We start from the raw sequence: 56,131 nt of genomic DNA, 5'->3' as shown, positions 1-56,131 counted from the left end.
AAGAAAGTCCCACGGAAATTGCCAGCACAAAGCCGAATTCCTCGAACAGCTGGCCGGCGCGCCCTGGCAGGAAAGCAACGGGCACGAAAACCGAGATGAGGGTTGCCGTCGTCGCCAGCACGGCGAAGAAAACCTGGCGCGTGCCCAGGACTGCAGCTGCCAGGCGCCCGACTCCGTGACGCCGCCAACGCTCCACGTTCTCCAGAACAACGATGGCATCGTCGACCACAAGGCCCGTGGCCAGAACGAGCGCAAGCAATGTCAGGATATTCACCGAAAAACCCAGCAACCAGATTGCCGCCAATGTCCCGATCAAGGCCACCGGTATCGTGATGCCGGGAATAAGGGTTAGGCGCAGAGATCCAAGGAACGTCAGAATCACGAGAATCACGATAATGATCCCGAACAGCAGCGTCAGCAGAACCTCGCTGATCGCGCCACTGATGAAGACCGCATCGTCGGAAATCGTCGCAATATTTATGTCCTCGAATCTTTGATTGAGCTCCCTTACGGCCTCCCCAACGCCTTCGGAGATCTCGATCGTGTTCGATTGCGCCTGGCGAATAATGCCAAGCCCCAGCACCTGTTCCCCGTTCAGACGGACGTAGGAGCTTGCTTCAGCAGGTCCGTAAAAGACACTCGCCACATCGCGAACACGTACATTGTCGTTGATGAAGATGGCCTCGATGGCCCCCTCTTCCACAACCGAAGCATCGGCCCGCACGACCAGATCCTGATCGCCGGACTCAAAGCTACCGGCGGGAACATCCAGACGTGCACTTTCCAGCGCATCTGCAACATCTTCTATGGTCAATTCCGACGCTGCCAGCTTAGCGGGCTCAAGCACAATGTTCAGGGTTCGCTGGCGATTGCCGAACAGACTGACATCGGCCACTCCTGGAACGCTCAGCAAAGTGGTCGAAATCTCGTTATCGACCAAACGCGTCAGTTCCTCCGTGGTCAGACTATCGCTCGTGACCGAGAGTCGCAGGATTGGACTTGCCTCGTCATCGGCCTTGATGACCACGACATCCTCCACACCGTCCGGAAGGCTCCGCTGAACTTCGCTGATCGCTTCTCGCACGTCGTTCGCTGCATCGTTCACATCAACGGAGGGGTCGAAGTCGAGGTATATTCTTGTGCTGCCTTCTTCACTGGCGGCATTGATGGAGCGCACACCGTTGACCCGCGCAGCAGCTCCTTCAAGTGCGCGCGTAACCTCTGCGTCCATGGTTTCCGGTGCGGCTCCGGGGTAACTGGCCCGAACCGTGACCACCGGTCGATCCACACTGGGCAGTTCGCGAACCTCGACTCCCATGACCGCCGCTATGCCGGCCAATACGATCAGGAGATTCAGGACGATTGCCAGAATCGGCCGTCGAACACTGATCGACGGCAGATCTTCCCTGTGATCCACCGGATCAGCCGTCATTCTGATTTCCCGCGGTCTCCGGGTTGGTCAGATCTGCGGTATTGTTCTGTCGCTGACGAACCTCCACAGGCATGCCTTCCCGCAAGGACTGCATGCCTTCGACGACCACCCGGTCATCTCCGGTCAGCTGCGCGGACAGCAAGGCCCACCCCTCCGAGCGCTTGACCACTTCGACAGTCTGGCGCTCTGCCTGTCCGTCCCGAACGCGCCAGACATATGCGGCTTCCCTGTCCCATTGTACCGCGACGGCTGGAACCGCAGGATAGAGTTCGCCGGAGAGTGGCAGTTCCATGACAAAGGACATTCCGGTCCGCAGCTGGCCCTGTTCGTTCGGAAGACGCGCACGCACTTGCAGTGTGCGGGTTTCCTCATCGATCTGGCTGCCCAGGCTTGTGACCGTGCCGGTAAAATCCATACCGGGCAGTGCCCAGGTCTGCGCCTCGACTTCCTGCCCTTTGTCGATGGCATAGGCATAGGCTTCCGGAATCTTGAAATCCACAAGCAGGTTGGAAAGATCATCAAGGGTCGCGATTGCCGTCGATTCCGTGACCCTGTCGCCGGGGTCCACCTGGGGAATCCCGATCACGCCATCGAAGGGGGCCAACAGCATACGCCTGGTATAAGCGAGTTCTGCCTGAGCCAATTCGATCTGTGCGACGGAGAGGGCATTGCGCGCCTGGTCGACCTCGCTCGTGGAAACGGCTCCGCTTGGGGCAGCACTTTCATAGCGCTGCAGTCTCTGTCGCGCGTCTTCCAACTGCAGCTTCGCCAATTCTACCGATAGCTCCTCGTCCTCCTTGTCCAGCGCGAGCAAGAGATCCCCCTGCACCACCTCCTGCCCGGCCGAGAACAATACGTCACGCACCTGGCCGGCGGATTCCGGGAAGAGGGTAATGGATTGCTGCGCCTGGCCCGTTCCCACGGACACCAGAGTAGACGCCCCGCTTTCGAAGCTCACCTCGCGAACTATGACAGGCTGCTCGCCAGCCGCATCTTCCTGCTCCTCCACACTGGCAATCTCGCCCCTCTCCTGCATGGAAAGAGAGGAAAAGAGGTGCCAGAGCACTCCTGCGACAAGACCTGCGACCAGGAGGAATATCAGCTGCTTAGCCTTTGACATTCTCGTCTTTCTCGACTTCTGGTGAGGCCATGGCGGAGGAGTTGCGTTGTCCGGAAAGGCGGGCTTGTCGTGGAGAACAAACAGCAAAGCCGCAGGCTGCATAGTCGGTAATACCCGCAACAAGGCCTTCCAGCTCACGGCTCGATACGTGGGTCACGCCGCTGCGGATCATGCCCATGACCAAATGGGCCAGAAGCTCACTGTCCACCGCTCGGTAATCGCCACTCTGATGTCCGCGCTCGAAGTTCCTCTGCAGGACACTTACCAGTGTCATGCGTGCCTGGTGGACTGACTGCCTCCAGCTTTCCTCCAACTCGTTTTGGCTACGCATCAACATGCGCAACGGCAGGAAATGCTGGGAGAATACTCGCGTCATACAGTCCACAATCTCCTGGAAACGCGTGAGCGGCGGAAGGGAGCTTTCCTCGATCTGCTCGATTCTCTGGCCAAGATCCGCAACGACCTTTTCGAGACAGGCTCTCAGAAGAGCCTCCCGCCCCTCGAAATATCGATACAGGGTCGCCTTTCCGACGCCGGCAGCCCTGGCCAGTTGGTCCATGGACAGGTCTTCCGCAGGCTGGCGACTGAGAATCTCGATTGCAGCTGTCAGGAGTCTTTCATGGCGCTGTCTTTTCCACAGCGGCAAAGGGGGAGAAGGTGAATCAGAAATGAAACTCATCAGTTCCATTCTTGCCTTACCCGATCCGCGCCTTAAAGGAAAAAGGCACAGCAGAGCCGAAAAAATCAGGTTCCGCCGTCAAGTTGCCTTGGCCATGCCCGATTGCTGGGGTTATCCTGCCTACACACTTCACTTTGACCGGGAGATGTGACGGTGCCCTTGAGCCGACGCCATTTCCTTCTTGCAAGCGGACTACTGGCTTCTGCGCCCTGGTTGGGAACTGCGATCGCCCAGGAAGCACGCATTCTGCGTATCGGCACGGCGTCCACTGCCGGTATCTACTTTCCGATCGGCGGCTTGATCGCCAGCGCGATCAGCAGCCCCCCGGGCAGCAGGGAATGTGAACGTGGCGGTAGTTGCGGGGTGCCTAATCTGATTGCTACGGCCCAGTCGACCGAGGGATCCGCCTTCAATGTAGAGGCCCTGGAACGAGGGGATCTGGAAACGGCTCTTGCCCAGGCAGACGTCGCATACTGGGCCTATCACGCGGAAGGTCCCTATGAAGACCGCGAGCCGATGCGCAACCTGCGTACAATCGCCAATCTATATCCCGAAGTGATCCAGGTGGTCACACGGGCGGAAGCTGAGATAGCCCACCCCGAAGACCTCCGGGGCAAACGTATTTCATTGGATCGGAAAGGATCGGGATCGCTGGTCGACGCCCTGCTGATACTGGAGGCTTGGGGCTTGTCTCCGAACGACTTCGAAGCGAAGTACCTCGCCCCCAATATCGCGGCCTCACAATTGCGCACAGGGGAACTCGACGGTTTCTTCATGGTCGCAGGCACCCCGACGCCAGCCGTCAGCGACCTTACCCAGGAGGTCTCGGTCCGGTTGCTGAGCCTTGAAGGAGAACCGGTTGAAGGATTGCGCGAGCGCTATCCTTTCTTCTCCCCGGCCGAGATAGAGGCGGGAACCTACCGGACTGTTCCGCGCACCCCCACCCTGTCGGTGGGGGCACAATGGCTGGTCGATGCGCGGCTGGATGAAGAACTGGTCTACCAGATGACGCAGGCCTTCTGGCATCCCAGACACAGGCGACTCTTCGAGGAAGGTCATCCCCAGGCGCGCCGCATATCCCTGGACACCGCCCTCAATGGCCTGGGAACGCCCTTGCACCCCGGCGCCAAGCGATATTACGAAAGCATCGGAATTACCATCGTCGAGTCCTATGACGTCGAATGACCAGGCCCCATGGATGTAGAACTGCTTTCCAGTGATCAGCCATTCTCCGGTTTTCTCAGGATATCCCGTCACAGCTTCCGGTATCGCAAGCAGGATGGTCACTGGAGCAATTCACTCACTCGGGAGGTCTGCAAACGCGCACCGGCGGTCGCTGTTCTGCCTTACCATCCGGAAAGTGACAGCGTCATGTTGCTGGAGCAGTTTCGGCTGCCGGCTTGGTTGGCCGGGATGGACGGCTGGCAGATCGAGGTAGTCGCGGGCATCATCGAGGATCAGCAGAACGAAGAGCAAACCGCCCTGCGGGAAAGCCGAGAGGAAGCGGGCCTCGAGATTTCCGCCCTATGGTCCATCAATCGTGTCCTGCCCTCTCCGGGAGGCTGTGATGAAGTCATCTCCCTTTATCTTGGCCGCCTCGACGCACCGGGCACGAACGGATTTTACGGTCTGGCGGAAGAGGACGAGGATATCCGGGCCTTCATGGTGCCCTTCGAAGAGGCCTATCAAATGCTCGAGAGAGGTGAGATAGAGAATGCAACAGCCTGGATGGCGCTTGTATGGTTGAGACTCAACAGGGACCAGGTTCAGCGCGCCTGGAAAACGTGACCACCACCCCACTTGTATGCAAAGTATTATTTCCAGCATACAACCTCGACGACAGGCTTTGAACATTCATGCAGATTCGTGACGGCTTCATAGGCACCATCGGAGAAACTCCTCTTATTCGCCTGCGGCGGGCCTCCGAAGAGACCGGCTGCACCATTCTGGGAAAAGCTGAATTCCTGAATCCCGGAGGATCCGTAAAGGACCGGGCCGCTTGGGCGATTGTTAAGGATGCGGAGAACAAGGACCTGCTAAAGCCAGGCGGCGTCATAGTCGAAGGTACTGCGGGCAATACAGGAATCGGGCTTGCTCTGGTCGGCCGCGCACGTGGCTATCATACCGTCATCGTGATTCCGGAAACCCAGAGCCAGGAAAAGAAGGACATGCTGCGTCTTTGCGGGGCGGACCTGCGCGAAGTTCCAGCGGTTCCCTACAAGAACCCGCAAAACTATGTCCACGTCTCGCAACGCCTGGCGGACGAGTTGGCGCAAACGCATGAGGCCGGCGCCATATGGGCCAACCAGTTTGACAATGTTGCCAATCGTCAAGGGCACTACGAGACAACAGGACCGGAGATCTGGGAACAGACCGAAGGCAAGGTTGACGGCTTCACCTGTTCGGTCGGCACCGGAGGCACGCTTGCGGGCGTGGCCATGGCCCTCAAGGAAAGAAATCCAAAAGTTCGCACCGCGCTCAGCGATCCTGCAGGCTCTGCCTTGCATCACTATTACGCTCACGGCAGCCTCAAGTCCGAAGGCACCTCGATTACCGAAGGCATCGGACAGGGGCGTGTGACGAAGAATCTAGAGGGCATGCCGCTCGACACCTCCTACACGATCCCCGACAGTGAATCCCTGCCCGTGGCCTTTGAGCTGCTGGAGCATGAAGGTCTCTGCATGGGCGGCTCCACGGGGGTGAACGTTGCCGGCGCCATCCGCCTGGCGCGGGAAATGGGCCCGGGGCACACCATCGTGACCGTACTTTGCGATTTCGGGACAAGGTATCAGAGCAAGCTCTACAATCCCGCTTTCCTGCGGGAGAAGGAACTGCCGGTCCCCAACTGGCTGCAGGAGTGAAGTGAATGGAACTGCTGTTTCGCGAAGATCCCTATCTCCAGAGCTGTGAAGCGACGGTTACTGCCGTTTCCCCCGAGGGACTTCACGTCGATCGTACGGTTTTCTACCCCGAAGGCGGTGGCCAGCCAGGAGATACCGGAGTCCTGATTCGCGCTTCGGGAGAAGAAGTGCGGATTCTGGATACGCGGAAGGGGGATGGAGATGACGAAGTTGTCCACCTTCTCGAGGAAGGTGCTCAACTTCCAGACGTCGGCGAGAACGTCGAATTGCGTATAGACTGGGACAGGCGCCACAGACTCATGCGCATGCACACCAGTCTCCACCTCCTTTGTTCCCTGGTTCAGGGCGACGTGACAGGCGGGCAGATATCCGATGGCAAGGCGCGCCTGGACTTCAACCTGCCTGATGGCGCCCCCGACAAGGGGTGGCTGAACGAGGAACTGAACGCACTGGTACAACGTGCCATTCCCGTTTCAGTGCTATGGGCGACGGACGAGGAACTGGATCAGTCGCCTGAGCTCGTTCGGACTCTTTCCGTCAAACCGCCTCGCGGCAGCGGACGGGTCCGCATGTTGCAGATCGAAGGTGTTGACCTGCAACCCTGTGGAGGCACGCATGTCCAAAATACCAGTGAAATCGGCAGGATCGAGGTCGGGAAGATCGAGAACAAGGGCAAGCAGAACCGTCGCATCAACCTGCGATTCGCAAGTCAGGACACAGCCGGATGACATCGGAGTCCAACTATCTCGTTTCCACTGACTGGCTCGAGAAGAACCTGAACGCGCCTGACCTGCGCGTTGTCGACGCCACCTACTATCTTCCGGTGGAAACCGGAAATGCCCGGGAAGAGTATGAGCAGGAACACATACCAGGGGCCGTTTTCTTCGACATTGACGAGATCAAGGACAGCGAAAGCTCCCTGCCTCATATGCTGCCTCCACCGGAAGTCTTTTCCTCGAAAGTTCGGAGACTGGGGCTAGGCGACGGAACCCGCATTGTCGTCTACGACCGCAAGGGGCTCATGTCCGCACCGCGTGTCTGGTGGATGTTCCGTATCTTCGGACACCGGGATGTTCATGTTCTCGATGGTGGGCTGCCGAAATGGAAAGAGGAGAATCGCCCTCTTGATGACCACCCTGTCCTTCCCAAGGAACGGCATTTCACGGCCCGTCTCGACACAACACGGGTGAGAAGTATCAATAAGATACTTGGGAATATTGAGACAAAACGCGAGCAAGTGGTCGATGCACGCAGTCCGGGACGGTTCGAAGGACAGGATCCTGAGCCTTGGGCCGGACGGAAATCGGGACGAATACCAGGCAGTTACAACGTACCCTATACCGACCTGCTCGATCCCGGCAGCGGCTGTCTGAAACCCCCGGAAGAGGTGCGCAAGCGTTTCGAAGAGGCCGGCGTCGATCTGGCTTGCCCCATTGTGACCTCCTGCGGTTCAGGAATCACGGCGGCCGCACTGGCAATGTCCCTGGAAATGCTGGGACACAAGGATGTTGCCCTTTATGACGGGTCCTGGGCGGAATGGGGATTGGCTGAGAATGTGCCAATAGAAACCGGCCCGTTGCCCCGGGACAAGAAGCGCGATGACCACAGCTGAAGGCGAAAGCCGTCTGCTCAAACCGGTGATCCGTGACCTTGCGCCCGAGGAGGACGAGCCCTGTGTGAACCTCTGGCATCAGTGTGGCTTGCTGGTCCCGCACAACGACCCCCATGCGGATATCGCTCTCTTTCGCTCCGGTCCATCTTCACGTGTTTTTGCGAGTCTGATGGACGATCGCCTTGTCGGCACCCTCTGTGCGGGTCACGACGGGCACCGCGGTTGGCTATATTATCTGGCCGTCACGCCCCAGAAGCGCGGCCAGGGCATAGCAGCACAACTACTCCGAACCGCCGAAGCCTGGCTGGCGGAACAGGGCATTCGCAAGGTCCAGCTCATGGTTCGGCCCGAGAACCAAAAGGTGGCGGAGTATTACGGCAAGCAGGGGTATCAGCTGACGCCCCGCGCGGTGATGGCGAAATGGATTGAAGCAGGCAACGGGTCGAAGGATACCGAGGCGGAGAGCGTCTACCTGGACACCGAGATCACCTACCTTGAAATGGACTCCGTGCCCTCTTTCGAAGCAGATTCGCTCAGATTTCCTCCTGGCTGCCATCTGCTTGAAGCCCCGGATCCGACGCTCTCGTTCTATAGGTTCCTCTACAACACCGTCGGCGCTCCCTGGCTCTGGTGGGAGCGCCGGATCATGCCCGACCGCGAACTCTCCGCTATTCTCCAGGATCCGAGGGTCGAACTTCTTGTGTTGTATAAACAAGGGATACCGGCCGGATTCGCGGAACTCGACCGGCGTCACCCTGGTGAAGTGGAGTTGGCCTATTTTGGACTGCTTCCCGACTTCATCGGTCAAGGACTCGGACCACCCCTGTTACGCCACGCGGTTCAGTGCGCCTGGCAGACACAAGGGGAAAGCCAAGTTGCGGTCTTGAAGGTTCATACCTGCAACCTGGATCACCCTCGTGCACTCGCGCTTTATCAGACTGTCGGATTCACGGTCCGTTCCCGGAAACAAAGACGCGTCATCGACCCACGTCTTCTGGGCATGTTTTCCACAGGTTCCTGAACAGCAGTGTTCAGCCGCTTTCACAACCTCTCAGGCAGGTATTTTTTTGTATTATTTATCAATATGTTAGATTTTCACTTCAAGAAACTCTTCAAATTTTCCGCACAGCTGTTACAACTTGATCAGGCTGTATAGCCAGAAACTTACAACTCATAAAACGAAGAACAGGATAGGGTAGATTCATGACACTCAAATCATTCTTGGCTGCCGGCGCCTTTGTCGCCGCCTCGGCCGTAGCCATGCCCGCGATGGCAGGTGAAACGCTCGACGCCGTTCGCGACCGTGGCGAGCTGCGCTGTGGCGTGAACACGGGGCTTGCCGGCTTCAGCAACCCCGATAGTGAAGGCAACTGGCAAGGCCTGGATGTGGATGTCTGCAAGGCGATTGCAGCGTCAATCCTGGGTGACCCGGAAGCCGTCAGCTACACACCCCTGACTGCCCAGCAGCGTTTCACGGCGTTGCAGTCTGGCGAAGTGGATGTGCTCTCGCGCAACACGACCTGGACGCTGACCCGTGATACCTCCCTGGGTCTGCATTTTGCCCCGATCACCTTCTATGATGGTCAGGGATTTATGGTGCCCAAGGATCTTGGCGTCGAAAGCGTGCATGATCTGAGCGGCGCCACCATCTGTGTGCAACCCGGCACGACGACGGAATTGAATCTCGCGGATTTCTTCCGTGCCAACGACATGGACTTCGAGCCGGTGGTCATCGAGGACTTCGAGGAAGTCAACGCGGCCTATTTCGCAGGTCGGTGCGATGCCTACACGACCGACTCTTCGGGCTTGGCCTCCGTTCGCTCGACAGCTCCGGATCCCAGCGCACACATGATCCTGCCGGAAATCATCTCCAAGGAGCCTTTGGGCCCGGCTGTGCGTCAGGGCGACGATGAATTTTTCAACATCGTCAAGTGGGTCGTTTATGCCCTGATCGAAGCCGAGGAATATGGCGTAAACTCCGAGAACCTCGAGGAGATGCGCGAGACCAGCGAGAATCCTGGAATCAAGCGTCTTCTGGGTGCTGAACCCGGCATGGGCGAGCACCTGGATCTCGAAACAGACTGGGCTTACAACGCGATTGAGGCCGTGGGCAACTACGGGGAAATCTTCGAACGCAATGTCGGTCCGGACACCGATCTGGGTCTTGAGCGTGGCATTAATGCGCTCTGGACCGATGGCGGTCTGATGTACGCCATGCCGGTACGGTAAAGAAGAAGAGCAAAGGCCGTCACGCCAAGAGGCGTGGCGGCCTTTCGCCCTTACATCCCCTTCCCTGACTAGGCGGTTATACCCGCCCAACAAACTATCTTGATAAAACAGGATCGGGAACGAGGAGTTCGACCGTGACGGTACCCACCGGAGTCGAGACAAACCGGAAGGGCGTGGCTGCACTTTGGCATGATCCCCAGGCGCGCTCGATCATCTACCAGGCAGTGGCGTTGGGACTGGTGATCCTCGCCGGCTGGTATCTGTTTTCCAACACGTTGCAGAACCTGGAAGAGCGGAACATCTCCACGGGCTTCGGCTTCCTGGATCGCAGCGCCGGATTCTCGATAAGTGAATCCCTGGTCAGCTACGAGGCCTCGGACACCTATGGCCGGGCGTTTCTCGTCGGCCTGTTGAACACCCTTCAGGTTGCCCTGCTGGGAATTATCCTGGCCACGATACTGGGGACAATCGTCGGTATCCTGCGCCTCTCCACGAACTGGCTGGTTGCCAAGCTGGCCTCGGCCTACGTCGAAATCCTGCGCAATATCCCCGTGCTCCTCCAGCTTTTCGTCTGGTATGGCGTGATCACCATCACCCTGCCCTCTCCACGCCAGGCCTTTGAACCGATGCCGGGAGTCTTCCTCAGCAACCGCGGCTTCATGATTCCTGCGCCCGCCGATAGCCCAGTCTACGGCTACATGGGCATTGCTTTCCTTCTCGCAATTGTCTTCAGCTTCGCGTTACGTGCCTGGGCCAGACGCCGTCAGAATCGTACCGGCCTCCAGTTTCCCGTCTTTCCCTGCAGCCTGGCTATGATCCTCGGTCTGCCAATCATCGCCTGGCTGGTAGGCGGTGCGCCGATCGTACTCGAACTCCCGACACTGCAGGGCTTCAATTTCCAGGGGGGGATCAACCTGTCTCCCGAGTTTGCAGCCTTGTTGCTCGGCCTGACCACCTATACCTCAGCTTTCATCGCAGAAATTGTGCGCGGGGGCATTCTTGGAGTCGATTATGGCCAGAGCGAAGCCGCCCATTCTCTAGGATTGCGACGTGTGCGCGTGCTGCGTTTCATCATCCTGCCCCAGGCACTGCGCATAATCGTACCGCCAACCACCAGTCAGTACCTGAATCTGACCAAGAACAGCTCGCTTGCAGTGGCTATCGGTTACCCGGACCTGGTCTCCGTGGGAAATACCACTTTGAACCAGACCGGACAGGCAATCGAGGCCGTGACCATCTTCATGAGCGTATACCTTTCGTTCAGTCTGGCAATTTCGGTCTTCATGAACTGGTACAACCGCCATATTGCCCTGGTGGAGCGCTGAGCCATGACCATGTCCGACGATCAGCAGATGAAGCAGACCTCGCAGCGTCCACCTGTGACACGCGTCGGCGTTATCGGTTGGCTGCGCGCCAACCTCTTCAACACCTGGTACAACTCGATTCTCACGCTCCTGATTCTCTGGCTGTTCTACAAGATTATCCCGCCTTTCATGGACTGGGCCATCTTCGACGCCGTATGGGGAAATGTGGAATCCACTGTTTGTCGGCAAACAGATGGCGCTTGCTGGGCTTTCCTCTATGAGAAGGCGAATCTTATCCTCTTCGGGCTCTATCCCTTTGAGGAACAGTGGCGACCGACAGTTGCCATGGCGATCTTTGCCACGGTGGTTGTGGTCAGTTGCCATCCCAACGCTTGGCGGAAATCCATATTCCTGCTTTGGGCAGCTGCGGTCCCCCTTATCGCCATCCTGATGTGGGGCGGAATTCTCGGCCTGACCTACGTTCCGAACACGCGTTGGGGAGGGCTGCCGCTCACACTGTTTCTTTCGGGAATCGGTCTGATCTTCGGCTTCCCGATCGGCGTTCTGCTGGCGCTTGGCCGCCGCTCCCACATGCCGACCATTCGCACGCTTTGCATCACCTATATCGAGCTGATCCGTGGTGTGCCGCTGATCACCATTCTCTTCATGGCATCGGTGATGTTCCCTCTGTTCCTGCCCACGGGACTGACCATCGACAAGCTTTTGCGCGCACAGATCGGACTGATCATGTTCGCATCAGCCTACCTGGCGGAAGCCGTGCGCGGAGGCCTGCAATCTCTGCCAAGTGGGCAATACGAGGCAGCGGACAGCCTGGGTCTCAGTTACTGGAAGAAGATGCGCTTCATCATCCTGCCCCAGGCACTGCGCATCTCCATCCCCGCCTTGGTGAACAGCTTCATCAGCTTCTTCAAGGATACCTCGCTGGTCATTATCATCGGGATCTTTGACCTGATGGGGGCGACCAAGGCAGCCCTGACCGATGCAGCCTGGCGTGGCTTCTACAAGGAAGCCTACCTCTTCACCGCAAGCATCTACTTCGTATTCTGCTTCTTCATGTCGAAGTACTCTCAATACTTGGAGAAGTACCTGAACGTCGGCACCCGGCGCTAGGAGAACCGAGATCATGAGCACAGCTTCCCATCAGAGCCCGTCCAGCAGCACGGACCCCATCATCGAGATCAACGATCTCAACAAATGGTTCGGGGACTTTCAGGTGCTGCGCAATATCAACATGACCGTCGCACGGGGAGAGAAGATCGTTGTCTGTGGTCCATCCGGCTCGGGCAAATCCACCTTGATCCGTTGCATCAATGCTCTTGAGGAACACCAGAAAGGCAGCATCGTCGTCGATGGAATCTCGCTGACCAACAACCTGAAGAACATTGATGCCGTACGACGCGAAGTCGGCATGGTCTTTCAGCAGTTCAACCTCTTTCCGCATCTAACGGTGATCGAAAATCTGACCCTCGCCCCGATCTGGGTACGCAAGGTTCCCAAGAAGGAAGCCGAGGAAACGGCCATGTACTACCTGGACAGGGTGAAAATCCCGGAACAGGCGGACAAGTATCCGGGCCAGCTTTCGGGGGGACAGCAGCAGCGTGTGGCCATCGCACGCTCTCTCTGCATGAAGCCCAAGATCATGCTCTTCGACGAGCCGACCTCGGCTCTCGATCCGGAAATGATCAAGGAGGTGCTCGAGGTCATGACCCAGTTGGCCGAAGAAGGCATGACGATGCTCGTCGTCACACACGAGATGGGCTTCGCGCGGACCGTGGCCAATCGGATCGTTTTCATGGATTACGGAGATATCGTCGAGCAGAACGATCCGGAACGTTTTTTCAACGAACCCTCATCAGAACGTCTCAAGCTGTTCCTGGGGCAGATCCTGCATCATTGATCGACGGGCGCAGTCCCTTCTTCTTCAGGACGTAGTCGAGCTTGCGGACTGCCAGTTCTTCCAGTGCATATTCACCGCACGAAGGCTGGCCTACAATGGAAACCTCCGTCAGGGTTTCCGGATCAACGGCGGAAACCTTGACGTAGGCACCCACGCGTATGAATTCGATGAGGGTTTCCCGTTGCGGCATTTCCAGAGAATAAGAGGGTCTTCTTAAAGGAACTCTTAACGCTGTGTACTCCGGTCACAAAAAAGCGGCCCGGTTTGTAGCCGGGCCGCCTCTCTATGTAGTCTGCGACAAAACAGTGATTACATTTCGCTGTAGTTGCCGTCCTTCCAGACATACCAGACATAGTTCGGATCCGCTGGATCTCCCTTCTCATCGAAGGTGATTTCGCCGATCACGGTGTTGAAGGTGTTGCCCTTGATGGCCTCCGAGAGGGTCATGGTCTCGAACGAGCCCGTATCTTCCGCAGCCTGAGCCCAGACCTGTACGGCGGCATAGGTGTAGAGCGTATAGCCTTCCGGCTCGTAACCGTCAGCCCGGAATTCCTCGACCAGCTCCGCCGCCTCGGAAAGTTTCCGCGGATCCGGTGCGAAGGTCATGATCGTACCTTCGCCGGCGTCACCAGTGATGTTCCAGTACTCTTCCGTAACCAGGGCATCACCAGAGACCAGCTGTGGTTCGTAGTTCTGCTCGCGCGCCTGACGAATCATCAGCCCGGCTTCCGTGTGATAACCGCCGACATACATGGCCTTGATGCCCTCTGCCTTCAGCTTGGACACAAGTGCCGAATAGTCACGTTCACCCGCAGTGTAGGCCTCGTAGACAGCTTCCTCGATCCCCCGCTTGTTGAGCTGAGCCTTGGTCTGATCGGCCAGGCCTTTGCCATATGCGGTCTTGTCATGAAGGATCGCGATTTCCCCGTTGGCGTAGTTATCGGCCAAGTAATTGCCGGCCACGATACCTTGGGCATCGTCACGACCACAGGTCCTGAAGACGTTGTACCAGCCTTCCTCAAAAGGCTTGTCGGTAAAGTCAGGGTTCGTGGACGCCGGCGAGATCTGCAGGATATCGGATTCCATGTAGACCGATGAGGCCGGAATCGAGGAGCCGGAACAGAAGTGCCCGGCGACGAAGGAAACCCCCTCACCCGCCAACTTGTTGGCAGCGGCCACTGCCTGCTTCGGATCACAGGCATCGTCCTCGATAATGGCGACAACCTCCTCACCATTGATGCCACCATTGGCATTCAGATCCTCAACTGCCTTTTGAAGGCCGCGTTGCATCTGTTCGCCGAAAGACGCGTATTGTCCGGTTAGCGGACCGACTGTTGCAATCTTCACTTCCGCTTGAGCTACCGCCAGGGTGGCGCCGGAAAAAGCGACCGCGGCGGCAATGGCAATAGAGTACTTGTTCATTCTTTTACTCCCTGTTGGATACCGGAAAGTCCATTCCAATTTGCATCATCTTCCGGCGTCGGGGCTGATCCCCATGATGCAACTGTAGCAGGTGCCGGCCGAAATACGAGAAGTTTCGCATCACGGAAAGCTCTCTCCGGCCTTCTTTTCTCGCCAGTTCAACAAACCTGCCCTTTCGTAGACCCATGGATACTGGTTGATCATTTTTCGGACCTGGGTCACGCGATAAGCGAAAAGCATGATCCCGATAAGAACCAGCGAATGCACAATATAGCCGAGCGGGTGTAGCAGGACCCCTTCGAAAAGTGCATAGGTCAGGAATCGATCCGCAAATCCCATCAGGAAACCGTACGGCAGGGTCTGCCAGACGGGCAGCCAGTTGTTCGCAAGAGCCTGGCCCGAGAGGTAGGAGAGGCCGCCAAAAAGGATCAGGGTCAGACCGATGAAAACGTCGAGTTGTGTTCCAAGAAGTTCGTACATGGTCCGTCCTCAATGCCCCCCTTCAAGATAGGCCGCACGCACCTCCGGATTCACGAGAAGCTCCTTTCCCGTACCGCTCATCGTGATATTGCCGTTCACCATGACATAACCGCGGTGAGCGAGCCTGAGGGCATGGAACGCATTCTGTTCCACCAGGAAGACAGTAACCTGGTCGTCCTGGTTGATTTGCTGAATCACTTCGAAGATCTGCTTCACGATCATGGGGGCCAGCCCCAGGGAAGGCTCATCCAGCAGCAGCATGCGCGGCTCGCTCATCAGGGCGCGCGCCACGGCCAACATCTGCTGCTCGCCTCCAGAGAGGGTACCCCCCCGCTGGTTGCGACGCTCCTTCAGTCGCGGAAACAGCTCGAAGACACGGCTGACATTGCGCTCGAAACGATCCTCCGTATTCCGGATCGCCCCCATCTGGAGATTCTCATAAACCGTCATGCGCGAGAAAATCCGCCGCCCTTCCGGGGACTGGGCAATGCCGAGTTGCACAATTTCGTGCGTGGGCATGGAAGTAATATCCTTTCCCTCGAAGAGAACCCTGCCCCAACGCGCCCGGGGAGACCCACAGATGGTCATCAACAAGGTGGACTTACCGGCACCGTTGGAGCCGATCAGCGTACTGATTTCCCCGGCCTCGACTTCCAGACTGACGCCCTTCAAGGCCTCAATGGCCCCATAGAAGGTGTGAACACCTGAAATCGCCAGCATCAGTTCTCCCCCCTTGCGGCCGCTTCGACATCCTGCTTGATCTCCTCGGGAAGTTCCTCGGTATCGTCCTCCCCCAGATACGCCTTGATGACTTCGGGGTTATTGCGCACGTCTTCAGGTTCGCCATCCGCGATCTTCCGGCCGTAGTCCAGAACGATCACGTGATCGGAAATCCGCATCACAACGCTCATGTCGTGCTCGATCAGCAGAATACCGATCCCGATCTCTTCACGTATGGCCAGGAGAAGCTCGTTCAGCGCCGCAGATTCACGCGGGTTAAGCCCGGCCGCAGGCTCATCGAGGCAAAGCAGGGCCGGTTCCGTACACATGGCCCTGGCAATTTCCAGTCGCCTCTGATCCCCGTAAGGAAGGTTGCCGGCCTCAAAGTCGGCACGCGCTGTCAGGTTGATCCGATCCAGCCAGAAGCGAGCCAGATCAACTGCAGATTGCTCTACATTCTTGTAGGAAGACAATCCGAGAAGCCCTGCCAAGGTAAACTTCGACGCTCTCTGCAGCTTGTTGTGCTGGGCAACCAGCAGATTCTCGAGAACAGTCATTCTCGAGAACAGACGAATATTCTGAAAGGTCCTGGCAACATGTGCATGCTTGGTGATGTCATGCCCGGGCATGCGCTCCAGCAGATAGTGCTGCTCGTCGCGAACCAGTTTCAGGCAGCCGACCGTGGGCTTGTAGAACCCTGTCAGGCAGTTGAAGAGCGTGGTCTTGCCTGCGCCGTTCGGACCGATAATTGCGGTAATCTCACGGTTGTTTGCCGTAAAGGACACATCGTCGATCGCGACCAGGCCTCCGAAACGCATCGTCAGATGCTGCACATCAAGCAGGGGCGTTTTCTGGATCGAGCTCATTGCGCGGCCTCCGCTGCTTTCTGTTCAGCTTCGATGCGTGCCGCATCGGGCCCCTTCCTGCCATGCAGCAGAATGGACGGATCTCGATGTGCGAGAAGACCGCGGGGACGCCACAACATGATCAGCACCATGCCTGCACCGAAGGCCAGCATCCGGTATTGCTCGAGCTCTCGGAAGACCTCGGGAAGGCCGATCAGCAGAATGGTCGCGATAACCACACCGAGTTGGCTGCCCATACCGCCAAGTACCACGATCGCCAGGATGATCGCCGATTCCAGGAAGGTGAAGCTTTCAGGACTGATGAATCCTTGCCGGGTCGCAAAGAAGGAGCCTGCAAAGCCACCGAAAGCTGCAGAGATGGTAAAGGCCGCAAGCTTGATATTGGTCCTGTTAATGCCCAGCGACTGGCTGGCGATGTCATCCTCGCGCAATGCCTCCCAGGCACGCCCAAGTGGCAGCTTTCTCAGGCGCAGCGACACCATGTTGACCAACAGGGCGAGAGCCAGGATCAGGAAATAGAGGAAAATAAGGCGGTGCATGGGATCGAAATCTATCCCGAACAGCTCCGCAAAGGTGATTCCGTCGCGCGATGCCGGCAGGAATTCGGCAATTCCGAAAAAGCTGGGGCGAGGAATGCCCCCGATGCCGTCGGGACCGCCCGTGAACTGGTACCAGTTCAACAGGACGATGCGAACGATCTCTCCGAACCCGAGGGTCACGATGGCAAAATAGTCACCCCGCAGGCGCAGAACCGGAAATCCCAGCAGATACCCGCCAACAGCCGCCAATACACCAGCCAAGGGCAGGCATACCCAGAAGCTGAGATCGAAGGAAACAGCCAGCAACGCATAGGAATAGGCACCGATTGCGTAAAAGGCGACGTATCCCAGATCGAGCAGGCCCGCCAGGCCGACGATGATATTCAGGCCCCAGCCCAGCATGATGTACATGAGCAGCAGGGTGGCAATATCGATGTACTGGCGGTCCATGAAAGGCAGGAACGGCAGTATGATCGCGAAAACCACCAAGACGGGCCCAATGAAGCGGGACAACTCCTGGAAACGGGCTGCCGCTCGGTCCATTGCGCGGTCACGCTCTCGCATGTCGATTCCGGGGCGATGACGGATCAGGGTGATCACGGCCATCAGCGCAATGAGCAACCCGCCCACCATGCACATCGTTTCCAGGAACAGGCTGGGAAACGGCAGCACGAACGACAGGCCAAAGACCGCCAAACTAGCGATCAATACAAAGAGCGCGCGCCGATAGCGCAGCATGATGTAACCGAACCGTCCCAACGTCAGCATCACGATCGCGTAGCCCACGTCAGTGAAGCGCGGAATGATGGTCAGCTCTCCCCCTTCATCAGCCGTCTGCATGCCTACCAGCACGAACGTCAGGCCGAAGGCCACAAGCGCCGTGAAGAAAAGTTCGCGTCCAATGGCCTTCCAGTCGAGAACCGGACGCCCATTTCCGTCCGCAACAGCGGTTTGAGTTTCTGCCGCCATGGTTCAGACCTTCTCGATTTCAGGCTTCCCGAGGAAGCCGCTGGGGCGGAAAATCAGCACCAGAATGAGGATCGAGAAGGCGGCAACATCCTTGTACTCCACGGAGAAGTAGGCAGACCAGAGCGCTTCGATCAGGCCGATTGCCAGACCCCCGAGCATGGCTCCCGCAATAGACCCTATGCCGCCAAGCACGGCTGCCGTGAACGCCTTGAGACCCGCGAGAAACCCGATATAGAAATCGATGACCCCGTAATAGAGGGTCACCATGACCCCCGCGACAGCTGCCAGAGCCGCCCCCATGACAAAGGCGAGCGAGATGGTGCGATCGACGTTCACTCCCACCAGGGAGGCCATCAGCTTGTCCTGTTCGCAGGCCCGCTGCATGCGCCCCAACGCCGTCCTGGTGATGAGGAGCGTAAAGGCCGCCATCAGGATGACAGTTAGCAGGATGATGATGATCTGCATGTAACTCATGCCGACGGTGAAACCGCCTTCACCGCCATCCATGAGTTCGATACCTCCGCTAATCAGGGGCTGCATGGGCTTGACGCGCGCGCCTTGCAGCAGCTGCACGTAGTTCTGCAGGAAGATCGACATGCCCAGCGCAGAGATCAGAGGCGCCAGGCGTTGCGAGCCGCGTAGGGGGCGATAGGCAATCCGCTCGACGGTCCAGCCATAGACCGAGGTAAAGACGATTGCCATGACCAGGACCAGTAGCAGGGCCAGAGGAATCCATGTGATCCCCAGGATGGCCATGATGATAAAGCCGATGATGCCGACAAAGGCGCCGATCATGTAGATGTCGCCATGGGCGAAATTGATCATGCCGATGATGCCGTAGACCATCGTATAACCGATCGCGATCAAGCCGTAGATCGAACCGAGCGTGAGCCCGTTGATCAACTGCTGGACAAAATATTCCATTTACAGCCCCTGCCCTCACCCTTCTTGCGAGGTGAGTCATTCTTGGTCTTATTTATAGAAGGAGGAAAAACCGATTTCTGAGTTCGAAGCAAGAAAAAAACCTGTCATCAGGTTATCTGTCGATATTTTTACCGCTCCAAATATCAAATATTCAGTCATACAGCCCTGCTCGCGCTTCAGTCCGAAGAAACCACTTTTGCTGCCCTCTTGGCTCTTTGGATATTAGACAGTTTTGAGAAATTCTCATACATAAAATATCAAATTCGCGTCATCGTGAATCCTGGATGCAACCATATGATTTCAAATAAAAATCAAAGCTTTCCTAACGCAAAATGAAAAAAACCTGGAAACTTTTCTCCACCAACCTCGGATCGAGATCAGGTCGGTTCGGCGGTCCTGGGGCCCTTCGCGGAGAGAACCTTTCGAACCCGCCTCTTCCCGTCTATGTTAACGGCAAGTCCCTTTCTCGACGGAGTTTGCAATGAGCACTGCACAGGATTCCCGCCCGGACGCCAGTTCCCCCCAGAATCAGGCCCGTTTTGTCTGGGAAGACCCCTTTCTTCTGGATGAGCAGCTCACCGAAGACGAGCGCATGGTCCATGACGCTGCGCGGCAGTACTGCCGGGACAGTCTGATGCCACGCATTCTCGAGGCGAATCGCCACGAGAAATTCGATCGGGCCATCATGCAGGAAATGGGCGAACTAGGGTTCCTGGGCGCGACACTGCCCGAGGAGTACGGCTGCGCCGGAGTGAACTATGTCTGTTATGGCCTGATCGCGCGGGAAGTGGAGCGGGTCGACAGTGGCTATCGCTCGGCCATGTCGGTGCAGTCTTCCCTGGTCATGCACCCGATCAACGCCTACGGCTCGGAAGAGCAGAAAAAGAAGTATCTGCCCAAACTGGCCAAGGGAGAATCGGTTGGCTGTTTCGGCCTGACGGAGCCGGACGCCGGTTCCGATCCCGCTGCCATGCGGACCGTGGCCCGAAAGGTCGACGGTGGCTATCAGTTGAAGGGAACGAAAACCTGGATTACCAACTCGCCGATTGCAGACGTCTTCGTCGTCTGGGCCAAGAGCGATCCCGATGACAAGATCCGCGGATTCCTCCTGGAGAAGGGCATGAAGGGGCTCTCGGCCCCGAAGATCGAAGGAAAGTTCAGCCTGCGCGCCTCGCTCACCGGCGAGATCGTCATGGAGGATGTCTTTGTTCCGGACGAGAACCTCCTGCCGAACGTCAGCGGGCTGAAGGGGCCGTTCGGATGCCTCAACCGCGCACGCTATGGAATTGCATGGGGAGCCATGGGAGCCGCCGAGTTCTGTTGGCATGCGGCACGGGATTACACCCTGGAACGCAAGGTGTTCGACAAACCCCTGGCGGCCACCCAGTTGATCCAGAAGAAGCTGGCCGACATGCAGACCGAGATTGCGCTGGGCTTGCAGTCCGCGCTGCGCGTGGGACGCCTGATCGATGAAGGCAAGCTGACGCCCGAGGCCATTTCCCTGATCAAGCGCAATGCCTGCGGCAAGGCCCTGGACATTGCACGGATGTCACGGGACATGCACGGCGGCAACGGTATCTCAGACGAATATCACGTCATCCGCCACGTGATGAACCTGGAGGCCGTCAACACCTATGAGGGCACTCATGACATCCATGCCCTCATTCTGGGACGTTCACAGACAGGATTGCAGGCCTTTGCCTGAAGCCAAGATAAGCGACATGAATTATTCCGCTCCCGATTCAAATGCGAACAGCGATCTCTCCCGGCAGCTCACTCGTATCGCCGAGGCTCTGGAACGGCTCGCGCCCTCCAGGGAAGCCGTTCTGGAACTGGACAGGGCGGATGCCTTCGTATGGCATCCGGACAGTCGTACTCTCCAGCCGGTGGACAAGGTAAACCGAGTGGACCTCGACCTGCTGGAAGGAATCGAGCAGCAAAAAGAGAGTCTTCTGGACAACACCCGGCGCTTTGCCAGGGGGCTGCCCGCCAACAATGCTTTGCTCTGGGGCGCGCGCGGCACGGGCAAGTCATCCCTGACCAAGGCCATCCAGGCCCGAATCAACCAGGACGCACAGGAAGAAGACCAGGCCTCCCTGGTTTTGGTCGAAATCCACCGGGAGGATATTCCCAGCCTGCCGGACCTCCTGTCCCTCTTGCGCCGGCAAGAGCGTCGCTTCCTGTTGTTCTGTGATGACCTTTCCTTCGAAGAGGAGGATACCAGCTACAAATCCCTGAAGGCGGTTCTGGAAGGCGGGATCGAAGGACGGCCGGAGAACGTCCTCTTCTACGCCACCTCGAACCGACGGCACATTCTCTCTCGCGACATGATTGAGAACGAACGCTCCACGGCCATCATGCCCTCGGAAGCCGTCGAGGAGAAGGTCAGCCTGTCGGATCGTTTCGGCCTGTGGCTCGGTTTTCACAACTGTGACCAGGAAACCTACCTGGCCATGGTGCGCGGCTATGCGCGTCATTACGACTTGAAGATCGAGGAAACGGAACTCAAGCAGCAGGCCATCGAATGGTCCGTTACGCGCGGAGCTCGGTCCGGTCGCGTCGCCTGGCAGTTCATCCAGGAACTGGCCGGTCGATTGGGACAACGACTCGACTGATTTCAGTCTTCCAGGAGCTCGATCGGGTCCATGGCGCGCGTTCCCTTGCGAAGCTCGAAATGCAGCTGTGGTTTCGATACGCTTCCGGAAGCCCCGACTTCGGCAATTGGCTGGCCCCGTTCGACTTTCACGCCACGCCCGACCAGCAGGCGACTGTTGTGCCCATAGGCGCTGACCCACCCATCCTGATGGCGAATCAGAAGCAGGTTGCCGAAACCGCGCAATTCGTTGCCGGCATAGGCGACCACACCATTCTCCGAGGCCCGGACCACACTGCCTTCCGGGGCGGCGATGTTGATGCCGTCGTTATGCCGGCCGTCACTCTGCGCCCCGTAGCGTGAGATGATCTCGCCCTCCAGAGGCCAGCCAAAGCCCTGTCCTGTCAGCCCCGGTGGATCTCCTATCGGGCCGGTGTTGGCTGCAACCGGAATATCCTCACTCTCGGGTTCGCTCATATCGGGGGCTTCTTCAGCCTGCTCGGCACGGTTCTCTCGAGAGGTTTCGCGCCCCGATGCCGAACCTGGTTCATCCATGCCAGTGGCCCCGTCTTCCTCGGCGGCTTCCGGGGTGCCTCCACTCTCCTGCTCGCTTGCCGCCGCTTGTTGCCGACGTGGCAGACGAAGCCGCTGCCCCGGTTCAAGGCGATACGGGGGCTCCAGATCGTTCATGTCCACCAGTTCCGTCAGGCGTGTCTGCGTGTCGTTGGAAATGCTGAAGAGCGTATCGCCGGCCTGGACTTCATAGTAATCCTGCCCGGATGGCGCTGGCTTCTGCTCCTGCGTATTGCGAGGCAGCTCGCTCACTTCAATTGAGGATCCAGAAAGATCCCTGGTATCGACCGTTCCGCTGCTCATGGAAACGCTGCCGGGTTTGGGCGGCTGCAAAGGCGGAGGGAACGGCGGCGTTCCCAATTGCTTGACCGGAGGTTCCCCCAGGGAACACGCCGTCAGCAGCAGTGCGGTTGCGCCCGCTGCCGTCAGAGAAGGCAGATGGTTTCTGAATGCTCTGCGCGTCATCCTGTCCGGCGTTGCCCCCTGCCGGATGTGTCCTCCGTGACAAGGGGAACGAAGCGCACGATTCCCAGTTCCGTCCGCTGCAACTCTTCACCGACCCGCTTCAGGCGGATCAGCTCCTGGGTACGCCCCTGCCCGCCAACTGGCAGAATCATGGCCCCTCCTTCTCCCAGCTGTTTGAGCAGCGGTTCTGGCGGGAATTCCGCTGCACAGGTGACGATGATCCGGTCGAACTCCCTGGCTTCCGGCCATCCTCGGCTGCCGTCACCCAGGCGAGTCATGACGTTGTGCAGCCGCAGTTCGGAGATCCGTTCCTCGGCCTGGTCCAACAGGCTCTTGTGTCGCTCGATCGTGTACACGCGCCGGGCCAGATGCGCGAGAACGCAGGCCTGATAGCCCGAGCCCGTTCCAATCTCCAGTACAGTATGCCGCTTCGTGACTTCCAGGGCTTGTGTCATCAAGGCGACGACTTCGGGTTGGCTCAGTGTCTGCCCCTGCCCGATCGGAAGCGCAATATTCTCGTAGGCCTGATCCTTGAAGCTGGCCGGCACGAACTGCTCTCGGGGAACGCGTTCAATGGCGGAGAGTACTGACGTGTCATTGATCCCCGCTTTGCGAAGCTGCATCAGCAAACGGATTTTACGCGCGGCCAGGCTCACCAAAGACCTCCGATAGCTGCACCAGGGCCTGTTCGTCTGTCAGGTTCTGATGCAAGGGGGTGATTGTAATCGCTCCTTCGCGGATGCCGGCCAGATCCGTGCCCTCCTCCTGTGACTGGTCAGGACCGAAATCACCGATCCAGACATAGGGCCGACCGGCAGGATCCTGCCCTTCCACCAATCCTACCATGACATCCCGGCGACCTTGTCGTCCAATCCGTATACCGCTGACCTGTTCCACCGATCTGGCGGGAAAGTTGACATTGAACAACAGGTCCGGGCTCCAGGAAAGATGGTAGAGTTTCTCCACAATCCCGGGCGCTAAATGCTCCGCCATGCCGAATTCAGCTGGATTGTCGTCTTTCCTGAGTTGGCTGAAGGCAATGGCCTTGAGCCCCAGCAAAGCACCTTCCATCGCTGCGGCCACCGTACCCGAATAGCCGACATCCTCCGCCAGGTTTCCGCCGTGATTGATTCCCGACAGAAGGACAACGGGCTTCTGCTCCTTCAGAATCGAGTTCACAGCCACAAGAACGCAGTCCGTAGGCGTCCCGTCGACAGCAAAGCGGCGGTCACCGAATCGCCGCACCCTGAGGGGACGGCGTGTCGTAAGTGAGTGACTGGCCGCCGATTGCTCCGTCTCGGGTGCCACTGTCCAGACATCGTCGCTCAGGCTGTGGGCGATCCGCTCCAGGGCGTGCAGTCCCGGTGCATGGATTCCGTCATCGTTGGTGACGAGGATTCGCGCAGATCGCAAGGTCTCGGCAGTCATGATCATCCTTGGCTGTTTGGGGCTGGAGGGCCGGAGGTTGTCCTACCTACGGCTTATAGAGAACAGGCCTGACCTCGTCCATGACGCAGCTTGCTCACACTCCCTGCCCCGACGTTTCCAGATGCTGGTGCCGGCTTATAGCTCGTCTTCGATCTCCTGCTCACGCTGTGCCTTCTTGCGCTCAACCATGCGGGCCAGGATGATCGACACTTCATAGAGCAGCACGATCGGAATCGCGAGGCTGAGCTGGCTGAGCGGATCCGGCGGCGTAAAGATCGCAGCGACGATGAACACGCCGACGATTGCGTACTTGCGCTTGGCGGCCATGCCTTCCGATGTGGCAAGTCCTACCCGAGCCAGAAGCGTCATGAGCACCGGCAACTGAAAGCAAAGGCCGAAGGCAAACAGCAGTTTCATGGTGAGTGAGAGATATTCACCGACCTTGGCTTCCAGTTCGATCGGAACAGTGCCGTCACCGCCACTCGTCTCGAACTGCAGGAAGAATTCCCAGGCGAAGGGCAGGATCACATAGTAGACCAGCGCCGCACCGGTAAAGAAAAGCAAGGGGGAAGCCACGAGGAATGGCCCCAACGCCATCTTCTCGTTCTTGTAGAGCCCAGGCGCAATGAACAGCCACAACTGGGTTAAAAAAAGCGGACAGGTCAGGAAGGCCGCCGTGAAGAAGGAAACCTTCACATAGGTGAAGAAGACTTCCGTCAGATCGGTAAAGATCATGCGGGCGAGCCTGTCGTCCCCGCGCTGGAGCAGCAAATCGGCCAAGGGCTGCGCCAGGAAATTGTAAAGCTGCTCCGCAAAGAAAAAACAGATCACGAAAATGACGATAAGGCCCGCAGCCGAAAGCAGGAGGCGCTTACGCAGCTCGATCAAATGATCGAGCAAGGGCATCTTTTCTTCGTCCAGGGTCTCAGCCACGGTTATGCCTGTGAATCGGATTGTTTCTTGTTCGAGGCGGACTTGCCGCCAGATGCGGCTGACTTATTGGGCGCAGACTTGTTAGGGGAGCTCTTTCCAGCTGCAGATGACTTGTTGCTGCTCCCCGCCGATGCCTTGGCCGCCGTGGTCCTGCCCTGAGACGTCTTCGCCTGCTTTGTGGAATTTCCGGATTTCGCGGAACTCCCGGCCTTGGCAGAAAAGCTCCCGCTTGCCCCCTTGCTCTGAGTGGCTGTCTTGGCACTGCCCTTGGCGCCAGCGCCGCTCTTGGAATTGGCGCTGCTCTTGGACGGGGACTTGCTTCCGCTCGCCGCCGTCTTGTTTGTTGCAGTCTTGCTTGCTGCCGCCTTGCTTCCGGTTCCACCCTTGTTGGACGAAGTCTTCAGTTCCGGAGACGCTTCAGAGGATTCGGCCGGGCTTGCCGTCTCGGAAGTCTTGTCCTTTTCCTGGGCTGTTGCCGAGCTCTTTCCGCCCTGGGTTCCGGCATTGCCTGACTTGCCGCTTGTTGACTGGCGGGTTGTCTGGTCGACGTCACGCAGTTCCTTGCTCATCTCGCCATCAGGATCAATCGATTCCTGGACCATCCCTTTCAGCTTGCCCTTGCGGACGGACTCGACGGATTTCCTGGCTTCCTGCAGTTCGGAATCCCGTACGATCTCGTCCAGTCCTGACTGAAATTCGCGTCCCATGGCGCGCACCTTGCGCATCATGCGACCTAATCCCTGCAGCGCACGCGGAAGGTCTTTCGGGCCGAGTATGATCAGCGCCAGAAAGACGACAAGCGCCATTTCACTCCAGCCGAGATCGAGCATGGGGTCTGTCCTAGAATGCCGTAGCCGGCAATTGAGTCGCCCGGATTATCCTGCCGGACTTAGCCGTTGGCGGCTTTTTGTTTCTTCTCTTCGTCGACTTTCTCACTCTGAGCGGTCGAGGTTTCGTCCCTGTTCAGGGCCGGCTTCTCGCCATTCTCGTCTTCACTGTTCTCGTCGCTCTTATCCTCTTCCTTCATCCCGCGCTTGAACTGCGTGATGCCGCTGCCGAGATCCTTCATCAGCTTCGGGATCTTTCCGCCGCCACCGAACAGGATCAGCACGACAGCCAGCACGATCAGCCAGTGCCAGATGCTGAAAGAACCAGTAAAAGCAACCAATAGAATATCTTCACTCGGGATCACACCCATAAGGGGTCTCCTACTTACTGTCACTTATGCCTATGTCGGGCAAACTATCGCAAAAAGCTGTGCGCCCCGCAATGTATGTCCTGCATCAGATCGAATCAGAATCGGAAAAAACGAAGGTTTGATGGAAATCCAGGTCCAGACTGAAGGTTTCTCCTTCCGCCGGCAGGAAGCGACCGGGCACCCTGGCATGCAGATGCAATGCCTCCTTGCCATCATTGATCACCGAGAGGTGTATCAGGCTGCTGCGCCCCAGGAGTTTCGATGTCACGACCCTGGCAGGGCTGCGCCCGGAACCGGCATGAGCACCGGGCGGGATCAGCTTGATCGCTTCCGGGCGGATGAGAATCCGCGCCGTCTCGCCGTCCGCCAGCCCGTCCGCCTCCAGCTTGCCGAGAGCCGTTTCCACTCCGCCGTCACGGACGACCCCTGTCAACTGGTTGGTGTCGTTCAGGAATGAGGCCGCAAAGACTGAAGCCGGGCTGTAGTAGAGATCCACCGGCTTGTCCGTCTGAACCAGCTGGCCCTGGTTCATCAGGGCAATGCGGTCAGACATGAACATGGCTTCCTCCGGGTCATGCGTGACCATCAGTGTGGCTGCGCCCGATTTCTTGAGGATATGCAGGGTCTGATCCCGGACCTCGTTGCGCAAGCGCATGTCGAGGCCCGAAAAGGGTTCATCCAGCAGGACCACGGCCGGTTTGGGGGCCAAGGCGCGCGCCAGGGCAACGCGCTGCTGCTGCCCGCCCGACAGGGTGTGCGGATAAGCGTTCCGATAGGATTCCATGGAAACCTGTCGCAGAGCCTCCTCCACTCTTTCCATGCGCTTGTCACGCGCCAGCCCCTTCAGGCCGAAGGCCACGTTGTCGGCCACATTGAGATGCGGAAAGAGAGCAAAGTCCTGGAACACGAGCCCTACCTGACGATCTTCCGGCGACAGGTCGACCCGGCCGTCTGCAACGACCTCGCCGGCCATGATGATACGTCCCTGCTGCAGGCGCTCGAGACCGGCTGCCAGGCGCAGCATGGTTGTCTTTCCACAGCCGGAAGGGCCAAGAAGACAGACTAGCTCACCGCGGCTGACAGTCAGGCTGACACCGTCTACAGCCGTCAACTGTCCGAAACGGTGGCGTACGGAATCGAAGGCAAGGGCGTCCATCTTATGGAATCAGCGTCCGGTGGCAGAGATCATGCTGCACGTTAAGTGGATAAAACCCGGAAAACAATGCCTTGCAGATCAGTCCGAATCCTCGCTGTCCTGATCCTCCCAGGGCTTCACGGAATGACGGGACTCGCCGCTGTCATCGGACTCACCTTGGGCAAACTCGCTTTCGAGAAGCGTGCCGATCTCGCCTTCGTCGAGCTTGTCCTCTTCATTCTCGGACGCACGCGACTCTTCGCCGGGGCCCAACAGGCCGCGTTCTCCCAATGCCGTGATCGCCGGACGGGTGTCCAGCAGCCCCGCTGCCTTCAGTTCCTCCAAACCGGGCAGCAAGGACAGGCTCTCCAGGCCGAAATGATCCAGGAAGGCGTCCGTCGTGCCCCAGGTCAAAGGCCGGCCAGGACTGCGCCGACGTCCGCGGGGTCTGATCCATTCTGCTTCGAGCAGGGTGTCCAGAGTGCCCTTGGACAGGCTGACTCCGCGTATTTCTTCGATCTCTGCGCGGGTGACCGGTTGGTGGTAGGCGATGATCGCAAGGGTATCGACCGCGGCTTTCGACAGTTTCTTCTGCGTTGTCTTTTCCCGCCGGAGATAGGGCGCCATATCCGGTGCCGTACGGAAGGCCCAGGCCTGGTTTGTCTGCTCCAGCATAATCCCGCGATTGGCATAGTAGCCCTGCAGGGACCGCAGCAGATCCGGCACATCGGTCCCCTCCGGGAAATACGCGCTCAGCTGGCTCTCTGTAAGAGGTTCCGCCGATGCAAACAGCAGGGCCTCCAGCAGACGCAGATTCTGAAAACGCCGATCTTCGTCCATCTCAACTGTCTTCAACTGACTGTGCCACGTCCCGCGCGCGCAGATAGATCGGCCCGAAGACGCCGTCCTGGCGGATTTCCAGCTGTCCCGACTTGCAGAGCTCCAGGCTGGCCACGAAGGTGCTGGCCATTGCCGACCGCCGGGAAAGCCCGTCCTGCAGGTCGGCAGGCAGGAATGTCATGAGCGTATGCCATCCCGGCGTTCGCCCGAGAAGTCCGGACAGGCGCTTTACGGCATATTCCACCGAATAGAGATTGAGTGACAGTACCTTCAGGGACGAGGGCGCAGCCTCCTTCGCTCGCATATGGCCATAGGCCTGGAGCAGGTCATAGAGACTGACGTCGTAGACGACTCGGCGTTCGGGAGAGAGATCCTCCGGCATGCCACGCGGCCAGCGCTCCCGGGACAATTGCGGGCGCTCGAAGAGCTCCTCGCCTGCCGTCTGCATGGCTTCCAGGCGCTGCAACTGATAGCGCAGGGCAGCGGCCATTTCCGTTCCGCTGGGCTGTTCTTCGCTGTCTTCCGGCTCCGGCAGCAACAAGCGTGACTTCAGGTAAGCCAGCCAGGCCGCCATGACCAGATAGTCGGCCGCCAGTTCCAGGCGCAGCTGGCGGGCGGCCCGAATGAACTCAAGGTACTGTTCCGCCAGTGCCAGGATGGAAATGCGGGTCAGGTCGACTTTCTGCTCCCGCGAGAGCTGCAGCAAGACGTCAATGGGGCCTTCGAAGCCCTCGAGATCGAGGCGCAGCTTCTCTTCGTCTTCTGCAGTGCCCACGCGGGGCTTTTCATCCTCGGCAAAATCCGGACTGCTCAAGGAAGCAGACCTCCCAGTTCGTTCAAGGCCTCCTCGAAGGGTAACCCGTCCCCTCCCCGGGCCTGAAGACTTTTTTCGAGACGCTGAAAGGCCGCCTCGGACAGCGGGCCGGCAACAGCGGCCACCGCCTCCATCTCTGCGCGCTCTCCATTGCAGTGCAGGACCACGTCACAGCCCGCTGCAAGGGCCTTCTCGGTGCGGGATGCGAAGTCCCCTTTCAGGGCCTTCATGGAGATATCATCGGACAACAGCAGGCCGTCAAAGCCGATCTTGCCGCGAATGATGTCCTGCACGACCCGCAAGGAGGTCGTGGCCGGTTCTTCCTCGTCCACGGCTGTATAGACCACATGCGCCGTCATGGCCCACGGAGCGCCGGCCAGGCTCTGAAAGGGGAGAAAATCCGAAGTCTCGAGTTCGGCGAGCGAAGTCTCGACTCGCGGCAGGCTCTCATGGCTGTCGACCAGGGCACGGCCATGGCCGGGGATATGCTTGACAACCGGAATGACCGCTCCCGCCAGCAGCCCGTCACACACCGCCTGGCCCAGCTGCGCCACCTGCCGGGGATCCGCTCCGAAGGAGCGGTCCCCGATGATGTCGTGCGCGCCCGGAACCCGCAGATCGAGGCAGGGCAGACAGTTCACGTCAATGCCGAGCCCGGAAAGTTCCCCCGCGATGGTGTAGCCATGCAGCCAGGCCGCGCGGCAGGCCTTTTCCGGCGCATCGTTCCACAACCAGCCAAAGGGCTCTGCCGGAGGCAGCCTGCGCCATTGCGGGGGCTTGAGCCGTTGAACGCGACCGCCCTCCTGGTCGATCAGAACAGGGGCCGACTCGCGTCCGACCGTTTCACGCAGGGAATCCACCAGTTCGCGAACCTGGCTCGGCGATGCGGCATTCCGGGCAAAGAGAATGAAGCCCAGGGGATTGTGGCTGCGAAGGAAATCCCTTTCCCAGGCTGTCAGTTCCGTGCCCTCACAGCCGAAGATCGCCGCCAGCGGCGGCCGTTCCCCTGCCCTCTGCCTGTTCATTGCGGGCTTCTGACGAGGCAGGCCTGATCCCGGGCCTGCAGGTCCGAACACAGGGTGTCCGCAGCCGCCTCGTCTGAAAGCGGACCGGCCTGGATCCGGTAGTAGACACCCTGTTCGCCCAGGTCTGCGCGCTCGATGTTGAGTGAGAGCGGTCCCAGAAGCTCCTCGTGTTTGTTCTGCAGGCGCTGCCATTCCGCTTGTGCTGCTTCGTTGGACCGCACCGCCGCCAGCTGGATACGAAAGGCGTCAGCGACAGTCTGACTGCTGTCAGCCGTGTCCTGGGTGCCAGGGTCTCCCTGAGCAGCAGCCTCGGGGTCATCTCCGGCCGGCTCGGGCACGTCCGTTTCACCGGAAATCTCCGCTGTCTGCGAAGTGGCCGAATCTTCCATCTCGGCCGGCTGTTCTTCAGGCTGTGCCGTGTCCTGGGCTTCGGAGTCGGCAGGGTCCGTCTGATCTTCCTGTACAGGCGTTTCCTGGCTTTCCTGGGCGTCCTGGGACGTCTCGGATCCGGCAGTCTCCTCGGGCGCCTCGGTTTCTCCCGTGGCGTCGGCGGCGGTCGCGGCCACGTCCGACTCTTCGCTCCGTTCCACGGGCTCCTCGGGAGGAGGGAGCAGGCGTTCCACGCTCTCGTCCTCGTTCTCGCTGTTGCCGGGATTCAGGACCAGTGTGTCCTGGTAGGGCACTTCCATTCCCCCTGGATTTTCAGGGCGTTCCTTTTCCGCCCCTTCGGGCGCCTGCACGACGGGAATGGCCTCGGAGGCGCCGTCGCTGCGGCCCCAAGAATAGGCATACCAGACAATGCCGGCGAACAGCACCAGACCGCCGATCGCCAACAGGGCCGGAACAATCCGGCGGCCAGCGCCGCCTCCCCGTCCCGTCTGTTTCCTGGGGGTGCGCTGTTCGCCTTGCAGTTCGCCGGGATTGTCCTCCTCGTTCCAGGAAAAACGGGGGTCGTAGGTCATCAACGCATCTCCTCGACAGGGCGCACCCCGAAGATACTCAATCCGGAGGCAATGACCAGAGCAACCGCCCTGAGCAGGGCCAGCCGGGCACGGGTCAGATCCGGATCGGAGGGCAGGAGGAAGCGCAGCTCCTCGTTATCCTTGCCCTTGGTCCAGAGCCCGTGAAAATGCGCCGCCAGGTCGTCCAGGTAGAAGGCGATCCTGTGCGGCTCGTACGCCTGGGCCGATGCCTCCAGCAAGCGTGGCCAAGCCGCCAGCATCTTAATGACGGCCAGCTCGGCGGAGTCGGTCAAGCGATCCAGCGGAGCGTCCGACAATTGACTCAGATCCTGCCCGAGGGCGGGCAGTTCGTTGTCCGCGTGACGCAGGACCGAACAGATGCGCGCATGGGCATACTGGACATAGAAGACCGGATTGTCCTTGGACTCCTCCATGACCCTGGCCAGATCGAAATCAAGCGGTGCATCGTTCTTGCGGGTCAGCATGATGAAGCGCAGGACGTCCTTGCCCACTTCATCCACCACCTCGCGCAGCGTGACGAAGTTGCCGGACCGCTTGGACATCTTGATCTCCTGCCCCTCGCGGGTCAGCTTCACCAGCTGGCAAAGAATGATGTGCAGCGAGGTCTGATCGTCCGTGAGGGCTTTGACCGCGGCCTTCATTCGCTTGACGTAACCGCCGTGGTCCGCCCCCAGGACATCGATCAGGGTATCGTGGCCTCTTTGGGCCTTATCAAGATGATAGGCCATGTCGTTGGCAAAATAGGTCCAGGAACCATCGGACTTCAGGATCGGGCGGTCCACGTCATCCCCGAAGTCCGTTGCGCGAAACAGGGTTTGCGGGCGTGCTTCCCAGTCCTCGGGTTTCTTGCCCTTCGGCGGTTCGAGGACACCCGTGTAGAGCAGGTCCTTGGCCTTGAGGGTTTCCACCACGGCCTGGACCGCCCCGTCGTCGACCAGTTCCTTTTCCGAGCGAATCACGTCATGCTCGATGCCCACTGCCTTCAGGTCCTCGCGAATCAGCAGCATCAGGCGTTCGACCGCGAACGCGCGAACGGCGGGCAACCACTCGGCTTCCCCGGCCTCCATCCATGTACGCCCGTCCCTGTCCGCCAGCGCCTGTCCGACCTCACGGAGATATTCACCCGGGTACATACCTTCCGGGATCTGCCCGATGTCCTCGCCCAGGGCTTCGCGATAGCGCAGGTAGACGGAGCGCGCCAGGGTGTCGACCTGCCCTCCGGCATCGTTGACGTAATATTCCCGCGTTACCCGGTGTCCGGTTTTTTGCAACAGGGACGCCAGGGCATCTCCCACCACGGCGCCGCGCGCATGTCCGACGGTCAGCGGGCCCGTGGGATTGGCGGAGACGTATTCCACATTCACGCTCCGCTCCGCCCCGATGCGGGAATCCCCATAGGTCTCGCCCGCCTTCAGTATTTCCGAAAGCAGCTTTTGCCAGAAGGCGTCCCGCAGGCGCAGGTTGATGAAGCCGGGCCCGGCGATCTCGACGCTTTCCACCCCCTCCAGGTCACCTAGCCGGTTGGAAATGAGTTCGGCAACCTCGCGCGGCTTGCGCCCGGCCTGCTTTGCCAGAACCATGGCTGCATTGGTGGAAAGATCCCCATGCGCCGGATCGCGCGGCGGCTCCACCGTGACGCGCGTCAGATCCAGTCCGTCCGGCAGATCACCGGCTGTGTTCAGGTTATTGATCGAGGCACGCAGCTGCTCCTCGAACTGATTGAAGATATTCATCTTTTACAAATCAAAGTCGGATGTAGGGATTGAAGAGGGTCTCGTGCGATTCCAGCGCATAGCGGTCTGTCATGCCCGCCACATAGTCCGCGACAATCCGTGCCCTTTGGCCCGCTCCGGCAGACATGTCAAGCTTGCTTTGCCAGTCGTGAGGCAGGCAGTTGGGTTCTTCGAGATATACGTCGAAGAGCTGCTTCAGGACCCGACGCGCCTTCGAGGTGATGCGGTTGACCTGATAATGACGATACATCCGCTGGAAGAGGAAACCGCGCAGCACTTCGATGTCGTGACGCATTTCCTCGGAGAAGGCCACCACAGGCCGCGATAGCGCGCGGATTTCTCCGGCATTGCCCGGACAGGCCTGTTCAAGCCGCAACCGGGTTTCCTGAAGCAGGTCATTGACCATGGCATCGATCAAGCGCCGAATGACCTCGTGGATCAGCCGCCCTTGCTCGATCCCGGGATAGGTTCGGCGCACCCGGTGGAACAGCTTGCCCAGCAACGGCAGGTCCATGAGGTCCGAAACCGCGAAAAGCTGGGCTCTGAGACCATCGTCCAGGTCATGGTTTACATAGGCGATGTCGTCGGCCAGCGCCGCCACTTGCGCTTCCGCACTGGCATGGCTGTCCAGTTCCAGATCGAACTCCCGACAATAGAGCTTCATGCTCTCACGGGGCACGTGGACGGGTCCGTTGTGCTTGGCCACGCCTTCGAGGGTTTCCCAGGTCAGATTCAGCCCGTCGAAGGCGGCATATCGGGCTTCGAGCTGCGTCAGGATGCGAAAGGTCTGCTCATTGTGGTCAAAGCCGCCGTACGCCTCCATTGCCCCTTTCAGGGCATCCTCGCCAGCATGCCCGAACGGCGTATGGCCAAGGTCATGCGCCAGGGCGACGGCTTCGGCGAGATCCTCGTTCAACTGGAGCTGCCGACTGATCGAACGTGCGATCTGGGCCACTTCCAGGGAATGAGTCAGGCGCGTGCGATAGTAGTCGCCCTCGTGATAGACGAAGACCTGGGTTTTGTACTGCAGTTTCCGGAACGCCCCGGAGTGTATGATGCGATCCCTGTCTCTCTGGAAGACGGATCGGGTCAGGCTTTCATCCTCGGGCAGCTTTCGTCCGCGTGTCTCTTCGGGGAAGCACGCATAAGGCGCAAAGGATGAAGGTTTTCTCATGATGGGATGAACACTACGTAACAGAGATGGCACTGGCAATTGCGAGTTTAACGTTTGCCTCTCTTTAATCACAAAGGATTCTGGATTACATATTGAGTACTGAACCGAAGGACGGATGTGGAGTCATGACGGCTGTAACGGAATCGCCAGACACATTGAATGACGGGGCTGGGAATGAACAGGCTGTCCTCAGCCTGAGCGACAATGCGGCCCGGCGAATCAAGACCCTCGCGCAAGCCGAGGAAACGCCTGACATGATGCTGCGGGTCACCGTTTCCGGCGGAGGGTGCAGTGGTTTTCAGTATTCCTTCGCCTTCGACGACACCATCAATGACGATGACCAGGTGTTTGAAAAGGCTGGAGCCCGGGTCGTCGTGGATTCCATTTCCCTGGAGTTGCTCGGCGGCTCCGAAGTGGATTTCATCGAAGACCTGATTGGGTCCTACTTTTCTATCCGGAATCCCAATGCCTCCTCGTCCTGCGGCTGCGGCACAAGCTTTTCCATCTGAGCAAGCCGGCCACGCAGAGAACCGGACGCGTTCAGGCTGAACAAACCGGGCGCCGGTGCTATAGTCAGTCATCGGTTTCAAAGCGCGAAGGAGTCCCATGGTCAAGCTTGCAGCCTGGAACGTGAACTCCATCAAGGCCCGTCTGCCCAATGTCCTCGCCTGGCTGGACGAAGCCTCTCCCGATGTCGTGCTGCTCCAGGAACTGAAATGCCAGGACGACTCCTTTCCGCGGCTGGAGTTCGAGGAACGGGGGTACAACTGCCTCGTCAAGGGCCAGAAGAGCTATAACGGCGTGGCGATCCTCTCGAAGGACACGTTGGAGGACCCGCTCCAGGAATTGCCCGGAGACGATGGAAGCGACGAGCAGGCCCGCTACGTCGAGACAACGACGTTCGGGATCAGGGTTGCCTCCATTTACCTTCCCAACGGGAACCCTCTGAACAGCGAGAAGTTTTCCTACAAGCTGCGCTGGATGCAGCGCCTGTTTTCCCATTCCCGTACACTGCTCGCCAGCGAGCAGCCTGTTGTTCTGGGCGGCGATTACAATGTCATTCCGGAAGGCAGGGACTGTTACGACGTGGACGCCTGGAAGGACGATGCCCTGTTCCAGCCGGAAAGCCGTGCCGCGCTGAGGCGGGTCGTCTACGGCGGCTATACCGACGCCTATCGCGCCCTGCACCCGGACCAGACCCGAGCCTTCACCTACTGGGATTACCAGCGCGGGGCCTGGGATGCGGATCATGGTATCCGGATCGATCACCTGCTGCTCTCGCCCCAGGCTGCGGACCGTCTGGAAGACTGCGAGATAGACAAGGGCCCCCGAGGAGAATCGAAAGCCTCGGATCACACGCCGATCTGGTGCGAGATAGCCGCCTGAGCCGGCTTTCGGAAAGCAGGCACAGAGCATGGCCTTCCTGCCCCTCATGGACAACAATCCGCGGCGCTTCCTGCGCTACCCCTGGGTAACCTGGGGACTGATCGCGCTTTGTGTCTACATCTACTTCGAACAGACCGCCGGCGGCAGCCACCGCTATCTGTCGATCATACACGGGTTCGGATTCATCCCCGCCCTGCTGGGCGGCACCGCTTCCCTGTCGCCGGAACTGGAACAGCTTCCACCCTTCCTGACACTCATCAGTTACCAGTTCCTGCATGGCAGTTTCATGCACCTGCTGGGCAACATGTTGTTCCTCTTCGTGTTCGGGGACAACATCGAAGACTCCATGGGCCATCTTCGCTTCCTGATCTTCTACCTGCTCTGCGGGATCGCGGCCGGCCTGACCCACTTCCTGCTCAACAGCGGGGCAACGGTGCCCACCATCGGGGCCAGCGGCGCCGTCTCCGGAGTCCTGGGCGCTTATCTTCTGCTGCACCCACGCTCGAAGATCCTGGTGCCGATCATCATCATTCCCCTGTTCATTCCTGCCTGGATCCTGCTGATCGTATGGTTCGTCATGCAGGTCATGGGGGCCACTGGCGGCGAGGGCTATCAGGGTGTGGCCTGGTGGGCCCATATCGGCGGCTTCTTCGCGGGACTGCTGCTGGTCATCCCGTTTCGCCGCAACGCCGTCCCCCTGCTCGACGGGCGCCAGCCGCCGCAGGGTCTCCGTTTGCGCAAGGATTTCAGGCGCAAGTAGTCCCGTAGATCTCCGGCATGAAAAAGGCGGATGAGAGGTCCTTCTCCCATCCGCCTTTTCGAATTATGCTTTAAGTATATATCTTAAATATCTGCATAGCAATGCGTTTCCGACTTCGCACCCGGATGGGTCACGGCGCCCTTCTCGGCGGATCCGACGGTCTGGGCATACTTCCAGAGAACACCGGAGTTGTAATCTGTCCCGCGCGGCTGCCACTTCTTGCGGCGGGTATCCAGTTCCTCTTCGGACAGCTCGACGTCCAGCACGCCCTCCACGGCATCGATGACGATGATATCCCCGTCTTCCAGGAGGCCGATCGGGCCGCCGACCGCAGCTTCCGGACCCACATGACCGATGCAGAAGCCGCGCGTCGCACCCGAGAAACGGCCGTCCGTGATAAGCGCCACCTTGTCGCCCATGCCCTGGCCATAGATGGCGGCGGTGGTGGAGAGCATCTCGCGCATGCCCGGCCCGCCCTTGGGGCCTTCATAGCGGATGACGATGATATCACCCTCCTTGTAGTCGCGCCGCTGGACGGCCTCGAAAGCCTCCTCCTCGCTATCAAAGCAGCGGGCCGTGCCACGGAACTTCTGGTTTTTCATGCCGGCCACCTTCACGATGGCGCCTTCGGGAGCCAGAGTGCCGCGCAGGCCAACCACGCCGCCGGTCTTGGTAATCGGGTCGCTGACCGGCCGGATGATGTCCTGATCGGTCGGGAAGACGATATCCTCGAGGTTCTCCGCCATCGTCTTGCCGGTGACCGTCAGACAGTCCCCGTGCAGGTAGCCGCCTTCCAGCATGGCCTTCATCAGGACAGGCACCCCGCCGATCTCGAAGAGATCCTTGGCCACGTAACGCCCGCCCGGCTTCAGGTCGGCGATATAGGGTGTCTCCTTGAAGATGCGCGCCACCTCATGCAGGTCGAAGTCGATTCCCGCCTCGTGCGCCATGGCCGGCAGGTGCAGAGCCGCGTTGGTGGATCCGCCCGAGGCGGCGACGATGCGGGCCGCATTCTCCAGAGACTTGCGGGTGACGATGTCGCGCGGGCGGATGTTGTCCGCCAATAGGCGCATGACCGCCTCTCCGCTCGCCTCGGCATAGGCATCCCGGGTTTCATAGGGTGCCGGCGCCCCTGCGGATCCCGGCAGGGCCAACCCGATCGCCTCGGAGACACAGGCCATGGTGTTGGCGGTAAACTGCCCGCCGCAGGAACCCGCCGACGGACAGGCCACGCATTCCAGTTCGTGCAGGTCCTCATCGTTCATGTTGCCGGCCTGATGCGAGCCGACCGCCTCGAAGACGTCCTGGACCGTCACGTCCCGGCCCTTGTAGCGACCGGGCAGGATCGAGCCGCCGTACATGAAGACCCCCGGCACGTTCATGCGCAGCAGGGCCATCATCATGCCCGGCAGGGACTTGTCGCAGCCGGCCAGGCCGACGAGGGCGTCATAGCAGTGCCCGCGCATGGTCAGCTCCACGGAATCGGCAATGACATCGCGGCTGACCAGGGAGGACTTCATGCCCTGGTGCCCCATGGCAATCCCGTCGGTCACCGTGATCGTGGTGAATTCGCGCGGCGTACCGCCTTCCGTGTCGACACCCTTCTTCACGACCTGGGCCTGGCGCGACAGCGCGATGTTGCAGGGAGCGGCCTCGTTCCAGCAGGTAGCCACGCCGACAAAAGGCTGTTGCACCTGCTCTTCCGTCAATCCCATGGCGTAGTAATAGGAACGATGCGGCGCCTTTCCCGGCCCCACCGAAACATGACGGCTCGGCAGGCGGGATTTGTCGTATTTCTTCTTGGGGGAATCGAGGGGCATGGGATCAGTCTCCTGATGGCGTACAGAACTTATCTTGGACGGCTGTCCTTTATTGAGACACTAACGAAAGCTGGCGGTTAGCTCCACGGCCTTTTTGTACGACGCACAACAGTTGATCCACACGGCTTACAGGCCCGAGAGACGCTCCAGGCTGCCGGCCAGCTTGTCACGACTCTGGGCAATCTGATCGCGGCGCTGGCGCTGCTCCTCGATCACTGCAGCTGGCGCCTTCTCGAGGAATTGCTCGTTGGACAGCTTGCCGTCCAGCTTCTCGATTTCCCTGGAGAGCTTTTCCAGTTCCCGGTTGAGGCGCTGGCGCTCCTCGGCAATGTCGATGACGGTGCCGAGGGGAATGCCCATGGTCGCTTCCTGCATCACGAAGGTCGCGGCGTCAGCCGGCAATTCGCTGACAGAGGTGTCCAGTGACTCCACACGCCCCAGCCGCTTCAACAGTCCGGCATGACGCTCAAGGCGCTCATGCGTCTTATCGGAAGCTTCCTTGACGGCCAGTGATACGCGACTGCCAGGCGGCACATTCATCTCGCCGCGCAGGGTCCTGATTTCCGAGATCAGGGCAATCAGCCACTCCATCTCGTCCACTGCGGAGGGGGCGCGCAAATCCTGCCGGTCGTCGGGCAGCTGCGCGGTGATCAGCAGCCCGTCCCCACCGAAACGACTCCAGAGCTCTTCGGTGACAAACGGCGCAAAGGGATGCAGGAGCCGCAACAACGCATTCATGGTCCAGGCCATAGTGGCCCGCGTCTCCCCTGCACTTTCGGCATTGTCCAGCGCCGGCTTGGCGAACTCGATGTACCAGTCGCAGAAGCTGTGCCAGATGAAGTGATAGAGGCGCCCGGCCGCATCATCGATACGATAGTTTTCAAGCGCGGTGTCGATGTCGGCACGCAGCTCGCAGATCTCGCTGACGATCCAGCGATTGAGCGCCGTCGTGTTGGCGGAGGGGTCGTAGCCGTCCGGTAGAACCGCTTTGTTCATCAGGCAGAAGCGTGCAGCATTCCAGAGCTTCGTTATGAAATTGCGATAGCCTTCCACACGCGCGGGATCGAGCTTCACGTCGCGCCCCGGCACCGCCAGTGCGGCCAGGGTGAAGCGCAGCGAATCGCTGCCGTAATTATCGATCATTTCCAGGGGGTCGATGATGTTGCCCTTGGACTTGGACATCTTCTGCCCATGCTGGTCGCGAACCAGGGCGTGAATGTAGATGTCCCGGAAGGGTACATCGTGCATGAAGTGCTGACCCATCATCATCATGCGGGCGACCCAGAAGAAGATGATGTCGAAGCCGGTCACCAGCACATCCCCGGGATAATAGCGTGCAAGATCACGCTCGACCTCCGGCGAGTCGGACGGCCAGCCCAGGGTCGAGAAGGGCCAGAGCGCCGAGCTGAACCAGGTGTCCAGCACATCCTCGTCGGCCTGCAACTGCACCGGCTTGCCGTAATGCGCCTCAGCCGCGGCCCGCGCCGCTTCGACCGTTTCCTCCACGAAGATTTCGCCGTCCGGTCCGTACCAGGCCGGAATCTGATGCCCCCACCAGATCTGCCGCGAGATGCACCAGGGCTGGATATTGCGCATCCACTCGAAGAAGGTGTTCTCCCACTGCCTGGGCACGAAGCGCATGCGTCCGTCCTTAACGGCCTCCACACAGGGCGCCGCCAGGGTCTTGGCATCGCAGTACCACTGGTCCGTCAGCCAGGGCTCGATGGCCACCCCGGATCGGTCGCCGTGCGGCACGGTATGGCGATGCACCTCGACCTTCTCCAGCAGGCCTTCGGCCTCCAGGTCCGCGACCACGCGCTTGCGGGCCTCGTAGCGATCCAGGCCGCGATAGGCCTCTGGCACCCGATCGTTCAGGCAGGCGTCGCGATCGAGAATGTTGATCACCTCCAGGTCGTGCCGGCGCCCCACCTCGAAGTCGTTGAAGTCGTGCGCCGGGGTCATCTTGACCGCGCCGGTGCCGGTCTCCGGATCGGCATAGTCGTCGGCCACGATCGGCAGACGGCGGCCCACAAGCGGCAGGATGCAATGCTTGCCGACCAGGTCGTTGTAGCGTTCGTCCTCCGGATGCACGGCCACGCCGCTGTCGCCCAGCATCGTTTCCGGACGCGTGGTGGCCACGATCAGGTAGCGTCCCTCCTCACCCTCGACAGGATAGCGGAAGTGCCAGAGATGGCCGTCCACCTCTTCCTGCTGGACCTCGAGGTCAGAGATGGCGGTGTGCAGCTTGGGATCCCAGTTCACGAGCCGCTGGTCGCGATAGATCAGTCCCTCGCGGTGGAGCGAAACGAACACCTTGCGCACTGCTTCGGACAGGCCATCGTCCATTGTGAAGCGCTCGCGCGACCAGTCGGCAGAGGCTCCCAGGCGATTGAGCTGCTGGTTGATGGCCCCCCCGGACTGCGCCTTCCATTCCCAGACCTTTTCCAGGAACTTCTCGCGCCCCAGTTCGTGGCGTGAAATGCCTTCCTCCGCCAGGTTGCGCTCCACCACCATCTGGGTGGCGATGCCGGCATGATCGGAGCCCGGCTGCCAGAGCGCATCGCGTCCGACCATCCGGTGATAGCGGATCAGGATGTCCTGGATGGTGAAGGTCAGCGCATGTCCCATGTGCAGGCTGCCCGTCACATTGGGCGGCGGCATCATGATGACATAGGGCTTCCTGTCGGAATCCGGATTGCAGCGGAACGCACCGCTGTTGCGCCAGGCTTGGTACTGGCGCGCCTCGACCTCCGACGGCCTGTAGGTCTTCTCCAGTTCGTCGGGATTGAAAGAAGTTTCAGTTTGTTCAGCCATTTTTTCTTCTGGACACCAGGACCTGTGGAGGCCGACAGCCCCCGCGAGCAAAACCGCGAATCAACTTAGACGTCAGTCGTCCTCCGCACGGCGTACCATGCGACGGACCTCTTCACGTACGACACGCTCGACCAGAGGGGCAAGATTCTGGTCGAGCCATTCCTTCAGCAGCGGCTTCATCGCCTCGCGAACCAGGCCTTCCAGTGTCTTGTCGTTCTGGATCGGCAGGTCCTCGGCCGCGCGCGCCTGGCCGCGGACATCACGAGTGGCCTCGGACAGAACGGCTACTGTCGCCGCCGCCGTGGCACTGGAAACCAGTCCCTCGTCCTTGCTGCCGTCGTCCGTTTCCGACTGTGCGTCCTGGCGCGCCTCTTCCGTCATGGCATCCTCGGCTTGCTGGGCACTCTCCATGGCCGCCTCGTCTTCATCCTGCATGCGCTCACCAGCGGACGGCTCATCCGCCTGAGCGGGCATGTCCTCTTCCATCTTGGCGAGCTCTTCCGCAAAGCCTGTCTCCTGCAGCGCCTCGAAGGGATCGGGTGCCGTCTCGCCCGGTTCGGCAAAGCTCTCGTCAGCAGCACTCTGTTCGAAGGGGTCGGAGTCTGGTGGGAGGGTGGCCGCCTCTTCGCTATCCTCCTGTCCACCCGAATCGGCGGAGCCGGCCTGCTCCGCCTTGTCCGTCAGATCGAGGATATCCTCCTCACCGGACTCCGCTGACGCAAACTCGCTTTCCGCAGAACCCGGCGTCTTTCCGCCGTTCTGCCGTGCAGTGTCCTTCTGCTCCTTGTCGTCCTCGGAGATGATACGGCGAATGGACGCCAGTATTTCCTCCATGGACGGTTCGCTCTGGCCGTCCGGATTGCTCATGGCTGCTCTCCCACGCGTGTGTCACTTAAACACACTGAATGTATCGGATTAACTTATTCCGAAGGTACGCTCAACCCGAACCAGGAATCCCGCACGGCCTTGTAGTCTTCACGCGGATCGTAGTAATCGACATCAAGTCCCAAATCAGAGGCCGTCAGGCGCCCGATTGCCGAGAGCAAACGAAAGCTTGCCACGATGTCCTCGCGCCGGGCCCGCACCAGGCTGACCTGGGCATCCAACAGCTCCTGCTCCTGGTCCAGCACATCCAGGACAGTGCGTGCACCGACCGCATTCTCCTGCCTCACTCCCTCCAGGGCCACCTCGGCGGCCTCGACCTGGGACTGCAGTGATGTGATCTGGGCCTGTGACGAGGACCATTCCTCCCAGGCCGTCACGGTTTCCTGGCGAACATTGCGCCGGGACACCTCGCGTTCCATGCGGCGCTGGTTGTTCACCTGCTTGGCTTCACGCACCTGGCTGGAAACCAGTCCAGCCTGATAGATCGGGATGGTGACCTCCGCAACGATACTGGCCGATTCGGTTGCGGATCCGGCAAAGCTGGTTTCGCGTCCTGCCGACAGGCGCCCGCGCAACTGGATTTCCGGAAGCAGCTCGCCTTCGCGCACGCGCACCTGGCGCTCGGCGGCGCGCTCGTCGAATGCCGCGGCCTGGACAGAGGGGTTGTTTTCCTCGGCCTGGGAGATGGCCGCAGCCAGGGATTCAGGCAAGCCGTCGACGGCTTCGGGAGCGCTCAGGTCCTTTGCGGGCTCCCGTCCGATCACCTCACGGAAAACCGCGCGGCTGGACCGCAGTCGACCTTCCGCCGCAATACGCTCCGCCCGCGCCCCGGCCAGCCTGGACTCGGCCAGGGCCACATCCGTGCGGGTGATCTCGCCCACCTCGAAACGCTGCCGGGTGGCTTCCAGCTGGCGCTGCAGGCGTTGTTCGTTGTTCTCGTTCAGCCGAACTTCCGCCATGTCGCGCCAGACATCCATATAGGCCGTCACGGCATCCAGCAGGACCGTCTGTTCCGTGTTCTCCAGGCGGAAACGCTGGGCCTGGACCTCGTTCTCGGCGCGTTCAACGCCGGCAACAGTCCTGCCTCCGCGGTAGAGGGGCTGGACGATCTCGATCGCGCCCTGACGCGGCGTGGTGGTTTCCTGAACGCGCCCGCCGCTGCCGCCAACGCCCGAGGCGAATCCGCCCCCCTCGCTGAAGGAACGGTCCTTGCCAGCCGAGGTCGTGACCTGGACCGTGGGCCGCCAGCCGGAAAGAGCCTGCGGCACCTGTTCGTTCACCGCCCCCAACTCGGCGCGCGCGGCTTTCAGGCGAGGATTCGTTTCATAGGCCGTGCTCAAGGCCTCCAGCAACTGGAATTCCTCCGCCTGGAGGCCGGCGGGAAGGATCAGGCACAGGCTGCCGGCCAGGGCCAGCGCACGTACGGCCTTTCCGAGAAAAGACGGGCAGCAGGGGGACGGCAGATAGCCATTCATTGGCATCGTTCCGGTGTCATGTCGTGAGGACCCGCTTCAGCATGCGTCACGATACTGTCCTGCTCTCCTCTGAGCCAGTCCTGACTGGGCAGGAACCCCATTTTTCCCGCCCGGTCCGGACAACGGCTCGCTAGAACACGAAGCGCGGCGGGGCCTTGAATTCCTCCAGAACGGGCGTGGAGGCATCGAAGAGGATCCGATTGGACACGATGCCCTCGTCCTTGCGATAGAGCCGCGCCCGTCCGATGCCGCCCGACGCCGGTCGCGTGACCGTGACCAGCCGACCGCCTTCGGCCAATTGCTCGGTCAGGCCGGCCGGCAGCTCCTCGACGCCGCCGTTGACCAGGATCACGTTGTAGGGCGCCTGCTTCGGATAGCCTTCGGCCAGGTCGCCCTGTACCACCACGGCATTGGATATCTCCATGCGCGAGAGCAGGTCATTGGCCGTGTCCACAAGGCCGGGATCGCTTTCCAGGCCCACTGCCGTGCTGCACAGGCGCGCGAGAATCGCGGTCGCATAGCCCGTGGTGCAGCCGATATCCAGCGCGACATCGCTCTCCTGGATATCCGCGGCCTGCAGAAGACGCCCGAGAACCATCGGCTCCAACAGGTAGCGTCCGCCCCCTATATGCAGATCCTCATCGATATAGGAGATGCTGCGAATGGTTTCCGGCACGAACAGCTCGCGCGGCAGGGTTTCGAAGGCATCGAGCAAACGCTCCCCGAAAACACGGTTGGTCCGCAGCTGGCTCTCCACCATATTCTGGCGGGCGTAGGCATAATCCATGGTCAGGCCTCACAGGAACAAACCGGACAGGTGCAGGCGTCCGGTTGGACTTTTCTCTCGGTTCAACTGCGGTTTATAGTCAGCCTGCCGGTTCAAGACAACTCTCGCAGCACCACCTTGCACGTGTGCGAGTGACAATTCTCGTTCCGCGGTGCTTGACCGGCCAGCACGCCACACACTATACATCGCCACCCATTGATGGCGGCTTTGCCCTCCGGCCCGGTGGCAGAGTGGTTATGCAGAGGACTGCAAATCCTTGCACGTCGGTTCGATTCCGGCCCGGGCCTCCAATACAGGCGGCAATCGGCATTGCACCGCTTCAGGAGCTTTGCTATAAGCCGCGAACCAAACCAAGTACGGTTCCCTGATCCGCGGTAGCTCAGCGGTAGAGCAGGTGGCTGTTAACCACCGGGTCGCAGGTTCGAGTCCTGCCCGCGGAGCCAATACACGAAGGGCCGGTCCCCCGCTGGACCGGCCCTTCGTCATTTTAAAGCCTTCCTTCCAAGCCAATATCTTCGACCATTTTCATGAGATGAAGTTGCAGTTGCCTGGCTTTACGTTGCCGGCAAGAAGCTCACGAAATGTTACCATCTGCGGGCGCCCTCACCCTCCGAGGATACAATGGAAATACATACTGTTTTCAATAAGTTATAAAATCGGGCTGTGACAAAAGATAGACCGGGAAACCAAAAATATTTTCCCGCTACGCCGTCGGGGCTATATTCCGGTCAGAAAGCTCAACCGGGCTTTCATGATGCTAGGGAGGTTGGGATGAGACATGAGGCCAAACGCTGCCATCAAAATGTCTATACCCCCCGTAAAACTTCAATCATCGAGCGGCAACGGGTTCTCAATCTGGGCCTGATGACCGGATGCCTTCTGCTGGGAACGTTGGCCGCAACACTCTGGATTCAGATGGTTTTCTGATCACGGCAAAAACCGCTGAGTCCTCAGGCGCCGGAGCTTCCGGCGCCTTTTCCTTGAGAAGCCCTCAAAGCGACGTTGCCGAGCGCGCCGCCTGGTCATAGAGACCCGAGAGCACGCGCAGGTTCTTGGCCAGCGTCTCCAGGTCGCGGTGCTCCACGCCCCCCAGCGAGGAAAAGGTCGACACCAGACAGGCCTCCCGGACTTCCCTGTACTTCCGGATACAGTTCTCGCCGTCCGCAGTGACCTCGAAAACAACCTCCTTGCCCTGGCGGTGTCTCTGCACAAGGCCGAGGCGGCACAACTTCTTCAATGCATAGTTGACGGTATGGCTTTCTTCGATGTTCAGGACAAAGCAGATATCCGCCAGGCGCTTGCCCCGGGCACGATGATAGACACTGTGCAGAACCAGCACATCCAGGGTGGACAGATCGGGCATGCCCGCCGCAGCCATGCAGCGCACGACCCAGCGCCCGAACGCATTCCCGGCAATGATCAGGCCGAACTCGAACTCACTGAGTTCGGCCGCCTGCTCCGAAACGAGATGCGAGGAGGAGACAATGTAACGACGCGGCTGCGCTGCGTCGCCTCGCTCATCCCCACTGTTCGACTCCGTCATGACGCGACCGCTCCAAGCTGGTTTTCGACAACAACCCCATGCGAGAGGGTCTTGCTTCCCTTACCGAATCGTGTCTCCTATTCTTCAGTTTGCCGATAATTTATCAAGCAGTTTGCCAAGCCTCCCGCCAACCTGAAATAGCAATTCCCATATTTTAATAAACATTAGTTTACTGTTTTTTGCCGGACTACCCCAAAATTGCCCCTGTGCATATGTTATTTTTGTATACACACGTGAAAAATCGAAGTATAAAGAGTTAGGGGTAATCCGAAATCAGAAATTTTCCTGCGAGAAAGAGCTGTAACCCATCGACTTGCTCGCACCCCTGTAAAGCTTCCGGATCAATCGAAAGCAGGTACCATGTCTGTCCTGGTCGTCGATGATCATCCACTTGTGACGAAAGCTCTGGTCCACCTCCTGGAAACAGAAGGGATAGAGGCCGCCTCGGTCTCATCCGTAAAGGAAGCGATAGAATACATTCGCACGATCCGGAAGCCCGATCTCGTGATCCTGGATGCACACATGCCGGGGATCGACGGCATTGCGGGCCTCGGATTGCTTCAGTCGGGTTTTCCGGGCCTTCCCGTCGCCCTCTGGTCCGGGGACGAGTGCCAGGAGATGATCCAGAAGGCCATCGAGAACGGGGCCATCGGTTTCCTGTCGAAGGCCATGTCCATCCGGGCGATCATCCCGGCCATACACCTGATGCTGGCCGGCGAACCCTACCTGCCGGTCCATCTCATGGCCTCCAGGCAGGAACCACCTGAAAATCCGGCGAGACGGCCGCTGCCTCCTTCCCTTACACCCCGGGAATTCGCTGTGCTTGAAGAGCTTTGCCATGGGCTGTCCAACAAGCAGATTGCGCGCAACCTCGGAATCGAGGAAATCACGGTGAAGCTGCACCTGCGTTCGATCTACAAGAAGATCAATGTCAAGACGCGGACCCAGGCCATTGCCGCCTACTGCAACCAGCCGCAGGCAACCACCGTTCAGGAAAAGACGATCTGAATTCCCTGCGATTTTAGAAGCTTGCCCGATAGACAGGATGGATTTTCTGGAGAGGACCTCCCGGTCCTTGGCAGACCCTGTTACCCGGAACCCTCCAAGTCCCTCAGGTATGCCCTGACCCCATACCAATGGGCATACCCCATACCTCTGTACGGGCAACCTATCCCATCTAGCGACTCTGTTCCTATGCGCTTTTGAGGCAAGCTAGCCTTGTTCGCTGACTTTATTTCGGCCATCCGAACCGAAAAGATGACATCAGAAAAATCGGATAGCCGAAGATTAACGAAAGAGAAAAAATCTCGAGCCCGGCGAACGAATGTCATGAAACTCGAATTCAGGGGCAAGGCAATGGACAACTATCAGAACAGCTCCGTCATGATCATCGATCACAGTCGCCTTCTGAGAGAAGGCCTGCGGCAGATCATGGCCGGCACCAGCTTCTCGGTTCTCTATGAGTTTCCCAGCCTGGAGGCTGCGCTCGACGCGCCGCTCGAAGGCGGGGCACCCCAGCTGATCCTGCTGGAGTGGCTGCCGCGCGAGAATGAAGACAACCCGGTCACGCGCCTGCGGGAACGCCTTCCGGACGCGCGGGTCATCGCCTTCGGGGACACCCTTTCAAAGCAGCAGATGGTTCAGGCCCTGCGAGCCGGCGCCAGCGGCTATCTGCTGAAGGACATGTCCCTCGACGCGCTGATCCAGTCGCTCAGGCTGGTTCTCATGGGTGAAGTGGTCTTCCCCACGGAACTGGCGGCCCACCTTGTGACCGGCAGCTTCAGCGTGGACACGGCGGCCGAAAGACTGGGCATCAACGGCTTTGGTGCCACATTGTCCGAGCGCGAGCTACAGATCCTGAAATGCCTGATCAACGGCTATCCCAACAAGATCATCGCCCGTCAACTCAGCATCACCGAGGGCACGGTCAAGGTGCACCTCAAGGGCCTGCTCAAGAAGATCCATGTCCAGAACCGCACGCAGGCGGCGATCTGGGCCCTGGATCACGGCATCCGGCACAATGACGGCGCGGAAGCCTGATCCCGTGTCCCAGTCGGCATCACAGCCCGTTCAGCTGGCCGATCCAGGTGTCGATCACCTGGCCGGCCGGCGTGGCCGTGGAGGTGGCGACGCCGGTCCAGCGACCCTGGTCGGACGGCGTGTTCATCAACTCGGTCCAGCCGACGTAGGCGACCTGGGCGGAGTCGTAGGGATTTCCGGCATAGCCGCTGGCCAGGTAGGGGCCCGAGGATGTGCCGCCATAACCGAAACCGCTCAGCGACAGGAAGCCGTTGGGGCGGTACGGCAGCGTCATGGAGCTGGGCCTGGACAGAAAGGCCTGGCGGTCCGGACCGCGCCGCACATCCAGCAGGAAGCCGTCGGAGCCGCGATAGAGGTTGTCGGGCTCGCTGCCGGTGAATTCGCGCTCGAGGATCGCCTGGCGATAGCCCGGGCTCATGCCCACACCGCCGGAGGGCCCCTTCCAGCCGGGTTGCCAGGGCTGGTTATTCCACTGGGCGGAGGCCGCGGATGTCCCGGCGAGGACAAAGGCCGCAGCCAGCATGGTGACGATCACGGAAGACTTCATGAAACCGCTCCTCTACAGACAGGGAACTCCTGACCGAATACATACACGTCTGCGCTTTGCTTGATCTCGAAGCAGAACCACAGGCATGAAAGTCAGTGTACATGAAGTCTAGATGCGGCGCCTTGCCGTAGAAGACCAGCCCCCTACCCCTCAAGAACGGCGCCTACCCCCTTTTCGTGGCATTGCACGTCCTTTCTGTTCCGGTGTGATCCGGCGACTGCGTCCCAGTTGTGACTCTCGGGGGTCATCGCTCTCTCTTCCTCCGCTTCACGCATCCAATAGGCCAGGACAGCGGCACAGGTGCGGTTCTCCAGGTTCAGCCGTGCCAACAGGGCCCGCACCAGCGTCTTGACCCGCGCCAGGGGCAGCTTCAGCTCCCGGGCGATCTGGGCATTGGTCATACCATGGCCCAGGCAATCGAGCAGACGGCGATCCTCGTCGTCCAGGTCCTTCGGAAACTGGATTGCACCGGGACAGCGCAGGAAATGCGCCATGGCATGCCTGCTCATCACGCAGAAGCCGAACTCCGCCAGTACCAGGCGATCCTGTTCGCTGTGGCGCGGCGCGTCGAAAAAGAATACGCCAAAACTGAACACCTCCCATCCCCAATAGCGGAACGTCATCAGCATCTGCCGGACGTCCTCCAGGGTGGTCATCAGGATAAAGGGCACCACGGTTCGCTGCCCTGTCGTATCCTGTACTTGCAGGGGGTGAAGCTTTGAGAAGTCCAGGCGCACGATTTCTCCATGCTCCAGACGCGCGTGAAGGTCCTCGGAAAGGGACAAAGCCTTGAGCCGTTCCTCACGGAGCAACAGACCAACGGTTTTCTTTGCCTGCAGGCCGCCTTGACTGCGAAACAAGGCTTCGGGATCACAGGCAACGAGGACCTTCTGATTCTGCTTTGCCATACCGTTTCCTGATCATAAGGAGGTGACGCTTCCGGACTGTTCCCGAATGAACGGGCAATGTGTCCTGCCTGGTCCCACTCCAACACATTTCACTTACGGGGCCAGGCTTGTTCAGGATACGTTCATTCGCCCCCTTTCATTGCGGATCAAAAGAGAGAGCCAGCCGGTCAGAGGGAACGCGGATCTATCCTCACGCACCTGCCGCTCACCCGAATGATGCAGTCCACGGCCCTTTCGGGGTAACCCGCATAAATCGAAAATTATCTATAATAAAAATCCTTAACCTAAATGGTCCGCGAAACTATCCGTACGATATGTTTCGCCAAACGCAATAATATTCAAAGATCGCTTTCCAGATCCTCCTGGAGCACCGATGACGACAAGACCGTCTCGGCTTTCTCCAGCGGCAGCAGATTAGAGGGAAGCGATGACCCAGCGCTCAATCACAGCACGCCGTCTCCTGACCGGTTTGGCCTTCGTGGCCCTCATGGCAGCGTCGGCCTGCGCCCCGCACACCACGGCCGAGAACATCAAGGACGCGCCCAAGGGGCCCGAGCCTTTCTTCAGCTTCCCGGTCACCTCCAACGACACGCCCTATTCGCAGTGTCTCGCCTCGTTCCGCAAACACCCGGCCAACAACCTGCCCGCCTTCACCGTAGGCGAGGTCGCCGACAAAACCGGACAGATCGACCGCACCAGCAATAGCGCGGTGATCTCCCAGGGCGTGTCCGAGATGGTCATGAGCGCGCTGTGGAAGACCGGCAAGGCCAAGCTGGTGGAGCGCTTCGACCTGCGCATCCCGCTGGCCGAAATGAAGATGATCGAACAGGGCCTGACCACCCGGCCCCAGAACGGCATGGCCAGTTCCATCCGCGCCAGCGACTTCGTCGTGCTCGGCGCGTTGACCGAGCTCAACTACAACATCGTGAGCCAGGGCGCGGGCCTCTGGGTCGGCGGCATCGGCGCGGGCGCGCGCACGGTGGTCATCAACGTCGGCCTGGACCTGCGCGTGGTCAACTCACGCAACTTCGACGTCGGATATGTCAGCTCCCTTCAGAAGCAGATCTACGGCTACGAGGTCGAAGCCAACGTCTTCCGATTCTTCGGATCCCAACTCGTCGAGTTCGATGCGGGTCGTATCCAGAACGAACCGCTCCAGCTCGGCGTGCGCTCCGTCGTGGAAATGGCGATCTACCAGATCATGACGGAGTACTTCGGGCTTCCCGCCAGCAAGGAATGCGGCGAAATCCAGGAAGCCCATAACCTTGACGCAAGTGACTCTAAGAAGGAGAGCTAAAAATGAAAAGGACCTTACGTTACGGGCTCCTCGCCGGCGCATCCGGCCTGGCCCTTGGCTTTGGCCTGGCCACAGCGCCGGCCCAGGCTTTTGATGAAGTGGATTGGACTTGGACATCAGAGGTTAACACTGACTTCACCATTGATCCCGAGATTGTTTGGCAGGTCGATCCCGAAGGCCTGGTGATGGTGGAATCCATCCAGGTTAGCGTTGGTGATATCACGGCAACTTCCACGGTCAGTGGTGTTCACAACAACCAGCCCGAAGGCACAGGCTATGCCGATGGTTCCTTCACCTTTGAAAGCGAAATCTTCGACGATGATTATGTCGATGGTCTCGACTTCAACAAGGGTGTCTATGATGGTGAAACCTCTGGTGAGGTGGCTGGCATCCAGCCGGGCGCACAAACCGAGTCCACATTTGGCAGCACTGATGACAGTGGAGATGTAGGAGACCTGGATAGCGGGGTCTATGACGCAACCGGGGCTCTCGATGGGGCGACTGTCAGCGTCCACGGGGGCATCGCACCGGATGGTGGCTCCTGTAACAATGAGCCTCCAGGCGAACAAGGTTGCGTTATCTTCACCGTCGACATCGAGGACATGTATATCATCGGCGATGCGGCCCTGGATGCCGTCATCGAATTACCCGAGGTTGTCAGCGTGGCAACCGCCGTGGCCAACAACCTCAGCGTGACGGCCGATGCCGGCACACTTATGCACAATGGCCAGTATGCCTTTGGGGAGTTCAATGCTCCTGAAACCGGTGATATCACCTACAAGGAATGGGAGTACGAGAAGGAGTGGGAGTACTGGTATAAGGACATTGGGCGTCGCAGTGTCTCCTTGGGTGGCGGTGACGGAAGCGCCTCTGGCAGTGGCGAATATTTCCATGCCTCTGGCGATCTGGCCAACGCAGCACTCGCAGCTGCCGGCATTTCTCAGGTCGACACCGGCAACCGTCACCATGATGTTCTGGCCACCGCCACCATTCTGGCGGCGCTTGGTCTGATCGAGCAGGGTAACGTCACGGCAGAGTCGGATGTCAGCGATATCCTGAATTCTTCGGTTGATAGCAATGCCACGGCTGTCTCCAACAATATCTCGGTATCGGTGAATCCGGGTGAAGAGACTGAAGTCGATGGCGAAACGACAATCGTTTCAGGACCGGCAATCGATAACCTACTGGTCGCCGACTACACCCAGTTCAGCTACATGAATGTGGAATCAACCTCCACTGTAGATAATGTTGGGGTCAACAACTACGTGAACCTAGGTAGCATCGACCGTCCGCTCGTGAACTCCACGGCAACTTCGGTCGGCAACAACATTTCCGTCAACGTCGGGAACTGAACCTTACCTGATCTCGGAGGCAGGTGGAAACACCTGTCTCCCCTTTTCAATCAGCCAACTCGGGAAAGGACAAGGCAATGTACAGATACTTTATTGCAGTCGCCGCCCTGCCGCTGACACTATTGGCCGCGGATATGGCCATGGCCCAGCAGATGGGCAATGATGGTTGGCGCTGGTCGCGCAACAAATCCATGGCGGCCCAGTTCCAGGCCATGGAACGCAACGGCGGCAGTGTGAACGGCGGCGGCTTGGGCGCCCTCAACCAGTACACCACCAACTACACCACCAACTCCACCTCGGTCGGAAATCTGAACGAAATCACCCAGATCCTCTCGGAGGGATCCGAGGGCTACGTCGGACAGCAGACAGACCAGCATAGCGAAGGCAGCCAAGACTCAAGTGCCGATTCAGACATTAGCCAGAACAACTCTATTAACGACATTCAAGGTGACAATAACGACACCTCTAGCAGTAGTGATACCGCTAATACGGAAGAGCCAAGTGAGGAGCAGTCCGAAGAACAGACCGCCGAGGTCGAAGCGGAGTGATACCTATTAATCATATGCGGCCTGACTATGGCCGTATCTGGAAGAGGCCGGTCAACACCGGACGAAGAAAGATGTTCCAACAAAATTCAAAATCTAAAAGCCTGCTTCGAGCTCTTGCCATGGGTGCCATTCTGGCCAGCCTTGCAGCGCTTTCACCAGAAAATGCAACAGCACAGGAATTGGGAGAGAGCAGCGTGGACGAGTTGCGCATGGAATCAGCCAAAGGCAACCCGGAAGCGGACTTCCAGCTGGGGCTGCGAGCCTCCATGCAGCGCCTGCCGGGTGAAAGCCCGACCAAGGCCTACGAGTATCTTCGCCGTTCGGCCGATGCCGGTCACCTGGAAGCAGGCTTCCTGTTGGGCTCGCTCTACCTGAAAGGATTCGCGGGCCAGCAGACCTCACTGCAGGCGGCGGAGCGATATCTGAGGCAGGCCGCGGAACGAGGTCATGCGGGCGCGCAGGAAAAAATTGGGCAGTACCACCTTTCCAATGCAAACAATCCAAGTGAAGCTGCTCGTTGGTTCCAGGCCGCAGCAAACCAGGGACTGGCGAGTGCGGAAAACAACCTCGGTCTGCTTTATGCGGAAGGCAGAGGAGTCAACAAGGATCCAGCTCGTGCCTTTGAATTGATCAACAGGGCCGCGAGCAAGGGACTGCCGGGTGCCAAGCATAACCTTGGGCTTCTCTACAAGTCTGGAACAGGTGTGGCAGCCGACCCGAACCGCGCCAAGCAACTCTTCGAGGAAGCGGCACAACAAGGCTATCAACGCTCTCAGTATGTGCTGGCCCAGATGCACATGAAGGGCGAAGGAGTTTCCCAGAACCCCGTGGAAACGCTGAAATGGCTTATGATTTCCGCTTCCGGCAAGGACAAGAAACTTCTGGAAGCCTCGCGCAGAACCCTGATTGCCCTCGTGCAACAGACCTCACCCACCCAGGTACATGATGCCGCTGAGGCGGCCCGCCAGTGGGCCATCCGCTACGAGATGAATGCGCCCTATCAGGTCAACCAGAACTGAACCAAGTCAGCGGGAGGAGCGAGACCAATGAAACACCTGAAACTTCTCCTCCCGCTTTTGCTTTTGCTGACCCTCTCGGGCTGTGGCGGGGCGGCCGTCATGCTGGCTTCGGCCGCGCTGAGCGGCCTTGGCGGTGCGGTGGGCGGTGGTATGTCCTCCGGCATGGAGAGCACCGGCGGTTACCGCAGTCCGCACACGGCGTCCGGTGTCCAGAACGGTGGTCAGGTCGACGAGTCCATCGGCCAGGCCCTGCAGGTCTCCGATCAGGACGTCACCAATGCCTGCCGCGCCCGCCTGCCGGAGGAGTCGAACCTGCCCCTGGCCGCGGGCGAATGTGAGATCCGCATGACCTGTCTGCCCGGTGCGCAAGCGCCGATGCGCCTGCGCATGTGCATGCCGCCGGACGCCGGCCCCGACAATGTGAGCGCTGAATCGGACGCGGCTTCCCGTCCAACCGACCAGGCGCTCTAAGCCCCGGTTTGCGGCTGCTTTCTCCGCCCGCGGCAACATGACTCGAAAGAATTTTTCCCCTGCGATAAAAAGCTGTTGCGCAGATTCAAAAAAGGCATTATCTGCACTCTTGAACCGTATTCGCACGTGCCTCTGGCCGGGAGGGATATTCCGGCGAACGCAACGACGTGACGCGGCTTTTTTGGTCTCGCCGGCCTTCCATCCGCCGGCCTTACCGAGAGAGACGAATTACATCGCTGCCAGGGCGTGCGGAGCCGGGATTTTCCCGTCCGATTAAAGCTGGCGTCAGAGAACCCAACCGGTTGGATCCGTTCCTTCTGGCGTCGGTCACGTACCGCAGTCACTTTCACGCGCTTCGCGTCAGGCCAGGCCTGGAACGAAGCTGGAATGTCAGCCGTGCCTCCACAGCACTGGCATTCCCTGGTCGCACTCATTTGCACGGTTTCACAGCCGACCTGCTGAAAGGGACAGCCATGACCCCGAAGATTTCCAGCTTCCTGAACGACGCCCAGCCGCCCACCCCCTGCATGGTGCTGGACCTGGATGTCGTCGCCGACAACTATCGCTGCTTTTCCGCCGCCCTGCCCGATTCCCGTATCTACTACGCGGTCAAGGCGAACCCGGCACCGCAGATCCTGGAGCTGCTGACCCAGCTCGGCTCTTGCTTCGACGCGGCCTCGGTGGCCGAAATCGAGATGGTGCTGCGGGCCGGCGCGGACGCGGCGCGCATTTCCTATGGCAACACCATCAAGAAGGAATCCGATGTCGCCCGCGCCCATGCCCTGGGCGTGGACCTCTTCGCCTTCGACAGCGAGCCCGAACTGGAGAAGATCGCGCGGCAGGCTCCCGGCGCGCGCGTCTTCTGCCGCATCCTGACCTCGGGGGAATCGGCGGACTGGCCGCTGTCGCGCAAGTTCGGCTGCGAGGAGGACATGGCCGAGACCCTGATGCTCAAGGCCATCGAGCTCGGCCTGGACCCCTATGGCATCTCGTTCCATGTCGGCTCGCAGCAGCGCGATCCGGGGCAGTGGGATACAGCTCTGGGCACCGCGGGACGGTTGTTCCGCCGCCTGGCCGAGAAGGGCCTGCAGCTGCGCATGGTCAATCTGGGCGGCGGATTTCCGACCCGCTACATGAAGGAGATTCCCACGGCCGAGGCCTATGGCCAGGAAATCATGGAGTCCCTGCGCCGTCATTTCGGCAACCGCCTGCCGGACACCATCATCGAGCCCGGCCGCGGCATGGTGGGCAATGCCGGCGTGATCCAGAGCGAGGTGGTCCTGATCTCGCGCAAGTCGGAGGCCGACGAGCGCCGCTGGGTCTATCTCGACATCGGCCGTTTCGGCGGACTGGCGGAAACCGAGGGCGAAGCCATCCGCTACCCGATTGCCACGCCGCGCGACGGCGAGGAGGTCGAACCCGTGGTCCTGGCCGGCCCGACCTGCGATTCCGCGGACGTCATGTACGAGAAGGTGCCCTATGACCTGCCGATCAGCCTGACCATCGGGGACAAGATCCTGATCGGCGCGACGGGCGCCTATACCACGACCTACTCGTCCGTGGCCTTCAACGGCTTCGAGCCTTTGGCCGAGCACTACATCTGAAACGACGGCGCTCCGAAAACGAAGGCCGGGCCCGTGCCAAGCGCAGGGGTCCGGCCTTTTCGTTCAGAGCGTTCCGTTGCGCTCGCGCAGGAACACGCTGGCTACCTGCCCGATCTCGCGCGCCAGGGTCTGGGCGATCCGGCGCCGCGAGCCGGCATCGGACAGCAGGCGCTCGTCCTTGGGATTGGTCAGGAAGCCGGTTTCCACCAGAACCGACGGTATCTCTCCAGAACGCAGGACCGCAAAGTTTGCCGAACGGCGGGGATTGTCCAGCAGGTGCAGGTCCTGCGCCGCCCCTTCCACGATCAGGCGCTGGGCACGGCGGGAATCCTCCCGCGCGATGCGGCGCGCCAGATCCATCAGGATCGCCGCCGTGCGGGAATCGGTGTTGCGCAGGTCGATGCCGTAGATCTCGTCCACTGAGTTTTCGCGCTCGGCCAGCGACTCCGCGAAGTCGTCGGAGGCTTCCTCGGCCAGTGTATAGGCTGACAATCCGCGCGCATTGCGATTGGGCGCCGCATCGGCATGGATGGAGATGAAGAGGTCGGCCTGCAGTTCGTGGCCGATCCGGACGCGATCCGGCAGGGCCAGCGAGATATCGTCTTCGCGCGTGAGCGCCACATGATGCGGCAGGCGCGCATTCAGGTCGTCGCGCACTTCACGGCAAATGGACAGGGTGACATTCTTTTCCAGTGTCCCCGCACTTCCGATCGCCCCGGGGTCGCGCCCGCCGTGACCGGGATCCAGTACGATGACCGCTCCGGCGGGTTTTGCGGGTACAAGCGGCGGTGTCTCTGCCCAGGTCCGCCGGGCGGACAGGCTGCCAAGCAGAGCCGAAGCCAGCAGGCCGGTGAAAAACGTCCGTCTGTACACCTTTTGAACCCGACTCCGTTAAGATCTTATCCG

The 56,131-nt window shown here is 59.7% G+C and carries 55 protein-coding genes and 2 tRNA genes (1 of these 57 only partly in view); 25 read left to right on the top strand and 32 right to left on the bottom strand.

The window, feature by feature from the left end; genetic code table 11:
• The 3 genes in view from ACFOW6_RS07195 to ACFOW6_RS07185 are tightly spaced (each overlapping or abutting the next) and all read right to left on the bottom strand, a layout consistent with a single transcriptional unit that may run on beyond the window.
• Positions 1-1,432, bottom strand: the start of a protein-coding gene (locus tag ACFOW6_RS07195) for an efflux RND transporter permease subunit (protein WP_382421660.1). The gene continues 1,700 nt to the left of window position 1, outside the view; only the first 1,432 of its 3,132 coding nucleotides appear in the window; it begins with the start codon at positions 1,430-1,432; its stop codon lies off the left edge, out of view.
• The gene (locus ACFOW6_RS07190; protein WP_382421659.1) at positions 1,422-2,552 is read right to left on the bottom strand and encodes an efflux RND transporter periplasmic adaptor subunit; all 1,131 of its coding nucleotides are present in this window, start codon (positions 2,550-2,552) and stop codon (positions 1,422-1,424) included. Before ACFOW6_RS07190 ends, ACFOW6_RS07195 begins: the two co-directional genes overlap by 11 nt.
• Positions 2,539-3,231 carry a TetR/AcrR family transcriptional regulator gene (locus ACFOW6_RS07185; RefSeq protein ID WP_382421658.1) on the bottom strand — a complete coding sequence of 231 codons (693 nt, stop codon included), beginning with the start codon at positions 3,229-3,231 and terminating at the stop codon, positions 2,539-2,541. Before ACFOW6_RS07185 ends, ACFOW6_RS07190 begins: the two co-directional genes overlap by 14 nt.
• Positions 3,232-3,390: 159 nt before the next feature.
• On the opposite strand from ACFOW6_RS07185, the gene ACFOW6_RS07180 reads away from it, so the two are divergent.
• The 10 genes from ACFOW6_RS07180 to ACFOW6_RS07135 all read left to right on the top strand — a co-directional run bounded on the left by ACFOW6_RS07180 (position 3,391) and on the right by ACFOW6_RS07135 (position 13,155).
• Positions 3,391-4,416 carry a TAXI family TRAP transporter solute-binding subunit gene (locus ACFOW6_RS07180; protein WP_382421657.1) on the top strand — a complete coding sequence of 342 codons (1,026 nt, stop codon included), beginning with the start codon at positions 3,391-3,393 and terminating at the stop codon, positions 4,414-4,416.
• 9 nt (positions 4,417-4,425) lie between these two features.
• Entirely contained in the window at positions 4,426-5,019 is a 594-nt protein-coding gene (locus ACFOW6_RS07175) for an NUDIX domain-containing protein (protein ID WP_382421656.1), read from the top strand.
• 68 nt (positions 5,020-5,087) lie between these two features.
• Positions 5,088-6,092, top strand: a complete 1,005-nt coding sequence (locus ACFOW6_RS07170) for a cysteine synthase A (RefSeq protein ID WP_382421655.1) — start codon at positions 5,088-5,090, stop codon at positions 6,090-6,092.
• A 5-nt stretch (positions 6,093-6,097) separates the two neighbouring features.
• Positions 6,098-6,820 carry an alanyl-tRNA editing protein gene (locus ACFOW6_RS07165; RefSeq protein ID WP_382421654.1) on the top strand — a complete coding sequence of 241 codons (723 nt, stop codon included), beginning with the start codon at positions 6,098-6,100 and terminating at the stop codon, positions 6,818-6,820.
• Positions 6,817-7,704 carry a 3-mercaptopyruvate sulfurtransferase gene (sseA, locus tag ACFOW6_RS07160; protein ID WP_382421653.1) on the top strand — a complete coding sequence of 296 codons (888 nt, stop codon included), beginning with the start codon at positions 6,817-6,819 and terminating at the stop codon, positions 7,702-7,704. The genes ACFOW6_RS07165 and sseA overlap by 4 nt, the downstream gene beginning before the upstream one ends.
• Entirely contained in the window at positions 7,691-8,725 is a 1,035-nt protein-coding gene (locus tag ACFOW6_RS07155) for a GNAT family acetyltransferase (RefSeq protein WP_382421652.1), read from the top strand. The genes sseA and ACFOW6_RS07155 overlap by 14 nt, the downstream gene beginning before the upstream one ends.
• A 182-nt stretch (positions 8,726-8,907) precedes the next feature.
• Positions 8,908-9,933, top strand: coding sequence for an amino acid ABC transporter substrate-binding protein (locus tag ACFOW6_RS07150; protein WP_382421651.1), 1,026 nt, complete (start codon positions 8,908-8,910; stop codon positions 9,931-9,933).
• A 134-nt stretch (positions 9,934-10,067) separates the two neighbouring features.
• Positions 10,068-11,258 carry an amino acid ABC transporter permease gene (locus ACFOW6_RS07145; RefSeq protein ID WP_382421650.1) on the top strand — a complete coding sequence of 397 codons (1,191 nt, stop codon included), beginning with the start codon at positions 10,068-10,070 and terminating at the stop codon, positions 11,256-11,258.
• Between the two features lie 3 nt (positions 11,259-11,261).
• Entirely contained in the window at positions 11,262-12,368 is a 1,107-nt protein-coding gene (locus tag ACFOW6_RS07140; RefSeq protein WP_382421649.1) for an amino acid ABC transporter permease, read from the top strand.
• Positions 12,369-12,381: 13 nt separating this feature from the next.
• The gene (locus tag ACFOW6_RS07135) at positions 12,382-13,155 is read left to right on the top strand and encodes an amino acid ABC transporter ATP-binding protein (RefSeq protein WP_382421648.1); all 774 of its coding nucleotides are present in this window, start codon (positions 12,382-12,384) and stop codon (positions 13,153-13,155) included.
• Here the strand turns inward: ACFOW6_RS07135 and ACFOW6_RS07130 are convergent.
• From ACFOW6_RS07130 to ACFOW6_RS07100, 7 genes are all read right to left on the bottom strand, one after another.
• Entirely contained in the window at positions 13,121-13,345 is a 225-nt protein-coding gene (locus ACFOW6_RS07130) for a DUF6898 family protein (protein WP_382421647.1), read from the bottom strand. The genes ACFOW6_RS07135 and ACFOW6_RS07130 overlap by 35 nt on opposite strands.
• 119 nt (positions 13,346-13,464) lie before the next feature.
• Positions 13,465-14,577, bottom strand: a complete 1,113-nt coding sequence (locus tag ACFOW6_RS07125; RefSeq protein WP_382421646.1) for a branched-chain amino acid ABC transporter substrate-binding protein — start codon at positions 14,575-14,577, stop codon at positions 13,465-13,467.
• A 120-nt stretch (positions 14,578-14,697) separates the two neighbouring features.
• Entirely contained in the window at positions 14,698-15,057 is a 360-nt protein-coding gene (locus ACFOW6_RS07120) for a DUF6867 family protein (protein ID WP_382421645.1), read from the bottom strand.
• Positions 15,058-15,066: 9 nt separating this feature from the next.
• Positions 15,067-15,777, bottom strand: coding sequence for an ABC transporter ATP-binding protein (locus tag ACFOW6_RS07115; RefSeq protein ID WP_382421644.1), 711 nt, complete (start codon positions 15,775-15,777; stop codon positions 15,067-15,069).
• Positions 15,777-16,643, bottom strand: a complete 867-nt coding sequence (locus tag ACFOW6_RS07110) for an ABC transporter ATP-binding protein (protein ID WP_382421643.1) — start codon at positions 16,641-16,643, stop codon at positions 15,777-15,779. The genes ACFOW6_RS07115 and ACFOW6_RS07110 overlap by 1 nt, the downstream gene beginning before the upstream one ends.
• Complete coding sequence (livM, locus tag ACFOW6_RS07105; RefSeq protein ID WP_382421642.1) at positions 16,640-18,151, bottom strand: high-affinity branched-chain amino acid ABC transporter permease LivM; 1,512 nt, start codon at positions 18,149-18,151, stop codon at positions 16,640-16,642. Before livM ends, ACFOW6_RS07110 begins: the two co-directional genes overlap by 4 nt.
• A gap of 3 nt (positions 18,152-18,154) precedes the next feature.
• Positions 18,155-19,075: an ABC transporter permease subunit gene (locus tag ACFOW6_RS07100; protein WP_382421641.1), complete on the bottom strand. Its 921-nt coding sequence runs from the start codon at positions 19,073-19,075 to the stop codon at positions 18,155-18,157.
• A gap of 481 nt (positions 19,076-19,556) precedes the next feature.
• On the opposite strand from ACFOW6_RS07100, the gene ACFOW6_RS07095 reads away from it, so the two are divergent.
• Positions 19,557-20,780, top strand: a complete 1,224-nt coding sequence (locus tag ACFOW6_RS07095; protein WP_382421640.1) for an acyl-CoA dehydrogenase — start codon at positions 19,557-19,559, stop codon at positions 20,778-20,780.
• A 16-nt stretch (positions 20,781-20,796) separates the two neighbouring features.
• Positions 20,797-21,690: an ATP-binding protein gene (locus ACFOW6_RS07090; protein ID WP_382421639.1), complete on the top strand. Its 894-nt coding sequence runs from the start codon at positions 20,797-20,799 to the stop codon at positions 21,688-21,690.
• Positions 21,691-21,692: 2 nt separating this feature from the next.
• Here ACFOW6_RS07090 and ACFOW6_RS07085 read toward each other — a convergent pair whose 3' ends face one another.
• The 13 genes from ACFOW6_RS07085 to ACFOW6_RS07025 all read right to left on the bottom strand — a co-directional run bounded on the left by ACFOW6_RS07085 (position 21,693) and on the right by ACFOW6_RS07025 (position 33,969).
• Entirely contained in the window at positions 21,693-22,493 is an 801-nt protein-coding gene (locus ACFOW6_RS07085; protein ID WP_382421638.1) for a peptidoglycan DD-metalloendopeptidase family protein, read from the bottom strand.
• Between the two features lie 209 nt (positions 22,494-22,702).
• On the bottom strand, positions 22,703-23,362 hold the full coding sequence (locus tag ACFOW6_RS07080) for a protein-L-isoaspartate(D-aspartate) O-methyltransferase (protein ID WP_382421637.1): 660 nt from the start codon (positions 23,360-23,362) through the stop codon (positions 22,703-22,705).
• Complete coding sequence (gene surE / locus ACFOW6_RS07075; RefSeq protein WP_382421636.1) at positions 23,343-24,134, bottom strand: 5'/3'-nucleotidase SurE; 792 nt, start codon at positions 24,132-24,134, stop codon at positions 23,343-23,345. Before surE ends, ACFOW6_RS07080 begins: the two co-directional genes overlap by 20 nt.
• A 135-nt stretch (positions 24,135-24,269) precedes the next feature.
• Complete coding sequence (tatC, locus tag ACFOW6_RS07070) at positions 24,270-25,067, bottom strand: twin-arginine translocase subunit TatC (RefSeq protein ID WP_382421635.1); 798 nt, start codon at positions 25,065-25,067, stop codon at positions 24,270-24,272.
• Between the two features lie 2 nt (positions 25,068-25,069).
• Positions 25,070-25,897: a Sec-independent protein translocase protein TatB gene (tatB, locus tag ACFOW6_RS07065; protein WP_382421634.1), complete on the bottom strand. Its 828-nt coding sequence runs from the start codon at positions 25,895-25,897 to the stop codon at positions 25,070-25,072.
• 59 nt (positions 25,898-25,956) lie between these two features.
• A complete protein-coding gene (locus ACFOW6_RS07060) occupies positions 25,957-26,265 on the bottom strand; it encodes a twin-arginine translocase TatA/TatE family subunit (protein ID WP_382421633.1) in 309 nt (102 codons plus the stop codon).
• 85 nt (positions 26,266-26,350) lie between these two features.
• Positions 26,351-27,421 (bottom strand): ABC transporter ATP-binding protein, encoded by a 1,071-nt coding sequence (locus ACFOW6_RS07055; RefSeq protein WP_382421632.1) that lies wholly within the window; start codon positions 27,419-27,421, stop codon positions 26,351-26,353.
• A gap of 78 nt (positions 27,422-27,499) precedes the next feature.
• Positions 27,500-28,240 carry an SMC-Scp complex subunit ScpB gene (gene scpB / locus ACFOW6_RS07050; protein ID WP_382421631.1) on the bottom strand — a complete coding sequence of 247 codons (741 nt, stop codon included), beginning with the start codon at positions 28,238-28,240 and terminating at the stop codon, positions 27,500-27,502.
• 1 nt (position 28,241) lies between these two features.
• Positions 28,242-29,054, bottom strand: a complete 813-nt coding sequence (locus ACFOW6_RS07045; protein WP_382421630.1) for a segregation and condensation protein A — start codon at positions 29,052-29,054, stop codon at positions 28,242-28,244.
• Positions 29,051-30,079 (bottom strand): beta-N-acetylhexosaminidase, encoded by a 1,029-nt coding sequence (nagZ, locus tag ACFOW6_RS07040; RefSeq protein WP_382421629.1) that lies wholly within the window; start codon positions 30,077-30,079, stop codon positions 29,051-29,053. The genes ACFOW6_RS07045 and nagZ overlap by 4 nt, the downstream gene beginning before the upstream one ends.
• Positions 30,076-31,041 (bottom strand): SPOR domain-containing protein, encoded by a 966-nt coding sequence (locus tag ACFOW6_RS07035; protein WP_382421628.1) that lies wholly within the window; start codon positions 31,039-31,041, stop codon positions 30,076-30,078. Before ACFOW6_RS07035 ends, nagZ begins: the two co-directional genes overlap by 4 nt.
• The gene (gene argS, locus ACFOW6_RS07030; RefSeq protein WP_382421627.1) at positions 31,041-32,795 is read right to left on the bottom strand and encodes an arginine--tRNA ligase; all 1,755 of its coding nucleotides are present in this window, start codon (positions 32,793-32,795) and stop codon (positions 31,041-31,043) included. Before argS ends, ACFOW6_RS07035 begins: the two co-directional genes overlap by 1 nt.
• 10 nt (positions 32,796-32,805) lie before the next feature.
• The gene (locus ACFOW6_RS07025) at positions 32,806-33,969 is read right to left on the bottom strand and encodes a deoxyguanosinetriphosphate triphosphohydrolase (protein WP_382421626.1); all 1,164 of its coding nucleotides are present in this window, start codon (positions 33,967-33,969) and stop codon (positions 32,806-32,808) included.
• Between the two features lie 125 nt (positions 33,970-34,094).
• Here ACFOW6_RS07025 and erpA point away from each other — a divergent pair, with 125 nt between their 5' ends.
• From erpA to ACFOW6_RS07010, 3 genes are all read left to right on the top strand, one after another.
• On the top strand, positions 34,095-34,478 hold the full coding sequence (gene erpA, locus ACFOW6_RS07020) for an iron-sulfur cluster insertion protein ErpA (RefSeq protein WP_382421625.1): 384 nt from the start codon (positions 34,095-34,097) through the stop codon (positions 34,476-34,478).
• Positions 34,479-34,575: 97 nt separating this feature from the next.
• A complete protein-coding gene (locus tag ACFOW6_RS07015) occupies positions 34,576-35,355 on the top strand; it encodes an exodeoxyribonuclease III (RefSeq protein ID WP_382421624.1) in 780 nt (259 codons plus the stop codon).
• 28 nt (positions 35,356-35,383) lie between these two features.
• Positions 35,384-36,115: a rhomboid family intramembrane serine protease gene (locus tag ACFOW6_RS07010; RefSeq protein ID WP_382421623.1), complete on the top strand. Its 732-nt coding sequence runs from the start codon at positions 35,384-35,386 to the stop codon at positions 36,113-36,115.
• An 83-nt stretch (positions 36,116-36,198) separates the two neighbouring features.
• On the opposite strand, the gene ilvD is transcribed toward ACFOW6_RS07010, so the two are convergent.
• The 5 genes from ilvD to ACFOW6_RS06985 form a co-directional block, all read right to left on the bottom strand.
• Entirely contained in the window at positions 36,199-37,935 is a 1,737-nt protein-coding gene (gene ilvD / locus ACFOW6_RS07005) for a dihydroxy-acid dehydratase (protein ID WP_382421622.1), read from the bottom strand.
• 126 nt (positions 37,936-38,061) lie between these two features.
• Positions 38,062-40,749: a valine--tRNA ligase gene (locus ACFOW6_RS07000; protein ID WP_382421621.1), complete on the bottom strand. Its 2,688-nt coding sequence runs from the start codon at positions 40,747-40,749 to the stop codon at positions 38,062-38,064.
• Between the two features lie 72 nt (positions 40,750-40,821).
• The gene (locus ACFOW6_RS06995) at positions 40,822-41,616 is read right to left on the bottom strand and encodes a DUF2497 domain-containing protein (RefSeq protein ID WP_382421620.1); all 795 of its coding nucleotides are present in this window, start codon (positions 41,614-41,616) and stop codon (positions 40,822-40,824) included.
• 53 nt (positions 41,617-41,669) lie between these two features.
• Positions 41,670-43,109, bottom strand: coding sequence for a TolC family outer membrane protein (locus ACFOW6_RS06990; protein WP_382421619.1), 1,440 nt, complete (start codon positions 43,107-43,109; stop codon positions 41,670-41,672).
• Between the two features lie 130 nt (positions 43,110-43,239).
• Positions 43,240-43,896 carry a protein-L-isoaspartate O-methyltransferase family protein gene (locus tag ACFOW6_RS06985; protein WP_382421618.1) on the bottom strand — a complete coding sequence of 219 codons (657 nt, stop codon included), beginning with the start codon at positions 43,894-43,896 and terminating at the stop codon, positions 43,240-43,242.
• A gap of 216 nt (positions 43,897-44,112) precedes the next feature.
• Here ACFOW6_RS06985 and ACFOW6_RS06980 point away from each other — a divergent pair.
• Positions 44,113-44,186 (top strand) — tRNA-Cys (locus ACFOW6_RS06980).
• Between the two features lie 78 nt (positions 44,187-44,264).
• Positions 44,265-44,339 (top strand) — tRNA-Asn (locus tag ACFOW6_RS06975).
• Between the two features lie 548 nt (positions 44,340-44,887).
• Here the strand turns inward: ACFOW6_RS06975 and ACFOW6_RS06970 are convergent.
• On the bottom strand, positions 44,888-45,439 hold the full coding sequence (locus ACFOW6_RS06970; protein WP_382421617.1) for a winged helix DNA-binding protein: 552 nt from the start codon (positions 45,437-45,439) through the stop codon (positions 44,888-44,890).
• Between the two features lie 360 nt (positions 45,440-45,799).
• Here ACFOW6_RS06970 and ACFOW6_RS06965 point away from each other — a divergent pair, with 360 nt between their 5' ends.
• Both ACFOW6_RS06965 and ACFOW6_RS06960 read left to right on the top strand, forming a co-directional pair.
• Positions 45,800-46,447, top strand: coding sequence for a response regulator (locus ACFOW6_RS06965; RefSeq protein WP_382421616.1), 648 nt, complete (start codon positions 45,800-45,802; stop codon positions 46,445-46,447).
• Positions 46,448-46,768: 321 nt separating this feature from the next.
• Positions 46,769-47,479 (top strand): LuxR C-terminal-related transcriptional regulator, encoded by a 711-nt coding sequence (locus ACFOW6_RS06960; protein ID WP_382421615.1) that lies wholly within the window; start codon positions 46,769-46,771, stop codon positions 47,477-47,479.
• Between the two features lie 19 nt (positions 47,480-47,498).
• Here ACFOW6_RS06960 and ACFOW6_RS06955 read toward each other — a convergent pair whose 3' ends face one another.
• Both ACFOW6_RS06955 and ACFOW6_RS06950 read right to left on the bottom strand, forming a co-directional pair.
• Positions 47,499-48,026: a hypothetical protein gene (locus tag ACFOW6_RS06955; RefSeq protein ID WP_382421614.1), complete on the bottom strand. Its 528-nt coding sequence runs from the start codon at positions 48,024-48,026 to the stop codon at positions 47,499-47,501.
• Positions 48,027-48,169: 143 nt separating this feature from the next.
• A complete protein-coding gene (locus ACFOW6_RS06950; RefSeq protein WP_382421613.1) occupies positions 48,170-48,934 on the bottom strand; it encodes a helix-turn-helix domain-containing protein in 765 nt (254 codons plus the stop codon).
• A gap of 427 nt (positions 48,935-49,361) precedes the next feature.
• Between ACFOW6_RS06950 and ACFOW6_RS06945 the strand changes: the two genes are divergently transcribed.
• The 6 genes from ACFOW6_RS06945 to ACFOW6_RS06920 all read left to right on the top strand — a co-directional run bounded on the left by ACFOW6_RS06945 (position 49,362) and on the right by ACFOW6_RS06920 (position 55,225).
• Positions 49,362-50,231, top strand: coding sequence for a CsgG/HfaB family protein (locus ACFOW6_RS06945; RefSeq protein ID WP_382421612.1), 870 nt, complete (start codon positions 49,362-49,364; stop codon positions 50,229-50,231).
• Positions 50,232-50,233: 2 nt separating this feature from the next.
• Positions 50,234-51,583, top strand: a complete 1,350-nt coding sequence (locus ACFOW6_RS06940) for a hypothetical protein (RefSeq protein WP_382421611.1) — start codon at positions 50,234-50,236, stop codon at positions 51,581-51,583.
• Between the two features lie 77 nt (positions 51,584-51,660).
• Positions 51,661-52,131 (top strand): hypothetical protein, encoded by a 471-nt coding sequence (locus tag ACFOW6_RS06935; protein WP_382421610.1) that lies wholly within the window; start codon positions 51,661-51,663, stop codon positions 52,129-52,131.
• 71 nt (positions 52,132-52,202) lie between these two features.
• Entirely contained in the window at positions 52,203-53,150 is a 948-nt protein-coding gene (locus ACFOW6_RS06930; RefSeq protein ID WP_382421609.1) for a tetratricopeptide repeat protein, read from the top strand.
• A gap of 27 nt (positions 53,151-53,177) precedes the next feature.
• Entirely contained in the window at positions 53,178-53,621 is a 444-nt protein-coding gene (locus ACFOW6_RS06925) for a hypothetical protein (RefSeq protein ID WP_382421608.1), read from the top strand.
• Positions 53,622-54,094: 473 nt separating this feature from the next.
• Positions 54,095-55,225 carry a type III PLP-dependent enzyme gene (locus tag ACFOW6_RS06920; protein WP_382421607.1) on the top strand — a complete coding sequence of 377 codons (1,131 nt, stop codon included), beginning with the start codon at positions 54,095-54,097 and terminating at the stop codon, positions 55,223-55,225.
• 63 nt (positions 55,226-55,288) lie between these two features.
• Here ACFOW6_RS06920 and ACFOW6_RS06915 read toward each other — a convergent pair whose 3' ends face one another.
• Complete coding sequence (locus ACFOW6_RS06915) at positions 55,289-56,098, bottom strand: N-acetylmuramoyl-L-alanine amidase family protein (protein ID WP_382421606.1); 810 nt, start codon at positions 56,096-56,098, stop codon at positions 55,289-55,291.
• Between the last annotated feature and the right edge of the window lie 33 nt (positions 56,099-56,131).

Source organism: Fodinicurvata halophila, assembly GCF_042651425.1.
Taxonomy (GTDB): domain Bacteria; phylum Pseudomonadota; class Alphaproteobacteria; order Kiloniellales; family DSM-21159; genus Fodinicurvata; species Fodinicurvata halophila.
The sequence above is the reverse complement of the archived record's forward strand: the minus strand, read 5'-3'. Positions and strand labels throughout refer to the sequence as shown.

Excerpts from the sequence above, each read along its gene's own strand:
- ACFOW6_RS07000 (WP_382421621.1), bottom strand. The coding sequence starts at position 40,749 with ATGGCTGAACAAACTGAAACTTCTTTCAATCCCGACGAACTGGAGAAG.
- argS (WP_382421627.1), bottom strand. The coding sequence starts at position 32,795 with ATGAATATCTTCAATCAGTTCGAGGAGCAGCTGCGTGCCTCGATCAAT.
- ACFOW6_RS06925 (WP_382421608.1), top strand. The coding sequence starts at position 53,178 with ATGAAACACCTGAAACTTCTCCTCCCGCTTTTGCTTTTGCTGACCCTC.
- ACFOW6_RS06955 (WP_382421614.1), bottom strand. The coding sequence starts at position 48,026 with ATGAAGTCTTCCGTGATCGTCACCATGCTGGCTGCGGCCTTTGTCCTC.
- ACFOW6_RS07190 (WP_382421659.1), bottom strand. The coding sequence starts at position 2,552 with ATGTCAAAGGCTAAGCAGCTGATATTCCTCCTGGTCGCAGGTCTTGTC.
- ACFOW6_RS06985 (WP_382421618.1), bottom strand. The coding sequence starts at position 43,896 with ATGGATTATGCCTACGCCCGCCAGAATATGGTGGAGAGCCAGCTGCGG.
- ACFOW6_RS07055 (WP_382421632.1), bottom strand. The coding sequence starts at position 27,421 with ATGGACGCCCTTGCCTTCGATTCCGTACGCCACCGTTTCGGACAGTTG.
- ACFOW6_RS07140 (WP_382421649.1), top strand. The coding sequence starts at position 11,262 with ATGACCATGTCCGACGATCAGCAGATGAAGCAGACCTCGCAGCGTCCA.
- surE (WP_382421636.1), bottom strand. The coding sequence starts at position 24,134 with ATGACTGCCGAGACCTTGCGATCTGCGCGAATCCTCGTCACCAACGAT.
- scpB (WP_382421631.1), bottom strand. The coding sequence starts at position 28,240 with ATGGACGAAGATCGGCGTTTTCAGAATCTGCGTCTGCTGGAGGCCCTG.
- sseA (WP_382421653.1), top strand. The coding sequence starts at position 6,817 with ATGACATCGGAGTCCAACTATCTCGTTTCCACTGACTGGCTCGAGAAG.
- ACFOW6_RS07125 (WP_382421646.1), bottom strand. The coding sequence starts at position 14,577 with ATGAACAAGTACTCTATTGCCATTGCCGCCGCGGTCGCTTTTTCCGGC.
- erpA (WP_382421625.1), top strand. The coding sequence starts at position 34,095 with ATGACGGCTGTAACGGAATCGCCAGACACATTGAATGACGGGGCTGGG.
- ACFOW6_RS07100 (WP_382421641.1), bottom strand. The coding sequence starts at position 19,075 with ATGGAATATTTTGTCCAGCAGTTGATCAACGGGCTCACGCTCGGTTCG.
- ACFOW6_RS07150 (WP_382421651.1), top strand. The coding sequence starts at position 8,908 with ATGACACTCAAATCATTCTTGGCTGCCGGCGCCTTTGTCGCCGCCTCG.
- ACFOW6_RS07090 (WP_382421639.1), top strand. The coding sequence starts at position 20,797 with ATGAATTATTCCGCTCCCGATTCAAATGCGAACAGCGATCTCTCCCGG.
- ACFOW6_RS07115 (WP_382421644.1), bottom strand. The coding sequence starts at position 15,777 with ATGCTGGCGATTTCAGGTGTTCACACCTTCTATGGGGCCATTGAGGCC.
- ACFOW6_RS06930 (WP_382421609.1), top strand. The coding sequence starts at position 52,203 with ATGTTCCAACAAAATTCAAAATCTAAAAGCCTGCTTCGAGCTCTTGCC.
- ACFOW6_RS07060 (WP_382421633.1), bottom strand. The coding sequence starts at position 26,265 with ATGGGTGTGATCCCGAGTGAAGATATTCTATTGGTTGCTTTTACTGGT.
- ACFOW6_RS06965 (WP_382421616.1), top strand. The coding sequence starts at position 45,800 with ATGTCTGTCCTGGTCGTCGATGATCATCCACTTGTGACGAAAGCTCTG.
- ACFOW6_RS06920 (WP_382421607.1), top strand. The coding sequence starts at position 54,095 with ATGACCCCGAAGATTTCCAGCTTCCTGAACGACGCCCAGCCGCCCACC.
- ACFOW6_RS07175 (WP_382421656.1), top strand. The coding sequence starts at position 4,426 with ATGGATGTAGAACTGCTTTCCAGTGATCAGCCATTCTCCGGTTTTCTC.
- ACFOW6_RS07025 (WP_382421626.1), bottom strand. The coding sequence starts at position 33,969 with ATGAGAAAACCTTCATCCTTTGCGCCTTATGCGTGCTTCCCCGAAGAG.
- ACFOW6_RS07095 (WP_382421640.1), top strand. The coding sequence starts at position 19,557 with ATGAGCACTGCACAGGATTCCCGCCCGGACGCCAGTTCCCCCCAGAAT.
- ilvD (WP_382421622.1), bottom strand. The coding sequence starts at position 37,935 with ATGCCCCTCGATTCCCCCAAGAAGAAATACGACAAATCCCGCCTGCCG.
- ACFOW6_RS07015 (WP_382421624.1), top strand. The coding sequence starts at position 34,576 with ATGGTCAAGCTTGCAGCCTGGAACGTGAACTCCATCAAGGCCCGTCTG.
- livM (WP_382421642.1), bottom strand. The coding sequence starts at position 18,151 with ATGGCGGCAGAAACTCAAACCGCTGTTGCGGACGGAAATGGGCGTCCG.
- ACFOW6_RS07110 (WP_382421643.1), bottom strand. The coding sequence starts at position 16,643 with ATGAGCTCGATCCAGAAAACGCCCCTGCTTGATGTGCAGCATCTGACG.
- ACFOW6_RS06990 (WP_382421619.1), bottom strand. The coding sequence starts at position 43,109 with ATGAATGGCTATCTGCCGTCCCCCTGCTGCCCGTCTTTTCTCGGAAAG.
- tatB (WP_382421634.1), bottom strand. The coding sequence starts at position 25,897 with ATGCTCGATCTCGGCTGGAGTGAAATGGCGCTTGTCGTCTTTCTGGCG.
- ACFOW6_RS07130 (WP_382421647.1), bottom strand. The coding sequence starts at position 13,345 with ATGCCGCAACGGGAAACCCTCATCGAATTCATACGCGTGGGTGCCTAC.
- ACFOW6_RS07035 (WP_382421628.1), bottom strand. The coding sequence starts at position 31,041 with ATGACCTACGACCCCCGTTTTTCCTGGAACGAGGAGGACAATCCCGGC.
- ACFOW6_RS07120 (WP_382421645.1), bottom strand. The coding sequence starts at position 15,057 with ATGTACGAACTTCTTGGAACACAACTCGACGTTTTCATCGGTCTGACC.
- ACFOW6_RS06995 (WP_382421620.1), bottom strand. The coding sequence starts at position 41,616 with ATGAGCAATCCGGACGGCCAGAGCGAACCGTCCATGGAGGAAATACTG.
- nagZ (WP_382421629.1), bottom strand. The coding sequence starts at position 30,079 with ATGAACAGGCAGAGGGCAGGGGAACGGCCGCCGCTGGCGGCGATCTTC.
- ACFOW6_RS06950 (WP_382421613.1), bottom strand. The coding sequence starts at position 48,934 with ATGGCAAAGCAGAATCAGAAGGTCCTCGTTGCCTGTGATCCCGAAGCC.
- ACFOW6_RS06935 (WP_382421610.1), top strand. The coding sequence starts at position 51,661 with ATGTACAGATACTTTATTGCAGTCGCCGCCCTGCCGCTGACACTATTG.
- ACFOW6_RS06945 (WP_382421612.1), top strand. The coding sequence starts at position 49,362 with ATGACCCAGCGCTCAATCACAGCACGCCGTCTCCTGACCGGTTTGGCC.
- ACFOW6_RS07185 (WP_382421658.1), bottom strand. The coding sequence starts at position 3,231 with ATGAGTTTCATTTCTGATTCACCTTCTCCCCCTTTGCCGCTGTGGAAA.
- ACFOW6_RS06960 (WP_382421615.1), top strand. The coding sequence starts at position 46,769 with ATGAAACTCGAATTCAGGGGCAAGGCAATGGACAACTATCAGAACAGC.
- ACFOW6_RS07155 (WP_382421652.1), top strand. The coding sequence starts at position 7,691 with ATGACCACAGCTGAAGGCGAAAGCCGTCTGCTCAAACCGGTGATCCGT.
- ACFOW6_RS06940 (WP_382421611.1), top strand. The coding sequence starts at position 50,234 with ATGAAAAGGACCTTACGTTACGGGCTCCTCGCCGGCGCATCCGGCCTG.
- ACFOW6_RS06970 (WP_382421617.1), bottom strand. The coding sequence starts at position 45,439 with ATGACGGAGTCGAACAGTGGGGATGAGCGAGGCGACGCAGCGCAGCCG.
- ACFOW6_RS07170 (WP_382421655.1), top strand. The coding sequence starts at position 5,088 with ATGCAGATTCGTGACGGCTTCATAGGCACCATCGGAGAAACTCCTCTT.
- ACFOW6_RS07010 (WP_382421623.1), top strand. The coding sequence starts at position 35,384 with ATGGCCTTCCTGCCCCTCATGGACAACAATCCGCGGCGCTTCCTGCGC.
- ACFOW6_RS07135 (WP_382421648.1), top strand. The coding sequence starts at position 12,382 with ATGAGCACAGCTTCCCATCAGAGCCCGTCCAGCAGCACGGACCCCATC.
- ACFOW6_RS07165 (WP_382421654.1), top strand. The coding sequence starts at position 6,098 with ATGGAACTGCTGTTTCGCGAAGATCCCTATCTCCAGAGCTGTGAAGCG.